We start from the raw sequence: 56,565 nt of genomic DNA on the forward strand, positions 1-56,565 counted from the left end.
CCGCCCCGAGCTGCTGCGGGCCGCGGTGCGCGCGATCCTGGCACAGGACTACCCGGGCCTGATCGAGGTCGTCGTGGTGTTCGACCAGTCCGCGCCGGACGAGTCGCTGACCGAGCTGGGCAGCGGCCCGGCCCGCGTGGTGCGGGTGATCCACAACGGTCGTACCCCCGGGTTGGCCGGTGCGCGCAACAGCGGCACCCTCGCGGCCGAGGGCGAGCTGGTCGCGTTCTGCGACGACGACGACGAGTGGCTGCCCGCCAAGCTGGCCGCCCAGGTCGACGCGCTGGCCGGCGATCCGGCCGCCGAGTTCGTCTGCTGCGGCATCCGGGTCAACTACGACGGGCACACAGTCGACCGGGTGCTCGACAAGGACCGGATCACCCTGGACGACCTGCTGCGCGACCGGATGACGGAGCTGCACCCGTCGACCTTCCTGATCCGCGCCACCGCGTTGCGCGACGGGTTTGGGCTAGTCGACGAGGAGATCCCGGGCAGCTACGCGGAGGACTACGAGTTCCTGCTGCGGGCGGCGCGCAGCGCGCCGCTGATCAACCTGCGGACGCCGTCGGTGCTGGTTCGCTGGCACAAGCGCTCGTACTTCGCGCAGCGCTGGGACACCATCTCGGAGGCGTTGCAGTGGTTGCTGCGGCGCTACCCGGAGTTCGCCAGTCAACCGGCCGGCGAGGCCCGGGTGTCCGGGCAGATCGCCTTCGCCCAGGCCGCCTCCGGCGACCGCCGGGGTGCGTTGCGCTGGGCCCGGCGCACCCTGCGGAGCAACCCCCGCGAGCCGCGCGCCTACCTGGCCCTCGCCGTCGCCGGTCGGGTGGTCCGGGCCGACGCGGTGCTGCGCACCCTGCACAAGCGCGGTCGGGGGATCTGAGCCGCCGCCCGCGTGAGCGGGCGGCGGCGTCCGCTGGGCGGGACGCGACGGGGAGCGCGCTGCGTCGGTGGCCCGCCGTGACAGACTGACCGCTGTGTTGCGCTGGTTGACTGCAGGTGAATCGCACGGTCCCGCCCTCGTCGCGATGTTGGAGGGGGTGCCGGCCGGCATTGAGGTGACCACCACCGAGATCGCCGACGAGCTGGCCCGTCGACGGCTGGGCTACGGGCGGGGTGCCCGGATGTCGTTCGAGCGGGACGAGGTCGAGCTGCTCGGCGGCCTGCGGCACGGCGTGACCCTGGGCAGCCCGGTGGCGATCCGGGTCGGCAACTCCGAGTGGCCGAAGTGGCAGACCGTGATGGCCGCCGACCCGGTCGACCCCGACGAGCTGGCCCGGCAGGCCCGTAACGCCCCGCTGACCCGCCCCCGGCCGGGCCACGCGGACCTGGCCGGCATGCAGAAGTACGGCCACACCGACGCCCGGCCGATCCTGGAGCGCGCCAGCGCACGGGAGACCGCCGCCCGGGTGGCTGTCGGCACTGTCGCCAAGGCGCTGATCCGTCAGGCGCTCGGCATCGAGATCGTCTCGCACGTCGTCGAGCTGGGCCCGGTGGCCGCGAAGCCCGGGCTGCGTCCCACGCCGTCCGACACGGCCCGGATCGACGCCGACCCGCTGCGCTGCCTCGACCCGGAGGCCAGCGCCCTGATGGTCGCCGAGGTCGATGCCGCGAAGAAGGCCGCCGACACCCTCGGCGGCGTGGTCGAGGTGCTGGCGTACGGGGTGCCACCAGGGCTGGGCAGCCACGTGCAGTGGGACCGCAAGCTCGACGCCCGGCTGGCCACCGCGCTGATGTCCATCCAGGCGATCAAGGGCGTGGAGATCGGCGACGGCTGGCAGCAGGCCCGCTCCCGCGGCTCCGAGGCGCACGACGAGATCATCCCGTCGGCCACCGGCGTCCGCCGGGTCACCGACCGGGCCGGCGGGCTGGAGGGTGGCATCACCACCGGTGAGCCGCTGCGGGTCCGCGCCGCGATGAAGCCGATCTCCTCGCTGAACCGGGCGCTGGCCACCGTGGACGTCACCACCGGCGAGCCGGCCACCGCGATCAACCAGCGCTCCGACGTCTGCGCGGTGCCCGCCGCGGCGGTGGTCGCCGAGGCGATGGTGGCGCTGGTGCTGGCCGAGGCGGCCACCGAGAAGTTCGGCGGAGACTCGATCGCCGAGATCCGCCGCAACCTGGCCGGGTATCTCGACGCGCTGGTCATCCGCTGATGGCACCGGTCGTCGTGCTGGTCGGCGCGCCCGGCTGCGGCAAGACCACCGTCGGGCGGGCGCTCGCCGCCACCCTCGGCGTGGAGTTCCGCGACACCGACACCGACATCGAGCAGATGGCCGGGAAGCCGATCCCGGAGATCTTCATCGACGAGGGTGAGGCGCACTTCCGTACCCTGGAACGGGCCGCCGTGGCCGCGGCGCTGGCCGGCGGCACTGGCGTGCTCGCCCTCGGCGGCGGCGCGGTGCTGGCCGAGGAGACCCGAGCGGCCCTGATCGGGCACCGGGTGGTGCACCTCTCGGTCGAGCTGCCCGACGCGGTGCGGCGGGTCGGGCTCGGCGCCGGCCGGCCGCTGCTGGCGATCAACCCACGGGCCACCCTCAAGCACCTGCTGGACCAGCGCCGGCCGCTCTACGCCGAGGTCGCCACCGAGACGGTGGTCACCGACGGCCGGGCCCCGGCGCAGGTCGTCGCCGAGGTCGCCGCCCTGCTGCCCCGCTGACGTCGCCCTGCCCCGCCGATCTTGCAGTAGCTGCCCCAACGTAGGGGGCATTCCCCGCATCTCGGCAACCGGAACTGCAAGATCGGCGCAGTGGGCTGGTTCTCAGCCGCGGGCGATCAGGTCGAGGACGTCGGTTAGAGCCTTCGGCTCGCTGAGCATCGGCCAGTGCCCGGTGGGCAGCTCGTGCAACTGGCCGTCGGCCAGGCCGGTGAAGAACGGATGCTCCTGTTGGATCATCTGCTGCACCACGCTGAGCGGGAAGGTGCTGGCCACCAGCGCGGTCGGCACCGGGTGCCCGCCGGTGCGTCGGACCGGGTCGGTGGCGGCCCGCAGCGGCTGCGGGGTGGCCCGGGTGCGCAGCAGCGCGAGCGTCGGCTCGTCCAGGCCGGCCAGGTTGGTCGGGTCGGCGGCCGGATCCCAGGCCGGCGGCGGCAGCAGGTGCCCGGTGCCGATCGCGGCCCGCAGCCGCTGCTGCTCCTCCGGCGGCAGCGTGTCGAACTGCGCCGTGCCGTCCGGCAACGGCCCGCTCTCCACGTAGACGATCCGGGCGATCCGGTGCGGGACGCGGTCCGCCGCTTGGGCGGCCGGCATTCCCCCTCCGGAGTGCCCGACCAGCAGTACGTCGCGCAGGTCCTCGACCTCGATCAGTCGGACGATGTCGCTGGTGTGCGTGTCCAGGCCGACCTCCGGACCGGCGAGGTGGTCGCGTTCGGCCACCCCGGTCAGCGTCATCGGATAGACCTCGTGCCCCTGCGACCGCAGCGCGGCGGTCACGTCCCGCCACGCCCAGGCACCCAGCCAGAATCCCGGCACCAGCACGAATGTCGCCATCTGTGGCTCCTTCTCTCGGCTACCGACAGACCGTACGATCTAAACCGGACAGGATCCGCCCGGTTTGAAGGAGTGGCCCGTGTCACATCCCGCGGGGCGGGTGCTGGCTCTGCTCGAACTGCTGCAGACCCGGCACCGGTCGACGGCCGCCGAACTGGCCGGCCACCTGGGGGTGGATGAGCGGACCGTGCGGCGGTACGCGACCACGCTTGTGGAGCTGGGCATTCCCGTCACCGCCGACCGGGGCCGCTACGGCGGCTACCGGCTGCACTCCGGTTACAAGCTGCCGCCGCTGATGCTCACCGACGACGAGGCGGTGGCCGTGCTGCTCGGCCTCGTCGTCGCCGAACGGGTCGGGCTCGCCACCGAGCAGCCCGCCACCGCCAGCGCGCTGGCGAAGATCCGCCGGGTGCTGCCCGCGGCGCTCGCCGACCGGCTCGCCGCCGTCCAGGAGCACCTGGGCTTCACCCTGCGTCGTCCGGAGCCGGAGCGCGGACCGGCGTCCAGCACCCTGCTCGCGCTGGCCTCGGCCACCCGGCACCGGCAGCGCGTGGCACTGGACTACCGCTCCTGGCGGGGCGAGCAGTCGCACCGCGAACTCGACCCGTACGGGCTGGTCTTCCACGCCGGCCGTTGGTATGTCACCGGCCACGACCACCGGCGCGGGGAGATCCGCACCTTCCGACTGGACCGGATCGGCGCGGTGACGCCCGGCGCGGCGAGCTTCACCGTGCCGGACGGCTTCGAGGCGGTGGCCTGGGTGACCCGGTCGCTGGCCGGGGTGCCGTACACGCACGAGGTGGAGGTCGTGCTGGAGACCGACCTGGTCGCCGCCCGCCGCCGCATCCCGCCCAGCGTGGCCGAGTTGACCGCCACCACCGACGGGGTGCTGCTGCGGGCCCGAGCGGAGAGCCTGCCCGGGATGGCGGCGCTGCTCGCCGGGCTGGGCTGTCCGTTCACCGTGCGGCATCCGGACGCGCTGCGCGCCGCGGTGGCCGAACACGCCCGCCGGTTGGCGGACTGGGCCGCCCGGCCAGCAGGTGGACAGCCGCCCTCCCCGCGCCGCCCGCTGGACTAGGCTGCCGGCGATGGACAAGGTGACCCGAATTCCGGTCGGCGGCGAGCGGCCGTACGACGTCTTGGTGGGACGTGACCTGCTGGGTGCGCTGCCTGGCCTGCTGCCCGGCGCGACCCGGGTGGCGGTGCTGCACGCGCCTCCGCTCAAGGCCCTCGCGGACGCGCTCGGCGAACGCCTGCGCGCGGCCGGCGTCGAGCCACTGCCGATCGAGGTGCCCGACGCCGAGTCGGGAAAGCACATCGAGGTGGCCGCCTCCTGCTGGGACCGGCTCGGAGCGGCCGGCTTCACCCGTACCGACGCGGTGGTCGGGGTGGGCGGCGGCGCGGTGACCGACCTGGCCGGCTTCGTCGCGGCCTGCTGGCTGCGGGGTGTGCGCTGGGTGCCGGTGGCGACCTCGCTGCTGGGCATGGTGGATGCCGCGGTGGGCGGCAAGACGGGCATCAACACGGCCGCCGGCAAGAACCTGGTGGGCGCGTTCCACCCGCCGGTCGGGGTCTTGGCCGACCTGTCCACTCTGGACAGCCTGCCCGCTGTGGACCTGGCGGCCGGGTTGGCCGAGGTCGTCAAGTGCGGGTTCATCGCCGACCCGACGATCCTGGATCTCATCGAGAACGACCCGGAGGCCGCCACCGACCCCCGTGGGCCGGTGAGCCGGGAGCTGATCGAGCGGGCCATCCGGGTCAAGGCCGACGTGGTCGCCGGCGACCTGCGCGAGTCGGGCCTGCGGGAGGTGCTCAACTACGGTCACACGCTGGCCCACGCCATCGAGCAGAACGAGGGCTACCGCTGGCGGCACGGCCACGCGGTCGCCGTGGGTCTGGTGTACGCGGCCACGCTGGCCAGGCTCGCCGGGCGGCTGGACGCGCCGACCGCCGACCGACACCGGGTCACGCTGAGCGCGCTGGGTCTGCCGGTGAGCTACCCGGCCGACGCCTGGCCGCAGCTGTTGGCCGCGATGCGGGTGGACAAGAAGACCCGGGGCAGTCGGCTGCGCTTCGTGGTGCTCGACGGGCTGGCCCGCCCGGCGATGTTGGAGGGCCCCGACGACGCGTTGCTGGAGGCCGCCTACCGGGAGGTGGCAACCGCGTGAAGGTCTACGTCCTGAACGGGCCGAACCTGGGCCGGCTGGGCACCCGCGAGCCCGACGTGTACGGCGCGACCAGCTACGCGGACCTGGTGGCGCTCTGTGAGAGCACCGGTCGGGAGCTGGGGCTGGCGGTGACGGTCCGGCAGACCGACGCGGAGCACGAGCTGCTCGGCTGGCTGCACACGGCGGCCGACGAGGGCGCTGCGGTCGTGCTCAACCCGGCGGCCTGGTCGCACTACTCGTACGCGGTGCGGGACGCCTGCGCCATGCTGCGGGGGCCGCTGGTGGAGGTGCACATCTCCAACATCCACACCCGTGAGGAGTTCCGGCACCATTCGGTGGTCTCGGCGGTGGCGACCGGGGTGATCTGCGGTCTCGGTATCGACGGCTATCGTCTCGCTCTGCACCATCTGGCCACCCGCTGAGGGCCCACCCACTGGGCGCTCCGAACGGGGGGCCGTCCGATTCGACGCAGCTTGTAGACTTGCCAGGTCTGTCCGCCAATTGATGATCAAGGCAGGAAATGGCCTCCACCAACGACCTCAAAAACGGCCTGGTACTCAACCTGGACGGCGAGCTCTGGGCCGTCGTCGAGTTCCAGCACGTCAAGCCCGGTAAGGGTGGTGCCTTCGTGCGCACCACGCTGAAGAACGTGCTGTCCGGGAAGGTGGTCGACAAGACCTTCAACGCGGGCACCAAGGTCGAAACCGCGACCGTTGACAAGCGCACGATGCAGTACCTGTACGCCGACGGTGAGGACTTCGTCTTCATGGATCTGGAGACCTTCGACCAGATCACCGTGCCCGGTGGCACCGTCGGTGAGGCAGCCAACTACCTGCTGCCCGAGGCGGAGGCGACAGTCGCACAGCACGAGGGTGTGCCGCTCTACATCGAGCTGCCCACCAGCGTCGTGCTGGAGGTCACCTACACCGAGCCGGGCCTGCAGGGCGACCGTTCGACCGGCGGCACCAAGCCGGCGACCGTGGAGACCGGCGCCACCGTGCCGGTTCCGCTGTTCATCACCACCGGCGAGAAGATCAAGGTCGACACCCGCGACGGCCGTTACCTCGGCCGCGCCTGATGGCTGAGGGTTCCAAGCAGCAGATGCCGGCGCGCCGCAAGGCGCGCAAGCGGGCGCTGGATGTCCTTTACGAGGCCGACCTGCGGGACAAGCCTCCGGTGGAGGTGCTCGCCGGCTACGTGCAGCGGATCGAGCAGCCCCGACCGGAGCATCTCGGCTACGCGGTGGGCCTGGTCGAAGGTGTTGCCGAGTACCTCAACCGGATCGACGAGCTGATCGCCAGCTACGCCGAGGGTTGGACGCTGGAGCGGATGCCGGTCGTCGACCGTAATCTGGCCCGGATCGCCGTCTACGAGTTGCTCTACGTCGACGAGATCGACGACGCGGTGGCGATCAGCGAGGCCGTGGAGCTGGCTCGGCAGATGTCGACCGACGATTCGCCGCGCTTCCTCAACGGGGTGCTCGGCCGGATCGCCGAGTACGCCACCCGCTGAGCGTCCGCACCGAACACCGCAAATCCGAAAGGGCCCGTGCCAGTCGGCACGGGCCCTTTCGGTGAAGCGGCAGATCAGGTGGAGCGGCAGATCAGGAGGCGAAGAACGCCCGGGGGTCGGCCACCAGCACGCCGTGCTCGGTGAGCCGCTCGATCAGACCCGACGGTGAGGCGTCGTAGACGATCGCGAGCGCCCGCAGGTCGTCGGCGCGGATGGAGAGCACCCGGCCGTTGTAGTCGCCGCGCTGCTGCTGGATGGCGCGGGCGTAGCGGGCGACGTAGGCCAGGTCCTCGGAGGCCTCGTCGTAGAGCCGCTCCAGGTCCAGGACTATCTTGCTGGTGGGCTCGTGACGGACGCCACTGCCGTCAGGCAGCAGCTCCGAGACGGGTACGCGGTAGAACTCGGCCAACTCGGCCAGACGGGACACCGTCACGGCCCGGTCGCCACGCTCGTACGAGCCGACCACCACGGCCTTCCACCGCCCGTTCGACTTCTCCTCCACACCCTGCAGGGAGAGACCCTGCTGCTGGCGGATGGAGCGCAGGCGGGCGCCCAGAGACTTGGCGTATTCAGAGGGCATTCGGACACTCCCAGTGCTGCTCGGGGTTCTCCCGTCGATCGCTACGGAGCGTGACGGTACGGGGAATGCGACACGTGGTCAAGTGGTCGTGCCCCTACCGTTGCGGAGCGTCCGGGGAGTTTTCTCCTTTTCCGGTGCCTGACCCGGTGGTCAGCGGCCGCCGTCCATCACCCCGGTGACCACTGGTAACGTGGCGGAAGCCCCGGCCCAGGTCTGCTGAGCGGTCCGGCCGGAGGTGCCCGACATCCTTTAACGACCCGTCCCGTGAGGCGGGGAAGGAGGTCCGCCGTGGCATACCCACCGGCTGCCCGCTCGTCACCACCGCAACAACCCTCGGTGAAGGTGATCCTCGCCAGCGCCGACGTGCAACGCGTGGTCGACCGCATCGCCCACCAGATCCTGGAGAAGACCCAGGGCGCCGCCAACACGGTGCTGCTGGGGATTCCCACCCGGGGCACCCCCCTGGCCCGGCGGCTCGCCGACCGGATCAGCACCTTCGAGGACGTCGCCGTTCCGGTCGGTGTGCTCGACATCACCCTGTACCGCGACGACCTCCGTCGGCATGCCACCCGCGCGGTGGGTCCGACCGAGCTGCCTCCCGGCGGGATCGACGGCAAGCGGGTCATCCTGGTCGACGACGTGCTCTTCTCCGGCCGCACCGTCCGGGCCGCGCTCGACGCGCTCAACGACGTGGGCCGCCCGGCCTCGGTGCAGCTCGCCGTCCTGGTCGACCGGGGCCACCGGGAGTTGCCGATCCGCGCCGACTACGTCGGCAAGAACATCCCGACCTCGCTCGCCGAGAGCGTCAAGGTGACGCTCGCCGAGATCGACGGGACGGACGAGGTCAAGCTCTACGGGGGACCTGCCTCATGATCAAGCATCTGCTCTCCGGCGGGGACCTGGACGCCGACACCGCCACCGAGATCCTGGACACCGCCGCCGAGATGGCCACCGTCGCTGGCCGGGAGATCAAGAAGCTTCCCGCGCTGCGCGGACGGACCGTGGTGAACCTCTTCTACGAGGACTCCACGCGCACCCGGATCTCCTTCGAGGCGGCGGCGAAGCGGCTCAGCGCCGACGTGATCAACTTTTCCGCGAAGGGGTCCAGCGTCACCAAGGGTGAGAGCCTGAAGGACACGGCGTTGACCCTGCAGGCCATGGGCGCGGACGCCGTGGTCATCCGACACCCCGCCTCCGGCGCGCCGCACCGCCTGGCCAACTGGGTGGACGGGTCGGTCGTCAACGCCGGCGACGGCACCCACGAGCACCCCACCCAGGCGCTGCTGGACGCGTACACGATGCGGGCCCGGCTGGGCCGGCTCGCCGGCCTGTCGGTCGCGGTGGTCGGGGACGTGCTGCACTCCCGGGTGGCCCGCTCCAACGTGCTGCTGCTCTCCACCCTCGGCGCCAAGGTCACCCTGGTCGGCCCGCCGACCCTCATCCCGGTCGACATCGCGGGCGCCCTCGCGCCCGGCACCGACGTCTCCTACGACCTCGACTCCGTCCTGCCGAACGTGGACGTGGTGATGATGCTGCGCGTGCAGCGGGAGCGGATGAACGACTCCTACTTCCCCTCCGCGCGCGAGTACGCCCGCCGCTACGGGCTGGACGGGCCGCGGATGCGCCGGCTGCCCGAGCACGCGATCGTCATGCACCCCGGCCCGATGAACCGGGGGATGGAGATCACCCCCGAGGTCGCCGACTCACCCCGCTCCACCATCGTCGAACAGGTCACCAACGGGGTCTCCGTGCGGATGGCTGTCCTTTACCTGCTGCTCGGAGGGAACAACCGGTGACCGCGTACCTGATCACCAGCGTGAGTGTCGTCGGCGCCGCGCCGACCGACCTGCTGATCCGCGACGGCGTCATCGCCGAGGTCGGTCCCGGCCTGACCGCGCCGGACGCCACGGTCGTCGACGGCACCGGCCTGGTCGCCCTGCCCGGCCTCGTCGATCTGCACACCCACCTGCGCGAGCCCGGTCGGGAGGACGCCGAGACCGTCGAGTCCGGTTCCCGGGCGGCGGCGCTGGGCGGCTACACGGCGGTCTGCGCGATGGCCAACACCTCCCCGGTGGCGGACACCGCCGGCGTGGTCGAGCAGGTCTGGCGGCTCGGCCGCGAGGCAGCCCTGGTCGACGTGCAGCCGATTGGCGCGGTCACCGTCGGGCTGGCCGGCGAGCGGCTGGCCGAGCTGGGCGCGATGGCCGACTCGGCGGCCCGGGTGCGGATCTTCTCTGACGACGGGCACTGCGTTGCCGACCCGAAGTTGATGCGCCGAGCCCTGGAGTACGTCAAGGCGTTCGACGGGATCATCGCCCAGCACGCCGAGGAGCCCCGGCTCACCGAGGGCGCCCAGATGCACGAGGGCGAGGTCTCCACCCGGCTCGGCCTGATCGGCTGGCCGGCGGTCGCCGAGGAGGCGATCATCGCCCGGGATGTGCTGCTCGCCGAGCACGTGGGCAGCCGACTGCACGTCTGCCACGTCTCCACCGCCGGCAGCGTCGAGGTGCTGCGCCAGGCAAAGGCGCGCGGTGTACGCGTGACCGCCGAGGTGACCCCGCACCACCTGCTGCTCACCGACGAACGGGCGGAAACCTACGACCCGGTCTACAAGGTGAACCCGCCGCTGCGCACCGCCGCGGACATCGCCGCGCTGCGTGCCGCCCTCGCCGACGGGGTGATCGACGTGATCGCCACCGACCACGCCCCGCACGCGGTGGAGGACAAGGAGTGCGAGTGGGCGTACGCCCGACCCGGGATGCTCGGTCTGGAGACGGCCCTCTCCATCGCGCTGGACGTGCTCGGCCCCGAGTGGGACCTGATCGCCGAGCGGATGTCGCGCACCCCCGCACGGATCGCCGGCCTCACCGGGCACGGCGTCGACCCCGCGCCGGGTGTGCCGGCGAACCTGACCCTGATCGACCCGGCCGCCCACCGCACCATCGAGCCGGCTGAGCTGGCCAGTCGCAGTCGCAACACCCCGTACGCCCGCATGACGCTGCCAGGTCGCATCGTGGCGACCTTCCTGCGCGGCGAGCCGACGGTCCTGGACGGAAAGGCTGTCAAGTAATGGTCAAGCGCAGACCCGCAATCCTGGTGCTGGAGGACGGCCGTACGTTCCCCGGTGAGGCGTACGGCAGCGTCGGGGAGACCTTCGGCGAGGCGGTCTTCAACACCGGCATGACCGGTTACCAGGAGACCCTGACCGACCCGTCCTACCACCGTCAGGTGGTGGTGCAGACCGCGCCGCACATCGGCAACACCGGCGTCAACGGCGAGGACGACGAGTCCGGCCGGATCTGGGTGGCCGGCTACGTCGTGCGCGACCCTGCCCGGATCGGCTCGAACTGGCGGGCCACCGGTGGTCTCGAGGACCGCCTCGCCACCGAGGGTGTGGTGGGCATCAGCGGGGTGGACACCCGTGCGCTGACCCGGCACCTGCGCGAGCGGGGCGCCATGCGGGTGGGCATCTCCAGCATCGACAACGACCCGCAGAGCCTGCTGGCCCGGGTCCGGCAGGCGCCGCAGATGGTCGGCGCGGACCTGTCCGCCGAGGTGAGCACCGCCGAGCCGTACGTCGTCGAGGCCCTGGGCGAGCACCGGTTCACCGTGGCCGCCCTGGACCTGGGCATCAAGCGCAACGTGCCGCGTCGGCTGGCCACCCGTGGGGTGACCACCCACGTGCTGCCGGCGTCGTCGAGCATCGACCAGATGCTCGCCACCGGCGCCGACGCGATCTTCCTGTCGCCCGGCCCGGGTGACCCGGCGACCGCCGACGCCCCGGTGGCGCTGGCCCAGGAGGCGCTGCGGCGGGAGGTGCCGTTGTTCGGCATCTGCTTCGGCAGCCAGATCCTGGGTCGGGCGCTCGGCTTCGGCACCTACAAGCTGGGCTACGGACACCGGGGGATCAACCAGCCGGTGCTCGACCGGGTCACCGGCAAGGTCGAGGTGACCAGCCACAACCACGGCTTCGCCGTGCAGGTTCCCGGCTCGGGCAACGGCGCGGTCGTCCCCGACCAGGTGATCGACACCGACTTCGGTGGCGTACGGGTGTCGCACGTCTGCCTCAATGACAACGTGGTCGAGGGGCTGCGGGCAGTGGACCTGCCCGCGTTCACCGTCCAGTACCACCCGGAGGCGGCGGCCGGCCCGCACGACGCGGACTACCTCTTCGACCGATTCGCCGATCTCATCGAGGGCCGGACCCACAGCAAGGGGCGCAGCAATGCCTAAGCGGACCGATCTCAAGCACATCCTCGTGATCGGCTCCGGGCCGATCGTCATCGGGCAGGCCTGCGAGTTCGACTACTCCGGCACCCAGGCGTGCCGGGTGCTGCGCAGCGAGGGGATCCGGGTCAGCCTGGTCAACTCCAACCCGGCGACGATCATGACGGACCCGGAGTTCGCCGACGCGACCTACGTCGAGCCGATCACCCCGGAGTTCGTGGAGCTGGTCATCGCCAAGGAGCGCCCGGACGCGATCCTCGCGACCCTCGGCGGGCAGACCGCGCTGAACACGGCCGTCGCCCTGCACGAGGCCGGCGTCCTGGAGAAGTACGGCGTCGAGCTGATCGGCGCGAACATCGACGCCATCAACCGGGGCGAGGACCGGCAGCTGTTCAAGGAGATCGTGGCGAAGGCCGGCGTACGGCTGGGCGTCGACGACCCGACCGCGCTGGTGCCCCGCTCGCGGGTCTGCCACTCGATGGACGAGGTCGAGGCGACAGTCGCCGAGCTGGGCCTGCCGGTGGTGATCCGGCCGTCGTTCACCATGGGGGGCCTGGGCTCCGGCATGGCGCACACCCCGGAGGACCTGGCCCGTATCGCCGGCGACGGCCTGTCCGCCAGCCCGGTGCACGAGGTGCTCATCGAGGAGAGCGTGCTCGGCTGGAAGGAGTACGAGCTCGAGCTGATGCGCGACCGGCACGACAACGTGGTGGTGGTCTGCTCGATCGAGAACATCGACCCGATGGGTGTGCACACCGGCGACAGCGTCACAGTGGCCCCGGCCATGACGCTCACCGACCGGGAGTACCAGCGCCTGCGTGACCTGGGCATCGCCGTGCTGCGCGAGGTCGGGGTGGACACCGGCGGCTGCAACATCCAGTTCGCGGTCAACCCGGTCGACGGCCGGATCGTCGTGATCGAGATGAACCCCCGGGTGTCGCGGTCCTCGGCGCTGGCCTCCAAGGCGACCGGCTTCCCGATCGCGAAGATCGCCGCGAAGCTGGCCATCGGCTACACCCTCGACGAGATCCCCAACGACATCACCCTGAAGACCCCGGCGGCGTTCGAGCCGACCCTCGACTACGTGGTGGTGAAGATCCCCCGGTTCGCGTTCGAGAAGTTCCCCGGCGCGGACCCGGAGCTGACCACCACGATGAAGTCGGTGGGCGAGGCCATGAGCCTCGGGCGCAACTTCACCGAGGCGCTGAACAAGGCGATGCGCTCGATGGAAACCAAGTCGGCCGGTTTCTGGAGCGTGCCGGACCCGGCGGGCGTCACCCTGGCGGAAACCCTCGCCGCGCTGCGGATCCCGCACGACGGCCGGCTGTACACGGTGGAGCGGGCGCTACGCCTCGGCGCGTCGATCGCCGAGGTGGCCGAGGCGTCCGGCGGGATCGATCCGTGGTTCCTGGACCAGATCTCCGCGCTGATCGAGCTGCGCGCCGAGATCGTCGACGCGCCGGTGCTCGACGCCGACCTGCTGCGCCGCGCCAAGCGGGCCGGTCTGTCCGACCGGCAGCTCGCCGCGCTGCGCCCGGAGCTGGCCGCCGAGGACGGCGTACGGACCCTGCGCCACCGCCTCGACGTGCGCCCGGTCTACAAGACGGTGGACACCTGCGCGGCCGAGTTCGAGGCGACCACGCCGTACCACTACTCCACGTACGACCTGGAGACCGAGGTCGTGCCGTCGGACCGGCCGAAGGTGCTGATCCTGGGCTCCGGCCCGAACCGGATCGGGCAGGGCATCGAGTTCGACTACTCGTGCGTGCACGCCGTCCAGGCGTTGCGGTCGGCCGGTTACGAGACCGTCATGGTCAACTGCAACCCGGAGACGGTCTCCACCGACTACGACACCGCCGACCGGCTCTACTTCGAGCCGTTGACCTTCGAGGACGTCCTGGAGGTCTGGCACGCCGAGGACTCGTCCGGTCGCGCGGCCGGCGGGCCGGGTGTGGTCGGGGTGGTCGTGCAACTCGGCGGGCAGACCCCGCTGGGGCTGGCGCAGCGGCTCAAGAACGCCGGTGTGCCGATCGTCGGCACCTCCCCGGAGTCGATCCACCTGGCCGAGGAGCGCGGCGCTTTTGGCGCGGTGCTGGCCCGCGCCGGACTGCGCGCGCCGGCGCACGGCATGGCCACCTCGTACGACGAGGCCAAGACGATCGCCGACGAGATCGGCTACCCGGTGCTGGTCCGGCCGTCGTACGTGCTGGGCGGGCGGGGCATGGAGATCGTCTACGACGACCCGACGCTGCGCGACTACATCGGCCGGGCCACCGACATCTCCCCGGACCACCCGGTGCTGGTGGACCGGTTCCTCGACGACGCCATCGAGATCGACGTGGACGCGCTGTGCGACGCCGACGGCGAGGTCTACATCGGCGGCGTGATGGAGCACATCGAGGAGGCGGGTATCCACTCCGGCGACTCGTCCTGCGCGCTCCCGCCGATCACCCTCGCGGGCTCGCACCTGGTCGAGGTCCGCCGCTACACCGAGGCCATCGCGCGTGGCGTCGGGGTCCGTGGCCTGCTCAACGTGCAGTACGCCCTCAAGGACGACGTGCTCTACGTGCTGGAGGCCAACCCGCGCGCGTCGCGGACCGTCCCGTTCGTCTCCAAGGCCACGGCGGTGCCGCTGGCCAAGGCGGCGGCCCGGATCGCGCTCGGGGCGAGCATCGCCGAGCTGCGCGCCGAGGGCCTGCTGCCGGCGACGGGGGACGGGGGCACGATGCCCGCCGACGCGCCGGTCGCGGTCAAGGAGGCGGTGCTGCCGTTCAAGCGTTTCCGGACCCGCGCGGGCAAGGGGATCGACTCGCTGCTCGGGCCGGAGATGAAGTCGACCGGCGAGGTGATGGGCATCGACACCAACTTCGGGCATGCCTTCGCCAAGAGCCAGTCGGCCGCGTACGGGTCGCTGCCGACCGCCGGGAAGATCTTCGTCTCGGTGGCCAACCGGGACAAGCGCGGCATGATCTTCCCGATCAAGCGGCTGGCCGATCTGGGCTTCGAGATCGTCGCCACCGCCGGCACGGCCGAGGTGCTGCGCCGGCACGGCATCGCGTGTGAGCAGATCCGCAAGCATTACCAGGCCGGTGCGGGCGACGACGCGGTGTCGCTGATCGGTGGCGGCCACGTGGCGCTGGTGATCAACACGCCGCAGGGTTCGGGTGCCAGCGCCCGCTCCGACGGCTACGAGATCCGCAGCGCGGCCGTCACCGCGGACATCCCGTGCATCACCACGGTCCCCGGCGCCGCCGCGGCGGTGATGGGCATCGAGGCGCGGATCCGCGGCGACATGCAGGTCCGCCCCCTGCAGGACCTGCACGCAACCCTGCGGGCGGCCCAGTGACAGTGTTCGAGCAGGCGGTACGGCCGTGGTTGTTCCGGCTCGGGGGCGGGGACGCCGAGGCGGCGCACGAGTGGACGCTGCGGCGGTTGGCGGCCCTGTCGCGGCGGCCGGCCGCGCTCGCCGCGCTGCGGGCCCGCTACGCGGTCGACGCGCCGCGCACCGTGTTCGGGGTGCGGTTCCCCAACCCGGTCGGGTTGGCCGCCGGCATGGACAAGGACGGCGCGGCGCTGCCGGCCTGGCCGGCGCTCGGCTTCGGTTTCGTGGAGGTCGGCACGGTCACCGCGCACGCCCAGCCGGGCAACCCCCGGCCGCGGCTGTTCCGGCTGCCGGCCAGCGAGGCGGTGGTCAACCGGATGGGCTTCAACAACGCCGGGGCCGCCGCGCTGGCCGCCCGGCTGGCGGCGCTGCCGCGCCCGCTCGGGGTGCCGCTGGGCATCTCGCTGGGCAAGTCCAAGGTGACCCCGCTGGACGAGGCGGTCGAGGACTACCTCGCCTCGTACCGGGCACTGCGCGGGCACGGCGACTATTTCGCGGTGAACGTGTCCTCACCGAACACCCCGGGTCTGCGGTCGTTGCAGGACCGTGGCCACCTGGACGCGCTGCTCGGCGCGTTGGTGGGGGAGAAGCCGGTGCTGGTCAAGATCGCACCAGACCTGACCGAGGCGGCGATCGCCGAGCTGCTGGAGGTCTGCCTGGCCCGGGGTGCCGCCGGGGTGATCGCCACCAACACCACGCTGTCGCGGGAGGGCCTCGCCGGCGTCGACGTCGAGCGTGGCGCGCAGGCCGGTGGCCTCTCCGGCCGGCCGCTCACCGGGCGGGCCCGCGACGTGGTCGCCTTCGTCCACTCCGAGACCGGCGGCCGGCTGCCGATCATCGGCGTCGGCGGGGTGCTGGACCCGGACGACGCGGCGCGGATGTTCGATGCCGGCGCCGCCCTGGTGCAGCTCTACACCGGCTTCATCTACCGAGGACCGGCCCTGGTCCGCGCCGCCGCCCGCGCGGCGGCCGCAACGGCGGCACCGGACGCGGTCGCCGGCCGGTGACCGCCCCCGGTCCGGTGCTGGCCCGGCCTAACAGGGTGCCGAGCCCGCTCCGCGCCGACGACCCCACGCCCGTTGTTGCCCCTTTGCTCTGCACCCGTAAATGCACCACCCGGAGCGCGACGCCCGGCCACCGGGTGTCGCGTCCGCGGGTGCAGAGCAAAGGCGGGGGAGGCGGCGGCGGAGAGGTTCGATCCGGCCGCAGGACGTCCGCCGTCCGGACCGTTTGAGGCGCAGAGGAGTACGCGTGACACCCGAGGAGATCCTGGCCGCTGACCGGGCGCACGTCTGGCACCCGTACGCCGCGCTGCCGCCGGCCAACCCGCCCTACGTGGTGCGCGGCGCCGAGGGGGTACGGCTCACCCTGGCCGACGGGCGGAAGCTGGTGGACGGGATGTCGTCCTGGTGGGCGGCGATCCACGGGTACCGGCACCCGGTGCTGGACGCGGCGGTGACCGACCAGCTCGGCCGGATGAGCCACGTGATGTTCGGCGGGCTCACCCACGAGCCGGCGGTGCAGCTGGCCCGGACCCTGGTCGAGCTGACCCCGGACGGCCTGGAGCACGTGTTCCTGGCCGACTCCGGCTCGGTCAGCGTCGAGGTGGCGGTGAAGATGTGCCTGCAGTACCAGCGGGCCGTCGGGCGGCCGCAGCGGCGCCGGCTGGCGACCTGGCGGGGTGGCTACCACGGCGACACCTTCCATCCGATGAGCGTCTGCGACCCGGAGGGCGGGATGCACCACCTGTGGGGCGACGTGCTGCCCCGGCAGGTGTTCGCTCCGGTGCCGCCGGGCGGCTTCACCGACCCGCCCGACGACGCGTACGTGGCGGCGCTGGTGGAGACGGTCGAGCGGTACGCCGACGAGTTGGCCGCCGTGATCGTCGAGCCCGTCGTCCAGGGCGCCGGCGGGATGCGCTTCCACCACCCGGGTTACCTGCGGGTGCTGCGCGAGGTGACCCGTGCGCACGGAATTCTGCTGATCTTCGACGAGATCGCCACCGGGTTCGGCCGTACCGGCGAGATGTTCGCCGCCGAGCACGCCGGTGTGACGCCGGACGTGCTCTGCGTGGGCAAGGCGCTGACCGGTGGGTACCTGACCCTCGCGGCGACCCTGTGCACCGCGGAGGTCGCCCGGGGCATCTCGGCGGCCGGCGTGCTGGCGCACGGGCCCACGTTCATGGGCAACCCGCTGGCCTGCGCGGTGGCGAACGCCTCCATCGGGCTGCTGCGGGCCGGAGACTGGGCCGGCCAGGTCGCCAGGGTCGGCGCCGGCCTGCGCGCCGGTCTGGAGCCCCTGCGCGGCACGCCGGGCGTGGCCGACGTGCGGGTCCTCGGCGCGATCGGCGTGGTGCAGCTCGATCACGAGGTCGACCTCGGCGCGGCGACCGCGGCCGCCGTCGCCCAGGGGGTGTGGCTGCGTCCGTTCCGCGACCTGATCTACACGATGCCGCCGTACGTCACCGACGACGCCGACCTGGCCCGGATCGCGACCGGGGTGGCGGCGGCGGTGGCGGCTGGCTGAGTCGGCCCGGCCACCGGGTCGACGGGTTACCCGGGCGGGTCGGCCGCCCGGACGAGAAGAGGGGAACACTCCGATGGAGAGCTTCGGCACCCGGCTGCACCGGGCGATCACCGAGCGGGGCCCACTCTGTGTGGGCATCGACCCGCATCCCGGTCTGCTGGCCCAGTGGGGCCTCCCGGACGACGTTCAGGGGCTCGACCGGTTCAGCCGGACCGTGGTGGAAGCCCTCGGTGACCGGGTTGCGGTAGTCAAGCCTCAGTCGGCCTTTTTCGAGCGGTTCGGGTCCCGAGGTGTGGCGATTCTTGAGTCAACTATCCGACAGTTACGAGATGCCGGCTCGCTCGTTCTGCTCGACGTCAAGCGCGGCGACATCGGTTCGACGGTGAGCGCGTACGCCGCCGCGTACCTTGATCCATCCAGCCCCGTGTATGTCGACGCGGTCACCGCGAGCCCCTACCTCGGGGTCGGTTCGCTGGCGCCGATGTTCGAGCTGGCCGCCGAGCACGGCGGCGGCGTGTTCGTGTTGGCGCTCACCTCCAACCCCGAGGGCGCGGCCGTGCAGCGGGCCGTCACGGCCGACGGCCGCACCGTGGCGCAAACCGTGATCGACGAGATTTCCCAGCTCAACAGGGGTGCGTCCCCGCTCGGGAGCTTCGGTCTGGTGGTCGGCGCGACCATCGGTGACACCGGTCACGACCTCTCCGGTGTGGGCGGCCCACTGCTCGCTCCGGGGCTCGGCGCGCAGGGTGCCGGTGCAGCCGATCTGCGTACCGTCTTCGGTTCGAGCCTCGCCTCGGTGCTCCCGTCGTACTCCCGGGAAGTGCTCTCGGCAGGCCCTGATGTGGCCGCGCTGCGGGCCGCCGCGGACCGCGTGTTGGTCGACTGTCGGGCCGTCCTGCCTGCCCGGTGACTGACTGACGGGTCGGTCACTCTACGGTGATCATGCGGCCCCCACGTTGCCGAAAGCTCCGTTGGCCGCTAGTTTTCCCCGCGCTGGGAACCATGGACCCCTTGGTTCACAGCGACACCACGTTTCACAGATGCGGCGGTGCGCCCCGCCCGCCGCGATAGGGACCTGAGGAGAACTGGTGCCGCTCCCGTCACTGACCCCCGAACAACGCGCTGCCGCGCTCGAGAAGGCCGCGGAGATCCGCAAGGCCCGTGCTCAGCTGAAGGAGCAGCTCAAGCAGGGCAAGACCACCCTCGGTGCTGTCCTCGAGCGGGCCGAGAGCGACGACGTCGTTGGCAAGCTCAAGGTGTCGGCCGTCCTGCAGGCCATGCCGGGCATCGGCAAGATCCGGGCTACCCAGATCATGGAGAAGCTCAAGATCGCCGACAGCCGTCGCCTGCGTGGCCTCGGCGAGCAGCAGCGCAAGGCACTGCTTGGAGAGTTCGCCGCCAACTGAACCTGGCAGCGTGTAGAAACAAGCAGTGAGCACGGATGACGAGGCGCGCCCGGCGGCTCGGCTCACTGTCCTGGCTGGACCTTCGGGTTCCGGCAGGGAGAGTGTCGTCGAGCTCGTCCGGGCGCGTTCTCCGTCCGTGTGGATCCCGGTCGCGGCAACCACCAGGCCGCGCCGGGAGTCGGAGATCGACGGGGTGGACCGCGTCTTCCTCGCCCCCGCCGAGTTCGATAGACGGATCGTCGACGGCGAGCTGCTGGAGTGGTCCCGGATCGGTTCGCACCGCCGGGGCACCCCGTACCCCCCGCTGCGCGCCCGGCTCGACGCCGGGCAGCCGGTGCTGCTTCCGCTCGACCTGCGCGGCGCCCGACTGGTCCGGGCGCGCCTGCCCGATGCCCGGCTGGTGTTGCTGAGCCCACCCGGGTACGCGCCCGACGCCACGGTGGCCGCCACCGTCGAGCACACGCTGACCCACGACCACACCGAACGGGTGGTCGAGGAGCTGGTAGGCTTACTCGGTTCTTCTTATCCGGATCCGGCCTGGTTACGCGTGCGTGGCTGACGGTCGGCCGCCGTTGAGACTCAGCACCGCGTCCGCGCGGCTCGAAAGACGCAGAGGTTAATTCGTGGGATCCATCGCCAACCCCGAAGGCATCACCAACCCGCCGATCGACGAGCTCCTCGAGAAGACGACGTCGAAGTACGCGCTGGTCATCTTCGCCGCCAAGCGCGCGCGCCAGGTCAACGCCTACTACAGCCAGCTCGGTGAGGGCCTGCTGGAGTACGTCGGCCCGCTCGTCGAGACCACCCCCCAGGAGAAGCCCCTCTCCATCGCCATGCGCGAGATCAACTCGGGCCTGCTCACCGCCGAGCCGACCGACCAGCCGTAAGCCCCCGCTGGCCGATGTCCGCCTCGATCGTCCTCGGGGTCGGTGGCGGCATCGCCGCCTACAAGGCGTGCGAGCTGCTGCGACTCTTCACCGAATCCGGTCACCGGGTCCGGGTCGTGCCAACCGCGTCGGCGCTCCGCTTCGTTGGAGCGCCGACCTGGGCCGCGCTCTCCGGTCAACCGGTCGCCGACGACGTCTGGACCGACGTCCACGAGGTGCCGCACGTCCGGCTCGGTAAGCAGGCCGACCTGGTGGTGGTCGCCCCGACCACCACCGACCTGCTCGCCAAGGCCGCCCACGGCCTCGCCGACGACCTGCTGACCAACACCCTGCTGACCGCCCGCTGCCCGGTCCTGCTGGCCCCGGCCATGCACACCGAGATGTGGGAGCACCCCGCCACAGTGGCCAACGTGGCCACGTTGCGCTCCCGGGGGGTCCGGGTCATCGAGCCCGCCGTCGGCCGGCTCACCGGCGCCGACACCGGCAAGGGTCGGCTGCCCGACCCGGCGGAGATCTTCGCCGTCGCCGGCCGGCTCCTGGCCCGAGGCGACTCCGCCCCCGCCGACCTGGCCGGTCGCCGGGTGGTCGTCACGGCCGGTGGCACCCGCGAGCCCCTCGACCCGGTGCGTTTCCTGGGCAACCGCTCGTCGGGCAAGCAGGGGTACGCGTTCGCCCGCGCGGCGGTCGCCCGGGGTGCCCGGGTCACAGTGATCTCGGCCAACGTCGGCCTCGCCGACCCGGCCGGGGTCGACCTGATCCGGGTGGGCACCACCGCCGAGTTGCGGGAGGCGACCGTCAAGGCCGCCGCCGAGGCCGACGCGGTGGTGATGGCGGCGGCTCCGGCCGATTTCCGGCCCGCGACGTACGCGACTGGCAAAATCAAGAAGTCGGACGACGGTGTCGCACCCACCATCGAGCTCGTCACGAACCCGGACATCGCGGCGGAGCTCGGCCAGCGCAAACGACCAGGGCAGGTGCTGGTGGTGTTCGCCGCCGAGACCGGCGATGCCGAGGCCAACGGCCGGGCGAAACTCGCCCGGAAGCGGGCCGACCTGATCGTGGTCAACGAGGTCGGTCCGGACCTGGTCTTCGGTGCCGACACCAACACGGTGACGGTCATCGGCGCGGACGGTTCGGTCAGCCGGCTGCCCGAGCAGGCCAAGGAAGCTGTGGCCGACGCCGTCTGGGATCTCGTCGTGGCGCGGCTGCCCGGCCGCTCCTGACGGGTGGAACACGGCTCGACCGATCCCGACACCGGCCGCAGTGGTGATTAGACTGCCGCGGAACGACCTCATACGCTTAGGAGTGCCGTGACACGCCGTCTCTTCACGTCCGAATCGGTCACGGAAGGCCACCCGGACAAGATCGCTGACCAGATCAGCGATGGCATCCTCGACGCGCTGCTGACCGAGGATCCCCACAGCCGCGTGGCCGTGGAGACCATGATCACCACCGGTCAGGTGCACATCGCCGGTGAGGTGACCACCAAGGCGTACGCCGACATCCCGACGATCGTCCGCCGGACCATCCTCGACATCGGCTACGACTCGTCGAAGAAGGGCTTCGACGGTGCCTCCTGCGGGGTCAGCGTCTCCATCGGCGCGCAGTCCGAGGACATCGCGCAGGGTGTGGACAATGCCTTCGAGCTGCGCACCGGGGCGTCGGAGAGCGCGCTGGACGCGCAGGGCGCCGGCGACCAGGGCATGATGTTCGGCTTCGCCTGCTCGGAGACGCCCGAGCTGATGCCGCTGCCGATCGCGCTCGCGCACCGGCTGGCCCGCCGCCTCTCGGCGGTGCGCAAGGACGGCACGATCCCGTACCTGCGGCCGGACGGCAAGACCCAGGTCACCATCGAGTACGAGGGGCTGCGCCCGGTCCGGCTGAACACCGTTGTCGTGTCCAGCCAGCACGCCGCCGACATCTCGCTGGACTCGCTGCTCACCCCGGACGTGCGCGACCACGTGATCGCCCCGGAGCTGGAGAGCCTCGGCCTGGACACCGACGGTTACCGGCTGCTGGTCAACCCGACCGGCCGATTCGAGATCGGCGGCCCGATGGGCGACGCCGGGCTGACCGGCCGGAAGATCATCGTCGACACCTACGGCGGGTACGCCCGCCACGGTGGCGGCGCGTTCTCCGGCAAGGACCCGTCCAAGGTGGACCGCTCGGCCGCGTACGCGATGCGCTGGGTGGCCAAGAACGTGGTCGCCGCCGGCCTGGCCGAGCGGTGCGAGGCGCAGGTCGCCTACGCCATCGGCAAGGCGCACCCGGTGAGCCTGTTCATCGAGACGTTCGGCACCGAGACCGTGCCCGTCTCCTCGATCGAGAAGGCCGTCACCGAGGTGTTCGACCTGCGTCCGGCCGCGATCATCCGGGACCTCAACCTGCTCCGCCCGATCTACCAGCAGACCGCCGCGTACGGCCACTTCGGCCGGGAACTGCCGGACCTGACCTGGGAGAGCACCGACCGGGCCGCCGACCTCAAGTCGGCCGCGGGAGCCTGACCGCCACCACGCGCAGCGACCGGCGACCCGCGGATGGGTCGCCGGTCGCGCGCGTCTGCGTGGACGTCGGACTGGCGCACCTGGACCGGCCTTTCGACTACCTGGTGCCGGCGGAGTTGGACGAGGTGGCAGTGCCCGGTACCCGGGTGAAGGTGCGCTTCGCCGGGCAACTCGTCGACGGGTGGTTGCTGTCACGCGCCGACGACTCCGGGCACACCGGCCGCCTCGCGTACCTGGAGAAGGTGGTCTCCCCGGAGCCGGTGCTGGCCCCCGAGATCGCCCGGCTGGCCCGGGCGGTCGCCGACCGGTACGCGGGCAGCCTCGCCGACGTGCTCCGGCTCGCCGTGCCACCCCGGCACGCCCGGGTGGAGAAGGAGCCCCACGACGAGCAGCCCAGCCCGGCGGCCCCCACCGAGGCGGTCGACCCACGCGGGTGGCGCGACTACCCGACCGGCCCGGCCCTGCTGCGGGCGCTCACCGACGGCCGGGCGCCCCGCGCGGTCTGGTCGGCGCTGCCCGGTGAGGACTGGGCGGCCCGTTACGCCGACGCGGTGGCGGCCACCGTCGCCGGTGGGCGCGGCGCGGTGGTCGTGGTGCCCGACGCGCGTGACCTCGACCGCCTCGACGCCGCGCTCACCGGCGTGCTCGGCCCGGGACGGCACGTCAGCCTCTCCGCCGCGCTCGGCCCGGCCCGGCGGTACCGGGCCTTCCTCGCCGCTCGCCGTGGCCAGGTGCCGGTGGTGATCGGCACCCGGGCGGCGATGTTCGCCCCGGTGGCCCGGCTCGGCCTCGTCGCCGTCTGGGACGACGGTGACGACCTGCACTCCGAGCCCCGGGCGCCCTACCCGCACGCCCGCGACGTGCTGCTCACCCGCGCCCACCTCGCCGAGGCCGGTGCGCTGGTCGGCGGGTACGCCCGGACGGCCGAGGCGCAGCTGCTGGTGGAGACCGGCTGGGCCCCGGAGGTGGTCGCCGACCGGGCCACCGTGCGGGCGCGGATCCCGGCCATCGCGCCGACCGGGGACGACCCGCAACTGGCCCGGGACCCCGGGGCCGCCACCGCCCGGCTGCCCAGCCTGGCCTGGACGGCTGCCCGCGACGCGCTCCGCCAGGACCTGCCGGTGCTGGTGCAGGTGCCCCGCCGCGGCTACCTCCCGTCGATCTCCTGCGCCGAGTGCCGCACCCCGGCCCGCTGCGCGCACTGCGCCGGCCCGCTCGCGCTGCCCTCGGCCGGCGGCACCCCGGCCTGCCGGTGGTGCGCCCGGGTGGCGGCCGCGTACGCCTGCCCGGAGTGCGGTGGGCGGCGACTGCGGGCCGCGGTGACCGGCGCCCGGCGGACCGCCGAGGAGCTGGGCCGGGCGTTCCCCGATGTGCCGGTGCGCACCTCGGGGCGCGAGGAGGTGCTGACCGACGTGCCCGGCGGCGCGGCCCTGGTGGTGGCCACCCCGGGCGCCGAGCCGGTCGCCGAGGGCGGCTACGGCGCGGTGCTGCTGCTCGACTCGTGGGCTCTGCTCACCCGGGCCGACCTGCGCGCCGGCGAGGAGGCGTTGCGCCGCTGGCTGGCGGCGGCGGCGCTGGCCCGTCCGGCGCCGGCCGGTCGGGTGGTGGTGGTCGCCGACGGCGCGCTCGCCCCCGTGCAGGCGCTGCTGCGCTGGGACGCCGGCTGGTTCGCCGGTCGGGAGCTGGCCGAGCGCCGCGAGCTGGGCTTCCCGCCGGCCGTGCGGATGGCGAGCGTCACCGGAGCGGCCGAGGCGGTGGCGGACCTGCTGGCCGCGGCCCGGCTGCCGGACGACGCCGAGGTGCTCGGGCCGGTGCCTGCCGAGGAGGGCCGGGAGCGGATGTTGGTCCGGGTGCCCCGGGCTCGGGCCGCCGCGCTCGCCGAGGCGTTGCACTCGGCCGCCGGCGTCCGGGCCGCTCGCAAGGCCGCCGATCCCGTTCGTCTCCAGGTCGATCCGCTGAGCCTGTTCTGAGGCGTTTCGGCCGGTGCCGATGGTCGCGGACCTCGCCTGCTGCCGGTGGCCCTCGCACACCGCGTCCGGCAAAGCGGTGGCGCCCGAGTGGTAGCATCGCCCGTCATGCCAAGGCGTACGACGGGCTCCAGGTCGCGAGGGGGCGTCAGCGGCGCCGAGCTGGAGCCGTGGCGGGAACGCGTCGGTCGGGCGCGAGGTCGATGATGTCAATGAGCCGGTGATCAGGGGTGGACCAGTCGTGACCGTTGGACAATCGATCGTCTTCAACGGCGACCTCGGCAGCGGCAAGAGCACCGTGTCGGTCGAGATCGCCAAGCGGCTCGGCATGCGCCGGGTCAGCGTGGGGGACCTCTACCGAGAGATGGCGCAGCAGCGGCAGATGACCGCGCTGCAGCTCAACCTGCACGCCGAGCTCGACCAGGCCGTCGACGGCTACGTCGACCAGCTCCAGCGGGACATCGCCGCCTCCGGTGAGCGCCTCGTCATGGACTCCCGGCTGGCCTGGCACTTCTTCACCGACGCGCTCAAGGTGCACATGATCACCGAGCCGGGCGAGGCGGCCCGCCGGGTGCTCGCCCGCCCCTCCGGGCCGGCGGAGAGCTACGCCTCCCTGGAGGAGGCCAAGGCCAAGCTGCGGGAGCGCAGCGCGAGCGAGCGCAGCCGGTTCATCATCCGTTACGGGGTGGACAAGGCCCGGCTGCGCAACTATGACCTGATCTGTGACACCACCCGGGCGTCCGCCGCCGAGGTGATCGAGCACATCGTGGCCGCGTACGAGGGCACGCTCGGCGCCGAGGTGCTGCGCGACGCGCCGCCGCTGCTGCTGCTGGACCCGGCCCGGGTCTACCCGACCGAGGACATCGCCACCCTGCGCGGTCTGTGGGACACCGACTTCGTCGGTGGGGTGGCCGAGGCCGGCGACGAGGCCCTCGAACCGCTGAAGATCGGGTTCACCGGCGAGTACTTCTTCGTCGTCGACGGCCACCGCCGCCTCAGCGCCGCCCTGCAGAACGGGTTCTCGATGGTCCCCGCCCAGTTGGTCGCCGAGGTCGACGAGCCGGTCGTGGGTGGGATGACCGCGATCGACTACTTCGCCAACCAGGTGCGCCCCGGCCTGATCTACGACTGGGAGGCGGCTCACAAGATCCAACTGCCGCTGCCCGAGCCCGCGCTGCTCCGCGGCGACGCGGTGCTCGCGGGGGACCCGGGCGCCAGCGTCTGACGGGTCTGTCCGCCGCGCCGGGCGCAGCCCCGGACGGGGCCGGCCCGCGCCGACGCCGCCACGACGGGGACTGCCGGGAGCGGCCGACACCGGGATGATGGGGTCTCCGACGCATCGACGGGGAGGCCGGTCATGGACGCTGCCGAGGCGCTCACACTGCTCATGTCGCCGCAGGGGCGGGTCGACCCGTACCCGACCTACGAGCGGCTGCGCGCGCACGGACCGGTGGTGCAGGCCATGCCGGGCCTCTACGTGGTGACCGGTTATCCGGAGGTCGACGAACTGCTCCGCGATCCCCGCCTCGGGGTGCTGGACGATGCGCTGCGTGACCAGGTCTGGCCGAACTGGCGGGAGAGCCCGGCGGTGTCGTCGATCGCCCGGTCGATGCTGCGGACCAACCCGCCCGACCACAGTCGGATGCGTCGGCTCGCCTCCGGCGCGTTCAGCCCGCGCCGGGTCGCCGGGATGCGCGACGTGGTGCGCGTCCAGGCCGAGGAACTGCTCGACTCGATGGTGGCAAAGGCCCAGGACGGCGCACCGGTCGACGTTCTGGCCGACTTCGCGTACCCCCTGCCGGTGGGCGTGATCTGCGCGCTGCTCGGTGTGCCGGCGGCGGATCGGCCGCTGTTCCGCCGCTGGGCCGGTGACCTGACCGGGGTGCTGGAGCCGGAGATCACCCCCGAGGAGTTGACCGTCGCCGACGCGGGCGCCACCGAGCTGCGCGACTACTTCGTCGAGCTGATCGTCGCCCGGCGGCGAGCGCCGGCCGACGACCTGACCACGGCGCTGGTCCAGGTGCACGACGCCGACGGCGACCGGCTCACCGGCCACGAACTGCTGGCGAATCTGGTGGTGCTGCTGGTGGCCGGCTTCGAGACCACCACCAACCTGCTCGGCAACGGTCTCGTCGTGCTGCTGGGTCACCCGGAGGCCGCCGCCGCGCTGCGCGCCGATCCGGGCCTTGCCCCGGCGTACGTCGAGGAGCTGCTGCGCTACGACTCTCCGGTGCAGCTGACCACCCGGAACAGCACCGCGCCGGTGCGCTGCGGCGGGCTCGACCTGCCGTCCGGCAGCACGACGCTGCTGCTGCTCGGCGCGGCAAACCGGGACCCGCGCCGGTTCCCCGACCCGCAGCGCTTCGACCCGACCCGTGCGCAGGCGCACCCGCTCTCCTTCGGCGCCGGTCCGCACTACTGTCTCGGCGCCGGCCTGGCCCGGCTGGAGGCGCAGCTGGCCTTTCCGTTGCTGCTGCGCCGCCTGCCCGAGTTGGCTCTGGCCGAGCCGCCCCGGCACCGGACCCGGCTGACCCTGCGCGGCTACGAGAGCCTGCCGGTGACGCTGGGCACACCGGCGGTGGTTGAGCGAGGTGCGCCGCCCGGTGTCCGGCCGGGCACTCCGTAGACTGGTACGGCACCGCTCGTCCACCCGAAGAAGGAGCCGTCCCGCGTGACCGTCCAGCCCATCCGTCTGTTTGGGGATCCGGTGCTGCGCACGCCGGCCGATCCGGTGGTCGACTTCGATGCCGAGCTACGTCGGCTCGTCGCCGACCTCACCGACACGATGCGTGAGCAGAACGGCGCCGGCCTGGCCGCGCCGCAGCTCGGTGTGAGCCTGCGGGTGTTCACCTTCGACGTCGACGACGTCCTCGGGCACCTGATCAACCCGGTGCTGGAGTTCCCCGACGAGGAGGAGCAGGACGGCCCGGAGGGCTGCCTGTCGATCCCCGGGCTCTACTTCGACACCAAGCGTCGGCAGAACGTCGTCGCCAAGGGCTTCAGCTCGTTCGGCGACCCGATGCAGATCGTCGGCACCGGCCTGATGGCGCGCTGCGTGCAGCACGAGACCGACCACCTCGACGGGGTGCTCTTCCTGGACCGACTGGACCCCGAGGGGCGCAAGGAAGCCATGAAGGCGATCCGCCAGGCCGAGTGGTACGACGCCGCGGCCCCGCCCACTGTCAAGCTCAGCCCGCACATCAGCGACCCCTTCGGTCTGGGGCGCTGACCCGGATGCGCGTGATCTTCGCCGGTACGCCGGCCGTCGCCGTTCCCGCCCTGGCCGCCGTCGCCGCCTCCCGACACGAGCTGGTGGCCGTGGTCACCCGGCCGGACGCGCCCGCCGGGCGTGGGCGGGGCCTGTCCCGCTCGCCGGTCGGGGCGTGGGCCGACGAGCACGGCGTCGAGGTGCTCACGCCGGCCCGCCCCCGTGACCCGGAGTTCCTCGACCGGCTGCGCGAGCTGGAGCCGGCCTGCGTGCCGGTGGTCGCCTACGGCGCGCTGGTGCCGCCGGCGGCTCTGGAGATCCCCCGGTACGGCTGGATCAACCTGCACTTCTCCCTGCTGCCCGCGTGGCGTGGCGCCGCGCCCGTGCAGCACGCCGTGCTGCACGGTGACGAGCTGACCGGGGCCAGCGTCTTCCAACTGGAGGAGGGTCTGGACACCGGCCCGGTCTACGGCACGCTGACCGACGAGATCCGCGCCACCGACACCTCCGGTGACCTGCTGGGGCGGCTCGCCGATTCCGGTGCCGGGCTGCTGGTGGCGGTGCTCGACGCGATCGCCGACGGCACCGCCCGCGCCGAGCCGCAGCCGGCCGACGGGGTGTCGCTGGCGCCGAAGCTGACAGTGGACGACGCGCGGGTGCGCTGGGGCGACCCGGCCTTCGCCGTGGACCGACGGATCCGGGCCTGCACGCCCGCGCCGGGCGGCTGGACCACGTTCCGCGACGAGCGGGTGAAGCTCGGCCCGGTCGTCCCGGTGCCCGACGGCCCCGAGCTGAAGCCGGGGGAGTTGCTGGTGGAGAAGTCCCGGGTGCTGGTCGGCACGGCGACCGTGCCGGTACGTCTCGGTGAGGTCCGCGCCGCGGGCAAGCGGGCGATGGACGCGACCGACTGGGCGCGCGGCGTCCGGGTCGGCACAGGAGAGGACTTCGCGTGACGGCACCGGAGGGAACCCGACCGACGCGCTCCGGCCCGTCGACCGGCCGTGGCGGGGATCGCCGCCCGGTCCGACCACCGCTGGACCGACCGCGCCGCGCCGCGTACGAGGCGGTGGCGGCGGTGCACCGCGACGACGCGTTCGCCAACCTGGTGCTGCCCATCATCCTGCGGGAGGAGGGGCTGTTCGGCCGGGACGCGGCCTTCGCCACCGAGCTGACCTACGGCACCCTGCGCCACCTGGGCACGTTGGACGCGATCCTGACCGACGCGGCCGGCCGGGACGTGGCCCGGATCGACCCGCCGGTACGCGACGCGCTGCGGCTCGGGGCGTACCAACTGCTGCACACCCGGGTGCCGGCGCACGCCGCGGTCTCGTCGACGGTGGACCTGGTCCGTTCGGTCGCACCGGGCGCTACCGGTTTCGCCAACGCGGTACTGCGCGAGGTGTCCAGCCGTGACGCGGACGCCTGGGTGGCGAAGCTCGCTCCACCGATGGAGGCCGACCCGGTCGGGCACCTCGCGTTGGCGTACAGCCACCCGCAGTGGATCGTGCGGGCCTTCTCCGAGGCGCTCGGCGGCGATCTGGGTGAGACGGAGCGCCTCCTGATCGAGGACAATGAGCGCCCGCCGGTGCACCTGTGCGCCCGGCCCGGCCTGATCGACCCGGTCGAGCTCGCCGACCAGGTCGGCGGTGCCCCCGGTGCCTTCTCGCCGTACGCCGTCTATCTTCCCGGCGGGTCGCCGGGCGACATCCCGGCGGTGGTCGACGGCCGGGCCCATGTCCAGGACGAGGGCTCCCAGCTGGTGGCCACCGCGCTCGCCGACGCGCCGCTGGACGGCCCGGACGGACGCTGGCTGGACCTGTGCGCCGGCCCGGGTGGCAAGGCCGGGTTGCTGGGCGCGCTGGCCGCGCAGCGGGGTGCCCGGGTGACCGCGGTGGAGGTGGCCGAGCACCGCGCCCGGCTGGTCTCCCTGGCGACCCGGGACCTGCCGGTGGCCGTGCTGACCATGGACGGCCGTGAGGTCGGCGGCGACCCGAAACTGCCGGAGCAGGACTTCGACCGGGTGCTGGTCGACGCACCGTGCACCGGGCTGGGGTCGCTGCGTCGTCGGCCGGAGTCGCGCTGGCGTCGTCAACCGTCCGACCTGCCGCCGCTGACCCGGTTGCAACGGGAACTGCTCGGCGCGGCGCTGCGGGCGGTCCGTCCGGGTGGCCTGGTCGCCTATGTCACCTGTTCGCCGCACACCGTCGAGACGCACGTGACGGTGACCGAGGCGGCCCGCCGCAGCGGGGTCGCGGTGGACTTCGTGGACGCCCGCCCGCTGCTGCCGGCCGGCATGCCCGGTCTCGGTGACGGTCCGACCGTGCAGCTCTGGCCACACCGCCACGGCACCGACGCGATGTTCCTCGCCGTCCTGCGCCGAGGCTGATCCGTTCCACGCGTCCGGCCGGTCGGTGACCCGACTGGCCGGACGCGGTGACGCCCTAGGTGACCGGGAGGCCCTTGGTGCCGGCGTTCTTCATGGAGCGGGTCAGGTTCCGGTCGGAGATCCAGAGGAAGCACTGCACGCCCCGGTTCCCGTTGCGCCACTCCTCCTCGTAGGGCTGGTAGTAGATCGTGCCGGCGCGGAAGTCGAGCTGGGAGTTGTCCGGGACCTTGGCGTACTTGGCGATCATCGTCTGGCAGGCCCGGTGGGTCCGCTTGGTGCTGCGGGTGAACTGGGCGTAGCTGGTGTCCGGCGCCTGCCAGACGCCGACGAACTCGGCGTGGTGCTTGGCGGTGCAGGAGACCGGGACCATCTCGTCGATGTCGTCCTTGACCAGCTTCGGGTTGAAGCAGCGGTACGCCAGCGGGGCCGCCCCGGACAGCGCGCCTCGGAGGCTGCCGGTGCGCAGGTCGACAGCGGTGTCGTCGATGCTGGCGATCTCGGTGACGTCGCAGCGGTACCAGCGGGCTCCGCCCGACCAGGCCTGCGGCGACGGCAGCACGACGGTCAGGCCGAGGCGCCCGGAACGCCAGTCGGCTCCCACCGCCTTGTTGACCGCCGTGTCGCACCCGGTCTGCGCGGCCCGCATGCCGGCCGAGCCGGGCTGTGGGGGCGTGCCGCCGTCGGCGCCCGGGCCGGTGAGGGTGCCGACGTGCATGGTCTCCACCCGGTGCGCCTCGGTGCACGCTGTCGGGTTGTAGCCGGTCAGGAAGCCGACCTGCTGGGAGCTCTGGTGGCAGACGTCGGCAGCGGGCACGAACTGCTGCGCTGCGACGGGCGCCGGCCAGTCGTCGATGAGGTCACGGTCGATCCCGGCGGGTGCGCCGCACCCGGCCAGTGCCAGGGCCAGCGCCCCACCCCCGGCGAACGCCGCCAGCCACCGTCGCATCCCGACCTCCCGCCGCTGCTGGCCCCCGACCGGACCCAGCCGGTCGATGGCGCCACGGCGCAGCAGCATACGGCAACGATGCTCAGATCGCGGGCAGTCCCTCGGGACCGGCGCCGCGCATGGAGCGGGTGAGTTTGCGGTCGTCGCTCCACAGGAAACAACGCACGCCACGGTCGCCCTCCTCCCACTCCCGCTGTGACGGTGGGTAGTAGATGGACCCGGCCCGGTACGGCAGCTCACTGTTGTTGGGTACCGCCGCGTACTCGGCGATCAGGGCCATGCAGCGCTGGTGCGCCTGCTCGGCGGACTTGGCGAACTCCGCCCAGCTCATGTCCCGCTCCTCGTAGACGCCCACGAACTCGGCGCGGTGCGGCTCGGTGCAGAGCACCGGCGCCATGTAGTTGAGGTTGTCGCCGATCAGTTTGGGGTCGAAGCAGCGGTGCGTCAGGGGCGTGTCGCCGATCAACGCGCCGCGTAGGCTGCCGGTGCGGTTCACCGGGCGGGTGTTGTCGATGCTGCCGGTCTCGCTGAGGTCGCAGCGGAACCAGCGGGCGCCGCCGGCCCAGGCGGGCGCGGACGGCAACGCGAGGGACAGCGCGAGCCGGGCCGTGTGCCAGTCGCCGCCGAGCACCTCCCGGGCCCGCTGGTCGCACTCGGCGCGAGCCGTGCGCAGCGCCGACGATCCGGGTGCCGGTCGGGCCTCGGTCAGCGCGTCGGGCCCGACGAAGGTGCCGACGTGGATGGTCTCGGCCAGGTGGTTGCGCGCGCAGTCCACCGTCTCGTACGTGCTGGCCTGCACGACCGTGGCGATCCGCGGCAGGCAGGTGTCGGTGGCGGGGGTGAACGGCTTCGGAACCCGCAGCGTCGGCCAGTCGTCGGTGAGATCACCGTCCGCGCCCCGCGCCGGCGTGCAGCCGGCCAGCAGCATCGTCGTGACGCTGGCCAGCACCAGCGCTGGAAGCCACCGTCGCATCGTCCGCCCTCCCGGGAGCTGGCGGCCGGTCGCCGCGCCCCGCGGCGAGACCCCGGCGGGCGTGCAGCCTACGGCACCGTCCCGGTTGGAGTGTCGTCGCGTTTCCGTCGATCGGCCAGTGGCTGATGTCTGTTCGTCCGGATTCGGGGGTCCGGAGCGCACAATTCTGCACCAATGGTCACTGCTGGATCACAGCGCGTCCCCGAAGGTGCCGCGATGCGGGTGGCGGGTGGCCACGTTCGTACACTGGCCCCGTGACCGTACCGCCGCCGATCGTCGCGCCGAGCATTCTGGCCGCCGATTTCGCCCGCCTCGCCGAAGAGGTCCGTGCCGTCGAGGACGCCGCGGACTGGTTGCACGTCGACGTGATGGACAACCACTTCGTGCCGAACCTGACCATTGGGCTGCCCGTGGTGCAGAGCCTGCGGGCTGTCACGGCGATGCCCTTCGACGTGCACCTCATGATCGAGGACCCGCGCCGGTGGGCCCCCGGGTACGCCGACGCCGGGGCGTACAACGTCACCTTCCACGCGGAGGCGTCCGAGGACCCGGTGGCGCTCGCCAAGGACCTGCGTTCGGCCGGTGCCAAGGCGGGTCTGGCCATCGACCGGGACACCCCGATCGAGCCCTACCTGGACCTGCTGCCCAGCTTCGACACCCTGCTGATCATGACGATCAAGGCGGGCTTCGGTGGGCAGCGGTTCATTCCGCAGCTGCTGGAGAAGGTGCGGACGGCCCGGCGGCACGTGTCGGCCGGGCACCTGGAGCTGCGCATCGAGGTGGACGGCGGGATCGCCGCCGACACCATCGAGCAGGCGGCCGCGGCGGGCGCCGACGCGTTCGTGGCCGGCACCGCCGTGTACGGGGCCGCCGACCCGGCGGAGGCGGTACGGCACCTGCGGGCACTGGCGGAACGCGCGGCGCCCGGGGCCTGAGGTGGAGCCCGAGGCCGACCGCAAGGACATCATTCTCGTCGTGGACGACGACGAGGACATCGCCCGGTTCGTCGAGTTCAACCTGCGGTTGCACGGCTTCGAGGTGGTCCACGCCAGCGACGGCCAGGAGGCCCTGGAGATCATCGAGCGCCAGCGGCCGGACCTGGCGGTGGTCGACCTCATGATGCCCCGGATCGACGGGCTGGAGCTGACCCGCCGGTTGCGCGCCGACCCGATGACGTCCGCCCTCCCGGTGATCATGCTGACGGCCAAGGGGATGACCGTCGACAAGGTGCACGGGCTCAGCGCCGGCGCGGACGACTACCTGGTCAAGCCGTTCGACACCGCCGAGCTGGTGGCCCGGGTCTCGTCCACGCTGCGCCGCAACAAGGAGTTCCGGGAGGTCTCCCCGCTGACCGGGCTGCCCGGCAACAGCCGGATCCGTCGGGAGATCAGCGATCGGGTCCGAAACGGCGTGGACTACGCCGTCGGCTACGTCGACATCGACCGGTTCAAGAGCGTCAACGACCGGTACGGCTTCGTGCGCGGCGACGACTTCATCTCCGCGCTCGCCCGCAGCCTGCACCGGGCGGTGGTGGGCGTCGGGCTGCCACCGGCCTTCCTCGGCCACGTCGGCGGCGACGACTTCGTCATCGTCTGCGCCCCGGACCAGGTGCGCCCACTGACGTCCCGGGCGGTCGTCGACTTCGAGAACGCCGCCGACACGCTCTACGACCCGACCGACCGGGAGCGCGGCTTCGTCGAGTTGAAGGATCGACGCGGCAACATCCGGCGGGCGGCCCTGGTCACGCTCTCCATCGGGGTGTCCCTCTCCGACGCCGGCAAGCGCTTCACCGACCCGCTCGAAGCGATCGCGGTGGCCTCGGAGATGAAGACGGTGGCCAAGAGCCAACCGGGCTCGTACGTGGCGGTGGACCGGCGTCGCGGCGTCACCTGAGCGTGATACCGCTGTGAAGTAGCTCGCCTAGGTGGCGGCGGAGCCGGATCGGCGTGTAAGACTTCCCGTGTACCCACCACGCGCTGGCGGGACTCGGTGAAATTCCGAACCGGCGGTGATCCACGGTCCAACCGTGGTCAGCCCGCGACCCGGACGGCTCTGCCGTCCGGTGGACCTGGTGAAAATCCGGGGCCGACGGTTGGGGGCGGTTCGTCCGCGCCCAGACAGTCCGGATGGGAGACAGCGCGCGGGACGGACGGGTCCGAGCCGGCCGCTGGCTTCAGCGTGCCGTGCCGACCCCCCGGGGGCGGCTGTGCCGTTCCCGGAATCCGCCACCGCCTGCCCGTGGCCCCATGGCCACCGCCTCCCTGACCGCCCGCGCGCGGACCGGCGAGTGAGAGGGCAGGGGCAGGGCGATGGCCAGCGTCTCCGTTGATGAGGCGATGCGGCGTGCGATCGAGTTGGCAGCGCGCGGGCTCGGCACCACCAGCCCCAACCCCGTGGTCGGGTGCGTGCTCCTCGACTCCGACGGCGAGGTCGTGGGCGAGGGCTTCCACGCGTACGCCGGGGGGCCGCACGCCGAGATCGTCGCCCTGGCGCAGGCCGGGCGGCGGGCCAAGGGCGGCACCGCCGTGGTCACTCTGGAACCCTGCGATCACACCGGCCGCACCGGCCCCTGTAGTTCCGCGCTCGTCCAGGCCGGGGTGGGTCGGGTGGTCATCGCCGTACCCGACCCGAACCCGGTCGCTTCCGGGGGCGCCGCCACCTTGCGCGCCGCCGGGGTCCGGGTCGATCTGGGGGTACGCGGTGAGGAGGCCGAGGCCGGCAACGTCGCGTGGTTGACCTCGATGCGCCGGGGCTGGCCGTACGTGATCTGGAAGTACGCCGCCACGCTCGACGGGCGCTCCGCCGCGGCCGACGGCACCAGCATGTGGATCACCTCGGAGGCGGCCCGGATCGACGTGCACGCGCTGCGCGGCACTGTCGACGCGGTCATCGCCGGGGTGGGCACCGTGCTCGCCGACGACCCCCGGTTGACCGCCCGCAACCTGCGCGACGGCAGCCTGGCCATCCGGCAGCCGCTGCGGGTGGTGGTGGACAGCTCGGGGCGTACCCCGGCTGACGCCCGGGTCCGCGACGGCGCCGCTCGGACGTGGATCGCGACCGCCGACGAGGTCGGCGCCGACCCGGACGGCCGGGTCGACCTGTCGGCGCTGCTCGCGGCGCTGCACCAGCGCGGGGTCCGCGCGGTGCTCCTGGAGGGCGGCCCCCGGCTGGCCGGCGCGTTCCTGGAGGCCGGCCTGGTCGACAAGATCGTCGGGTACGTCGCGCCGCGGTTGCTCGGCGCCGGCCCGACCGCTCTGGTCGACGCGGGAGTGACCACCATCGCCGAGGCCATCGATCTGGAGTTCGTCGACGTTACGCAGATCGGTCCGGATCTCCGGATCACCGCTTTGCCCCGCAAAAGGGAGGGCTGAGATGTTCACCGGCATTATCGAGGAATTGGGCGAGATCGTCCGGGTGGCGCCGACGGCAGGCGATTCGGCGCTGCTGGGCGTACGGGGCCCGTTGGTCACGTCCGACGCCCGACACGGCGACTCGATCGCCGTCAACGGTGTCTGCCTGACCGTCGTGGACGTGGCCGACGGTGTCTTCACCGCCGACGTGATGGGGGAGACGCTGCGCCGCTCCGCGCTGGGCGCGCTGCGCCCCGGCGACCCGGTCAACCTGGAGCGGGCCGCCGCGCTCGGTAGCCGGCTCGGCGGGCACCTGGTGCAGGGCCACGTCGACGGCGTCGGTGAACTGATCTCCCGGGAGCCGGCCGAGCAGTGGGAGACCGTCCGGTTCCGACTGCCCGCCGCCCTGTCCCGGTACGTGGTGGAGAAGGGCTCGATCACCATCGACGGTGTCTCGTTGACAGTGGCCGCCGTCGGCGCGGACGAGTTCGCCGTCGGGCTGATCCCGACCACGCTCAAGCTGACCACGCTCGGCGCGAAGGGCGTCGGCGACCCGGTCAACCTGGAGGTCGACGTGCTGGCCAAGTACGTGGAGCGGCTGCTCGGCGATCGGCTCACCGACGCCGACGCACGCGGGCTGGCCTCCAACCCGGGCGGGGTGGCCTGATGGGCCCGCTCAGCTGGCTGCTGGACGCCCAGGTGCACGTCGCCGGCTCGCCGGTGCTGGCCAGGGAGATCGTCGGCAACGCGTTCGGGCTGGTCTCGGCGCTGCTCGGGTTGCGCCGGCTGGTCTGGGCGTGGCCGGTCGGCATGATCGGTAACGCGCTGCTCCTCACCGTCTTCCTCGGCGGGGTGTTCGCCACCCCGCAGGAGCACGACCTGTACGGGCAGGCCGGCCGGCAGGTGTTCTTCTTCGCGGTCAGCGTCTACGGCTGGTGGCGCTGGCAGCGCAACCGTCGCGCCGACGCCGGGCAGGCCGCTGTCGTTCCGCGCTGGGCCACCGGACGGGAGCGACTGATGCTGCTGGTGGCCGCCGCGATCGGCACCGCCGCGGCGTACCCGCTGCTCAAGGCCCTGGGCTCCTGGGGCCCGCTGCCCGACGCCTGGATCCTCACCGGCAGCCTGCTGGCCACGTACGGCATGGCCCGCGGCTGGGTGGAGTTCTGGCTGCTCTGGATCGCTGTGGACGCGGTCGGCGTGCCGCTGCTGCTGCGCGGCGGGTTCTACCCGTCGGCCGTCATGTACCTGATCTACGGCGCCCTCTGCGTCTGGGGCTTCGCCGCCTGGTGGCGCACCTCCCGCGCCGCGCGACCGGCGACCGTCCGTACGCCCATCTACACGGAGGCTGTCGCATGACCAGCTTTGGGGATATCGAGCAGGCGGTCGCGGACATCGCGGCCGGCCGGCCGGTCGTCGTGGTCGACGACGCGGACCGGGAGAACGAGGGCGACCTGATCTTCGCGGCCGAGTTGGCCACGCCGGAGTTGATGGCGTTCATGGTCCGCTACACCTCCGGCTACGTCTGCGTGGCGCTGACCGAGAGTGAAGCCGACCGGCTCGACCTGCCGCCGATGCACCACACCAACCAGGACCGGCGCGGCACCGCGTACACGGTGACCGTGGACGCCCGCGAGGGGGTCAGCACCGGCATCTCGGCGGCCGACCGCGCGCACACCAGCCGGCTGCTCGCCGGCGCGGCGACCGACCCGACAGACCTGGCCCGCCCCGGGCACGTCGTGCCGCTGCGCGCCCGCGAGGGCGGGGTGCTGCGCCGACCGGGGCACACCGAGGCGGGGATCGACCTGACCCGGCTGGCCGGGCTGCGTCCGGCCGGCGTGCTCTGCGAGCTGGTCAACGACGACGGCACCATGATGCGCCTGCCGGACCTGGAGAAGTTCTCCGCCGAGCACGGCCTCACGCTCGTCACCATCGCCGACCTGATCGCCTACCGGCGGCGTACCGAGAAGCAGGTCGAGCTGGTCGCCGACGCCCGGATGCCGACGAAGCACGGGGTGTTCCGGGCGCTCGGCTACCGCGCCGAGCACGACCCGGCCGAACATGTCGCGATGGTGCTGGGTGACCTGGGCGACGGCCAGGACGTGCTGGTCCGGGTGCACTCCGAGTGCCTGACCGGGGACGTGTTCGGCTCGCTGCGCTGCGACTGTGGGCCGCAGCTGGACGCCGCACTGGCCCGGGTCGGGCAGGAGGGCCGGGGCGTGGTGCTCTACGTCCGTGGGCACGAGGGACGCGGCATCGGCCTGCTGCACAAGCTGCAGGCGTACCAGTTGCAGGACCTGGGCCGCGACACCGTCGACGCCAACCTCGACCTGGGCCTGCCGGCCGACGCCCGCGACTACGGCACCGGCGCGCAGATCCTCTACGACCTGGGCGTGCGGTCGATGCGGCTGCTGACCAACAACCCGGCCAAGCGGGCCGGGCTGGAGGGGTACGGGTTGACCATCACCGGCCGCGAGGGGCTGCCGGTCGGCGCGCACCCGGAGAACATGCGCTACCTGCGCACCAAGCGGGACCGGATGGGTCACCTGCTGGACGAGTTGGACGAGGTGTCCGAGGCGCCACTGGGGCGTCCGGTCGCCAACGACGAGATCGGAGCATGACGATGGCGGGTTTCGGTGAGCCGGGAGTCGAGGCGGTCGACGCCGCGGGGCTGACCGTCGGGGTCGTTGCCGCCCGCTGGCACGGCGAGCTGACCGATCACATGCTGGAGCGTGCGGTGGCCGCCGCCGAGGCGTGCGGCGCGCGTTCCGTGGTCGCCCGGGTCGCCGGCTCGGTCGAGCTGCCGGTGGTCGCGCAGGCCCTCGCCCGCCGCTGCGACGTGGTGGTCGCCCTCGGCGTGGTGGTCCGTGGGTCCACCGCCCACTTCGACTACGTCTGCCGTTCGGTCACCGACGGGCTGACCCGGGTGGCGCTGGACGAGGGCAAGCCGGTGGCGCACGGAGTGTTGACAGTGGAGACCATCGAGCAGGCCCGCGACCGCGCCGGTCTGCCCGGCTCGGCGGAGGACAAGGGCTGGGCCGCGACCGTGGCGGCACTCGACGCGGCGCTGGCCGTGCGGACCGTGGCGGCGGGCAACGCCCAGCGGGTCGGCTTCGGCGGCTGACGCCTCTGCCGCCTCGGCCGTCTCTGAAGGCGGGCCTTCAGAGACGGCCGGCCTCGATGATCCGGCGCAAAAACTGCCGGGTACGAGGCTGGGTCGGCTCGCCGAGCACCTGCTCGGGCGGGCCGCTCTCGATGACCCGCCCGGCGTCGAGGAAGCACACCTCGTCGGCGACCTCCCGGGCGAAGCCCATCTCGTGGGTGGCCAGCACCATGGTCATGCCGTCGGCCTTCAGGTCGCGGATCATCGTCAGCACCTCGCCGACCAGTTCCGGGTCGAGCGCGGAGGTGACCTCGTCGAGCAGCATCAGTCGAGGTGAGTTGGCCAGCGCCCGGACGATCGCCACCCGCTGCTGCTGCCCGCCGGAGAGCCGGTCCGGGTAGGCGTCCGCCTTGGCGCCGAGCCCCACCCGGTCGAGCAGCTCCCGGGCCTGCACCTCGGCCGCCGCCCGGCCCCGCCGGTGTACGTGGCGCGGCGCGAGGGTGATGTTGTCCAACACGCTCAGGTGCGGAAAGAGGTTGTACGCCTGGAACACCATGCCGATCCGCCGCCGGACCCGGTCCGGGTCCACCCGGGGGTCGGAGATGTCCTCCCCGTCCAGTTCGATGGTGCCGTCGTCCAACTCCTCCAGCAGGTTGACGCAGCGCAGCAGCGTCGACTTGCCGGACCCGGACGCGCCGATCAGGGCCACCACCTGATGCTCGGCGACGGTCAGATCGAGGTGGTCGAGCACGGCGTGCCCGCCGAACTCCTTGCGCAGGCCCCGACAGCGCAACAACGCCATGGTTCAGCCTCCCGACTGTCGGTGGGCCGCGCGCAGCGTCACCCAGTCGGTGACCGCGATCAGCGGGATCGCGAGCAGCACGAAGAGCACCCCCGCCACGACGTACGGCGTGTAGTTGAAGGTCTGGGCGGTGGCGATCTGCGCGGCGCGGACCGCGTCGATCGGCCCGGCCAGCGAGACCAGCCCGACGTCCTTCTGCAACGCCACCACGTCGTTGAGCAGAGGTGGCGCCACCCGGCGGACGGCCTGCGGCAGGACCACGTGCCGCATCGTCTGCCGGTAGGTCAGGCCCAACGAGCGGGCCGCGGCGAGTTGGCTGGAGTGCACCGACTCGATGCCGGCCCGGAACACCTCGGCGAGATAGCCGCCGTAGGTGAGGACCAACGCGATCCCACCCAGCACCAGCACCGGCGGCATGCCCTGCAACCGCAGCCCCGGCACGCCGAGGGTGAGCAGGTACAGCACGATGATCAGCGGTAGGCCGCGGAAGGTGTAGGTGTAGCCGGCGGCCAGCGCGCGGACCGGGAAGAAGACCGGCCCGCGCAGCGTCCGCAGCACGGCGATCACCAGCCCGAGCAGCAGCGCGCCGACCGCACAGCAGACCAGCAGCCGTACGTTGAGCCAGAGCCCGCTCAGCACCGTCGGCAGCGCGTCGCGGGCGATCTCCGGATCCAGGAACGACCGCCGGACCCGGTCCCAGCCCGGCGCCCCGGTCACCGCGATCACCAGCAGCGTGCCGAGCGCCGCCGTCGAGGACGCCGCGACGAGCACGCTGTAGACGGTCTGCCGACGCCGGTACGCCGACCGCCGCAGCTGCGCCTCCGAGGGCACATGATCCAGAAGCGTCACCGCAGCTCGGCCGCCCCCGCCACCTGCGCGAGCCACTTCTGCTCCAGCTCCTTCAGCGTGCCCGCCGTGGCGAGCTGACCGACCGCCCCGCTCACGCAGGAGGTCAGTGGGGAGTTCTTGTCCAGCAGCAACCCGAACGCCTCGGGCGTACCGACCTGCGGCACCTGCCCGACGATCGTCGCGTCGGTGATCTCCGCGCCGGTGATGTAGAAGGCGGTCGGAAGATCCACCACGAGACCGTCCAGCTGCCCGTTCTGAAGGGCCTTCTTGGCATCGTCGTTGCTGTTGTAGACCTGCGGCTTGGCGGTCGGCTTGATCACGTCGGTGATCGCCTGGTAGCTGGTGGTGCCGACCTGCGCGCCGAGCCGAGCGTCCTTCAGCTCGGCCAGCGACTTCCGGCCGGCGATCTTCGAGGACTTCAAGGCGATGACGGTCTGCCGCACGAGGTAGTACGGCGCCGAGAAGTCGACCGCCTGCTTGCGTTCGTCCGTGATGGAGAACTGGTTGATGTCGAAGTCGAAGTCCTTCGGCCCCGGCGCGATGGCGGTGTCGAACTTGACCCGGGTCCAGGTGACGTCGCCGCGGGCGTAGCCGAGCTTCTCGGCCACCGCGTACGCGACGGCGGATTCGAAGCCCTCGCCGCTGTCCGGCTTGTCCTTGGCGAACCACGGCTCGTACGCGGGCTGGTCGGTGGCGATGGTCAGCTTGCCCGGCGTACGCGTGGGCAGGCTGTCCTTGGCGCAGGACGGCGCGGCGGTGACATTGGGGGTGGGTTTCTCGTCCTGTGGCGCGCATCCGGCGGTGGCTACGACGACGGCACCGGCGAGGGTGAGCGCGAGGAGACGTGAGCGGCTGGCCATGGCGGACAGCGTAGAGCTCCATGGGCATCGATCGACAATTGTCCCACCATGTTGGTAGGGAATTGTCCGCTTGCTGGATTTTGACGGACCCGGACGTGGGGCGTCACCGGGGTGGCTGGAAGAATCGTTCCCCGTGAAGACGTTCGAGGAGTTGTTCGCCGAGCTGCAGGCCAAGGCCGCCGCCGGCACCCCGGGCTCGGGCACCGTCGCCGCGCTGGACAAGGGCGTGCACTTCATCGGCAAGAAGGTCGTCGAGGAGGCGGCCGAGTCGTGGATGGCCGCCGAGCACGAGGGGCCGGAGCGCACCGCCGAGGAGATCTCCCAGCTGCTCTACCAGGTCCAGGTGCTGATGCTCGCCAGCGGTCTCGAGCTCAAGGACGTCTACCGACATCTGTGAGTGCCTCCCACCCCTGTTGATCACCAACCGGATCCAAGGAGCACTCCGTCATGCTGCGTGTCGCCATTCCCAACAAGGGCACCCTGGCCGAACCGGCCGCCCAGATGCTGCGCGAGGCGGGCTACCGCCAGCGCACCGACCCCAAGGACCTCGTCTGCCGGGACGAGGCCAACGACGTCGAATTCTTCTACCTGCGCCCGAAGGACATCGCCACCTACGTCGGCTCCGGTGACCTCGACCTCGGGATCACCGGCCGGGACCTGCTGATCGACTCGGCCGCGCCGGCCGAGGAGGTCGTCGACCTCGCCTTCGGCCGGGCCACCTTCCGCTTCGCCGCCCGCCCCGATGACATCGCCTCAGTGCAGGAGTTGGGCGGTCACCGCATCGCCACCGCGTACCCGGGTCTTGTCGAACGGCACCTCGGCGAGGTGGGCGTCAAGGCCGACGTGATCCGCCTCGACGGCGCGGTGGAGAACGCCGTACGCCTCGGTGTCGCCGACGTGATCGCGGACGTGGTGGAAACCGGCGCGACCCTGCGCCAGGCGGGCCTTGTGGTCTTCGGCGAGCCGCTGCTGCGCTCGTCGGCGGTGCTGGTCCGGCGCGCCGGCGCGCCCGCCCAACCGCAGGCCGAGCAGTTGCTGCGTCGCCTGCACGGTGTGCTGGTGGCCCGCCGCTACGTGATGCTCGCCTACGACGTGCCGGCCGGTCTGCTGGACCGGGCCAGCGGGCTCACCCCGGGCATCGAGTCGCCCACCGTGTCGCCGCTGCACCGTGAGGGCTGGGTGGCGGTGCAGGCGATGGTGCTCCGCGACGACGTGCACCGCATCATGGACGAGCTGTACGAACTGGGCGCCCGCGCCATCCTCGTCACCAACATCCACGCCTGCCGCCTCTGATCCTCGCGGCCTCGGCGCGCGCGGGATTTCCCGACGGCCCCGTCCCGTCCGGCAAGATCGCGCTCGATCATTGAAGTAGTGGTCCCGATCTCGACGGAGGCCACTGGATCCTGGATCGAGCGCGATCTTGAGGTGGCTGGTGACTGGTCGCCGCGGGGTGGTGGATCGGCGGGTGGTGCGTTCGATGAGCGAGTGCGGATGGCAGACTGGTGGGGTGAGTGAAACCGAGCTGGTCCGCCTGAAGCCCCGCCGCATCCGCGTGGTCTGCTGGTCGGCGGCGGCTGCCCTGGTGGTGGTGTTCGGTCTGGTCGCCACGTCGCTGAGCGGCCCGACCGGCGATGGTTACGGCAGCTTCCAGCGCGGCGACCAGATCGCCATGATCGGTCTGGGCATCTTCGGGGCGCTGGGCTTCCTGCTGTTCACCCGTCCCCGGGTGGAGGCGGACGCACGGGGCATCCGGGTCCGTAACGTCATCAGCTCCTACGAGCTGCCCTGGGAGGTTGTCCGGGGTGTCCGCTTCGACCGGGGCGCGCCGTGGGCCAGCCTGGAGCTGCACGACGACGACCTGCTGCCGATGGTCGCGTTGCAGGCCGCCGACAAGGAGTTGGCCGTCGACGGGGTCCGCGCGCTGCGCCGGCTGCACGAGGCCCACCAGGCCCGCCTCGCCGAGCGCGCCGTCGGCCGCTGACCCGGCCGAACCGCCGCACCCTGCGGCAGCAGTTCAGAGGAAAGTGCGCGGATCTTGACGCGCGACGGCGACGCGGCGCGGCCGCAGGTGGTGCCCGGTTTGGGGGTCGCCGGGGCGCCGGTGTAGTGTTATCGAGTCGACCAGGCTGTCTCCGCGTGCGAGCAGACAGCCTTTGAAAGCGGAGCGCCTGCTCCCACCCGAGTCGCCGCTACGGTGGCCGGGTCCGGTCACCGGTTCCGGGCATGTCCCGGTGCCGGATGCGCGATCCTTGTGATCGTGCTGACCGGTCGAGCGGGCCCTGGCATGCGCCGGGGCCTTCTGCTTTTCGGGTCGGTTCCCTCCCGGGAGCCGCAGGGGTCGGCGACTGAGCAGAAACGACTCGAGGAGGCCCCATCAGCGTCGAACCACGCGTGAACGAGCAGATCCGGGCACGTGAGGTCCGACTGGTCGGCCCAGAGGGTGAGCAGGTGGGCATCGTCCCGCTGGAGCGCGCTCTTCAGCTGGCCGCGGACGTCGATCTGGACCTGGTCGAGGTTGCGCCGATGGCGCGCCCGCCGGTGTGCAAGCTCATGGACTTCGGCAAGTTCAAGTACGAGAGCGCACTCAAGGCGCGCGAAGCGCGGCGTAATCAGCAGCAGACCGTCATCAAGGAAATGAAGCTTCGGCCGAAGATCGACCCGCACGACTACGAGACCAAAAAGGGTCACGTGGTGCGGTTCCTCAAGGCGGGCGACAAGGTCAAGGTGACGATCATGTTCCGCGGTCGCGAGCAGAGCCGCCCGGAGCTGGGTTACCGGCTTCTGCGCCGGCTCGAATCCGAGATCACGGAACTGGGATACGTCGAGGCCGCTCCGAAGCAGGACGGTCGAAACATGATCATGGTTCTCGCCCCGCATCGGGCCGTCAAGGCCTCCGCGGTCGCCGCTACGGCGTCTCGCGGCGGACCTCGGGACCGGGCAGCGGACGAGTCCGCCACTCCGGAAGCCGATGAGACCGCGGCGGTCAGCGAGACCGCAGCAGCCGGTGACACCGGCCTCGCCGCCGACACCAGCGGCGAGTAACAGGGGAGAAGACGTTCCACATGCCGAAGATGAAGAGCCACACGGGTATGGGTAAGCGGGTCAAGGTGACCGGCAAGGGCAAGATCGTTGCCCAGCAGGCCGGCCTCCGCCACAACCTGGAGAAGAAGCCCTCCACCCAGACCCGCCGGCTGACCGGCACGGTCGTGCTGGCCAAGGCCGACGTCAAGCGCATCAAGAAGCTGCTCGGCCGCTGACGCGCGCCACCTTTACGTAATTAGGAGTTGAGATGGCACGCGTCAAGCGGGCTGTAAACGCCCAGAAGAAGCGTCGTACCCTGCTGGAGTCCGCGAGTGGTTACCGCGGTCAGCGCTCCCGCCTGTACCGCAAGGCCAAGGAGCAGGTGCTGCACTCGATGCAGTACGCCTACCGGGACCGTCGCGACCGCAAGGGCGACTTCCGGCAGCTGTGGATTCAGCGGATCAACGCGGGCGCCCGGGCCAACGGGATGACCTACAACCGTCTGATCCAGGGCCTGCGTCTGGCCGGCATCGAGGTCGACCGCAAGATCCTGGCCGACATGGCTGTCAACGACGCCGCCTCTTTCGCGGCGATCGTCGAGCTGGCCCGGGCCGCGGTCACGGCCGAGGGCACCGGCGGCGCGGCGGCTCAGGCCGCCTGATCCCCACGCACCAGAACGAGGCGTCTCCCGTGTCGGCACCGCCGTCCGGGGGGCGCCTCAATCGTGCCGGAGGAGCGCACACCATGGCTTTCACCCCGCGTACCCCCAGGGTTGTCGCCGCCCGCCGCCTGCAACGCCGCCGGGACCGCGACGCCACCGGCCGTTTCCTGGCCGAGGGCCCACAGGCGGTCCGCGAGGCCCTCGCGCGACCGGGGGTGGTCACCGAACTGTTCGGTACGACCACCGCGCTCGACCGGTATCCGGAGTTGGCCGCCACGGCGGCCCGCGCCGACGTGCCGGTCTCCGAGGTGACCGACGACGCCATCGCGGCGCTGACCGAGACCGTCGCCCCGCAGGGGCTCGTCGCCGTCTGCCGGCACGTGGACGTCTCGCTGGAGCAGGCCCTCGCGGGTGCGCCCCGGCTGGTGGCGGTGCTCGCCGAGATCCGCGACCCGGGCAACGCCGGCACCGTGCTGCGCACCGCCGACGCGGCCGGCGCGGGTGCGGTGATCTTCGCCGGAGACGCCGTCGACCCGTACAACGGCAAGTGTGTGCGGGCCTCGGCCGGCAGCCTCTTCCACGTCGACGTGGTGCGCGCCACCGACCCGATCGCGGTGGTCGACGCGCTGCGCGCCGCCGGGCTGTCGATCTTCGCCACCACCGGGTACGGCGACAGCGACCTGGACGACCTGACCGACTACGGTCGGCTCGTCCGGCCCACCGCCTGGTTGTTCGGTTCCGAGGCGCACGGCCTGCCCGAGGAGTTGACCGCCGCCGCCGACACCACGGTGCGGGTGCCGCTGTACGGGCGCGCGGAGAGCCTCAACCTGGCTGCCGCCGCGGCGGTCTGCCTGTACGCTTCAGCGAGAGCGCAGCGCTGAGGGTGATTGCCTCCGGCGCGACTGACAGCAGGGGAGAGCGTCCGTCCATGAACGCGACACGGCGTTCGTTTAGCCAGCCCGCCGGTGTCGGCGGGCGGCGGGCCTGACCTGCTCCCTGCGCAACTCCTACCGGCGGGCTGCGGCACAGCCGCGCGTCCGTAGACTCGCCTAGCCGCCCCGGTGAGGGCTGGCGCCGCCGTGAGGGAGTGCCCGTACGCCATGAGCTACCGCAACGATCCGTACGACCCGAAGCAGGTCGCCCTGCTCGACCCCGCCGCCCTGGCCGAGGCCGTCGCGGACGCCACGAAGGCGTTCGAGGCCGCCGCCGACCCGGACGCGTTGACCGCGCTGCGCTCGGTGCACCTGGGTGACCGGTCACCGGTCTCCCTCGCGCGCCGGGAGATCGGCGCGCTGCCGCCGGCCGCGAAGTCCGACGCCGGCAAGCGGGTCAACGAGGCCCGCCGGGCGATCGAGTCCGCGTACGCCGAGCGCGCCGAGGTGGTGGAGCGCGAGCAGGCCGAGCGGGTGCTGGTCGAGGAGCGGGTGGACGTCACCCTGCCCTACGACAGGCGTCCGCGCGGCGCCCGGCACCCGTTGAGCACCCTGATGGAGTCGATCAGCGATCTCTTCGTCGGGATGGGCTACGAGGTGGCCGAGGGGCCCGAGGTCGACCTGGAGTGGGTCAACTTCGACGCGTTGAACATCCCCGCCGACCACCCGGCGCGTGGGTTGATGGACACCTTCCACATCGCACCGGAGGGCTCCGGCCTGGTGCTGCGTACGCACACCTCGACGGTGCAGACCCGCACGATGCTCAGCCGCAAGCCGCCGATCTACGTGATCGTGCCGGGTCGCGTCTACCGCACCGACGAGATCGACGCCACCCACAGCCCGGTGTTCCACCAGGCCGAGGGCCTGGTGGTCGACAAGGGCATCACGATGGCCCACCTGCGGGGCACGCTGGACCACTTCGCCCGGGCGATGTTCGGCCCGGAGGCGAAGACCCGGTGGCGGCCGCACTACTTCCCGTTCACCGAGCCGTCGGCGGAGTTCGACGTGTGGTTCCCGGAGCACCGTGACGGCCCGCAGTGGGTCGAGTGGGGTGGCTGCGGCATGGTCAACCCCCGGGTGCTGCGCGCCTGCGGCGTCGACCCGGAGGTCTACTCCGGATTCGCCTTCGGCATGGGCATCGACCGGACCCTGATGGTCCGGCACGGGGTCAGCGACATCCGCCATCTCTTCGAGGGCGACGTGCGGTTCAGCCGCGCGCTCGGGACCGGGGCGTAGGCGATGCGGGTACGAGACACGGGAACGGTGGTCTGAAGTCATGCGAGTTTCTGTCAGTTGGCTGCGGGAGTACGTCGACCTCCCCGCCGACCTGCCCACCGGTGACCTGGAGCAGGCCCTGGTCGACCTCGGCATCGAGGTCGAGTCCGTGGTGGACCTGGCCGAGACCGTCACCGGCCAACTGGTCGTCGGTGAGGTCCGCGAGATCGAGGAGCTCACCGGCTTCAAGAAGCCGATCCGGTTCTGCCGGGTCGACGTGGGTGCCGCCAACGGCACCGGCGAGCCGCAGGAGATCGTCTGCGGTGCCCGTAACTTCGCCCCGGGTGACCGGGTCGTGGTGATCCTGCCCGGCGGCGTGCTTCCCGGCGGCTTCGCCATCGGCGCCCGCAAGACGTACGGGCACAACTCGGCGGGCATGATCTGCTCGGCCAAGGAACTGGGCCTGGGCGACGACCACTCCGGCATCATCGTGCTGGGGTCGGACGTGACGGCCAAGCCGGGCGACGACGCCCGTCCGGTGGTCGGCCTCGACGACGTCGTCCTCGATCTGGAGATCACCCCTGACCGGGGGTACGCGCTGAGCCTGCGCGGCCTGGCCCGGGAGCTGTCGCACGCGTTCGACGTGCCGCTGCGCGACCCGGCCCTGGCGCCGGCCCCGGGCGGCACCGGGACGCCCCCGTACCCGGTGGAGGTCCGCGACACGGTCGGCTGCGACCGGTTCACGGCCCGCCTGGTCCGCGGGGTCGACCCGACCGCGCCCACACCGTCCTGGATGCAGCAGCGGCTCGTCACCGCCGGCATCCGCAGCATCTCGCTGCCCGTCGACATCACCAACTACGTGATGTTGGAGCTGGGCCAGCCGATGCACGCCTTCGACGCCGACCGGATCGCCGGGCCGCTGGTGGTTCGTCGCGCCGAAGCGGGGGAGAAGCTGACCACCCTCGACGGGGTCAACCGGGTGCTCACCGCCGACGACATGGTGATCTGCGACGCTGGGCTGCCCAACGCCCTCGCAGGCGAGGGCGCCGGCGTCCCGATCTCCCTGGCCGCGGTGATGGGCGGCGAGACCAGCGAGGTCGTCGCCGGCACCACCACGGTGCTCTTCGAGGCGGCGCACTGGGACCCGGCTATGGTCGGGCGCACCGCCCGCCGGCACAAGCTGTTCAGCGAGGCCGCGAAGCGCTGGGAGCGGGGCGTCGACCCGGCCGTGGCGTTGGTCGCGCTGGAGCGTGCGGTGCGGCTGCTCACCGAGCACGGCGGGGGCACGCCGAGTGCGGAGATCCTGGACATCGACCACGTCCGGCCGCGTACCCCGATCAGCCTTCCGGCGGACCTGCCGACCCGGCGGGTCGGCGTCGAGTACCCGCCGGCGCGGGTGGTCGCCCTGCTGGAGCGGGTCGGCTGCACTGTCGCGCAGGGCGCGGACCGGTTGTCCGAGGACCCGGGCGCGGTCGGCGTGGCCAGCGGCGTCGGGACGGTGCTGAGCGTCACCCCGCCGACCTGGCGGCCCGACCTGACCGACCCGGCCGACCTGGTCGAGGAGGTGGTCCGCCTCGACGGGTACGACCGGGTGCCGTCGGTGCTGCCGACCGCGCCTCCGGGACGCGGTCTGACCCCGCGGCAGCGTCGCCGCCGGGCCGTCGCCGGGTCGCTGGCCGAACGGGGGTACGTGGAGGTGCTCGCGCACCCGTTCGTGTCGCCGGAGCTTGCCGACCAGCTCGGCCTGCCGGCCGACGACCCGCGTCGGCCCGCGGTGCGGCTGGCCAACCCACTGTCCGAGGAGGAGCCGCTGCTGCGCACCATGCTGCTCGGCCCGCTGCTCGGCATCCTCAAGCGCAACCTCGGCCGGGGTCACCGCGACCTCGCCCTCTACGAGATCGGTGCGGTCTTCCACCCGCGCCTCGGCGCCGGCAGCCCGCCGGCGATGGGCGTGGACCGGCGCCCCACCGACGAGGAGTTCGCAGCCGCCGACGCGGTGGTGCCGGCGCAGCCGGTGCACGTCGCGGTGGTGCTCTCCGGCGACCTGGACCCGGCCGGCTGGTGGGGTGCGGGTCGACCGGCCGGCTGGGCGGACGCGATCGAGGCGGCCCGTGACGTGCTGGCCGCCGCCGGGATCCCCGACGAGCGGGTCGAGGTGCGCGCCGCCGAGTACGCCCCGTGGCACCCGGGTCGCTGCGCCGAGCTGCGGGTCGACGGCTCGGTCGTCGGACATGCCGGCGAGCTGCACCCGGTGGTGGTCGCGGCGTTGGAGCTGCCCCGCCGCACCAGCGCGATGGAGCTGAACCTCGACACGCTGCCGCCGACCCCGGTGACGCCGGCGCCGACGGTCTCCGGCTTCCCGCCGGCGCTGATCGACGTGGCCCTGGTGCTGGACGAGTCGGTGCCGGCGGAGCAGGTGCGCCGGGCGCTGGAGGCGGGCGCCGGTGAGCTGCTGGAGGACGTGCGGCTGTTCGACGTGTACTCCGGCGCGCAGCTCGGCCCCGGCCGCCGCTCGCTGGCGTACAAGCTCACCTTCCGGGCACCGGACCGGACGCTCACCGTCGAGGAGGCGGTCGCGGCACGGGACGCGGCGGTCGCCGTCGCGGCGGAGCGCCTCGGCGCCACCCTGCGCGGCGCCTGACGCGACCCACGACGGCCCCGGTACCCCGCAGCGGGGTGTCGGGGCCGTCGTCGTTTCGCCGCCGGCTCCGCCGTGTCGGGCTTCCGACAGGCCGCGCCGGCCCTCGTCGGCGGCGATGGCGTCCCTGGCAGGTCGCGGTGGCTCGGCACCAGGCATCCGTCGCCAATGGCATGCGTCGGCGTCGATACGGGGTGGCCTTCGGGTGACCGGCCGAGGGCTCGGCGTCGACGTTGCCGACCATGTCACGAGCCTTTCCGAGGTCGACACGAATCGGTAGCCTTGCCTGGCGAAGGGGTGAGCGCCGACGCCTGTCGCAGTCCTTCAGGTCAAGGAGCAGCGCATGATCGAGGCAATCGTCGCCGCGGCGCTCGTCAAGATCGCCGAGGGGTCCGGGGCGGCACTCGTCGACATGATCCGGCGGCGATTCGTCCGCAGCGACGAGCCGGCGGGGATGCTCGAATCCCTGGACCGGGTCGCGCAGGGCGACGCCTCGGCGGACGACACGGCGCAACTCCGTGCGCTCCTGGCCCGTTACGCGGCCGAGGATCCGGAGTTCCTGCGGGAGCTCCGGCAGGGGTCCACGTCGATTGGCAGCACGAACGTGGTGGCCTCCAGCAACGTGGGCAAGCTGGTGCAGGCCCAGCGCGTCGGCGACATCACGATGTAGCCGGAAGGTGACCGACATGGAGCCCGCCTCCGGAAGCTCGTCGCACAACGTGGCCGAAGGCCTGTTGGCGCACCAGGTCCTCCAGGTGGGCTCCTCCGGCGCGATCTACGTCGAACAGCCGCGAGCGGCGGCGCGCGTGCCCGAGCCACCGCACATGCTCCCGGGCGGCATCGGGAGGATCGTCGGCAGGCACCACCTGCTGCACGAGATGGACGAGGCGATGACGACGCCGGGCTCCCGCTGCTGCATGCTCTGGGGTCTGGCCGGCTCGGGCAAGACCACCCTCGCGGTCGCCTGGGCCAGCTCGCGCATCGCCGAATATCCCGACGGGCAGTTCTTCGTCGACATGTGCGCGTACTCCGGCACACCGCGCATCGAGACCCGGGACGCTCTGCGCAGCTTCCTCGCCACGCTGGGGATCAACCGGTCCGACCTTCCTGACAACGAGGCGGAGTGGGGCGGCGTCTTCCGCGCCGTCACCGCTGGCCGGCGTTGCCTCGTCATCGTGGACAACGTGGGTTCCTACGAGCAGGTTCGGGACCTGGTGCCGGGCTTCGGGTCGGTGCTGGTGGTCACCAGCCGCCGGGCGATCCCGGAGATGAGCGTTCGTCACGACGCGCGGGTCATCAAACTTCCGTTGCTCACCCTGGACGAGGGGGTGGAGCTCATCGCCGAACGTGTCGGGTTCGTCCGCGTCGAACGGGAGCAGGCCGCCGCCCAACGCATCGTGCAGCTTCTGGAGGGGCATCCGTTGGCGCTCGCCATCGTTTCGGCGAAGCTCGCCATCCAGACCACCTGGACGATCGACGACGCCGCGAGGGGAATCGAGGAGGAGCAGAGCCCACTTCGCTTCCTCGACGACGCCGGCCTGGGCATCGAGGTCGGTCGCGTCATCTCCTGGTCACTCGACGACCTCGACGCGGCAACGACGAAGGTCCTCTACGTGGCGTCCATGCTGCCCAGCAACGAATGCTCGGTCGCGGTGCTGTGCCTCGTCCTCGACCAGCCCAGGCGGGTGGGTGACCGCAGTCTTCAAGCCCTGTGCCTGGCATCCCTCATCGACGAGATCAGCCCCGGCCGTTACCGCTTCCACGACCTGATGAAGGCCTATCTCGCGGAGACGCTCGGGCAGGTGCTGGACCCCGCCGAGCAGGAGCTGACCGCGCGCCGCATCCGCACCGTCTACCTGGCGTTGAGCTACGCCGCCGATCGCGCCATCGATCCCCACCGGGACTCCCTGCCGGTGGACCAGGAGCTGCTGGCGGTCGCCGGGTCGACCAGCTTCACAGTGGCGCAGGCCCTCTCCTGGTTCGAGTCGATCACCGCGTCCATGACCTACCTCATCGAGCAGGCCCGGGCCGACGACGACTTCACCTTCATCACCCGGTTCGCGCGGGCGCTCAACACGTTCCTCTACTGGCGTCAGGACGTCACGAGAACGCTGTCCGTCCAGCGGGAGGCTGTTGCCGCGGCGGCCGCCGGTGACCCGGCGATGGAGGCGCTGTCCCGACGCGCCCTGGGGCGTGCCTACGCGGACATCGGCCAGCTTGAGCCGGCGAAGGAGCAGTTGCGCGCCTCCATGGCGCTGGACGCGGCGTCCGGCGACGATTCGGGTCGGGCGTCGTCGCATCACGCCATGGCCGAGCTCTGCCTCCGGTCGGGTGACCACCGGGACGCACTGCGCTGGGGGCTGCGGGCGGCCCGGGAATCCAGAAACGGCAACAATGTCGTCCGCGAGGCCCGGGGGCTGTACGACGCGGCCCGAGCCCTGAACGAACTGGGCCACCATTCCTGGGCCCGAGGGCTCGGCCTGCGCAGCCTCGCCATGTGCGAGGAGCGCGGCAATGACTATGGCCGGGCGCTGGCCCTGCGTCTGCTCGGCGCGACGGGCCTCCGGTCGGGCGAGGTCGAGGAGGGCTGCACCTGGTTGGAGCGGGCCTGGCGGGTCGAGGAGTCCCTCGGCAACTTCCGTTCCGTCCGGACGATCCTGGGCCAGCTTGAGCAGGCGTACGGTCAGGGCGGAAACGTCAGCGCCGTGGAAGAGGTCCGACGGGCGCTGGCCCGCCTGGAGCACTATCCGGATCTCACCCAGTCGACGTTGGTGGTCGGGAGTCCGGCGATATGAGCCCTCGGTACGCGCCGCTCGTCCCGGCTGACGCGCTGGCCAGCGCTGAGTCGTATCGGCAACTGCAGCGGGAGCGGGAAGCCACGAGGTTCCGGCGCGAGATCGAAGCGATCGTCGACAGTGCGTGCGGGGCGGAGGCGGGCGGGCCGCTCCTCCGGAACACCTTCACGTCGCTGAGCGGGAACCTCGCGTCCGAGGGTGCGCTCAGCTTCGCCGGGCTCGTCGCACCCGAGCGTTTCGAACCCGCGCGGCGGGCGTACGACTCGGCGATCGACACCAGGGGCAGCCGTGGCTCGCTGCACAACTACCTGAACGTCGCGGACGCGGGCTCCCTGGTCGAGCACCCCGAATTCCGGGAGGCGTTCGCTCATCCGCTGCTGGTCGCGCTCGTCGCGTACGCCCTCGGCGGCCCCGTGAAGATCATCGACTTGCGAGCGAAGGACACACAGCCACTCGACGTCGTGGCGCGGGACAACACCCTGCACGTCGACAACAGCCCCTTCATGGACGAGTTCAAGGTGATCGTCACCTGGACGATGGGCACCGGTCGAGGGCCCTCGGGGCAGGGGCTCACCTACCTGCCCCGCACGAATCAGCTCCTGCGGCAGTGCTTCGTGAACGACGACGGCACCGCGTGGAGCGACGAGGACAGCTGCATCTTTCCCTCGCAGGCCCGGTTGGACGAGGCGCTCGCCGCCCAGGCCCGCTTCTTCGACGACGGTCTCCCGCGAGTCGTCCATCTTCAGGACATCGCGGTGCCGTGTCACACGATCTTCGCCGCGAGTCGGCTGGTCCATCACCGGTACCGTACGTCCGCCGGCGGACCACGCAGCGCGATCATGGCGGCGTTCCACCGGACCGACGAGGGCACCGGCTTCCTCGGCGCCAGCGACCTCCCGGGGTCGGCTCTCGACCGGTTCCTGTTGGCGACCGGGGACGGGCGCCCCTTCCTGGAGCTTCTCGCCGACGAGATGCCCCGGGTCGTCGCGGCGCTCGCGGCCGCCGCGTCCCGGCCCGGCTTCGTCGTCGACCCGGACCGGCATCTCCTTCGCGACGATGGCTTTCGCTCCTGGTACGAGCGGCAGAGCGCGGGCGTCTCCCTCGACCGACTGCGCCGCGCCACGTTGGCCGCGGCCGTCGACGACGACACGCCCATCGTGCAGCGACTCGTTCTGCGCATGCAGTACGACCTGCAGGGCGCCCTCAACATGCCGCTCTACACCGACCTGCGGGAGGAGGTGCGCAAGCGGGCGCGGATCGTGATCCGGGAGATGACGCCGGAGCACATCCGGGACATCGTCACGCGGCACGACCTCGGTGCGGTCCTGCGCGCGGAGCCCGCGCCACCGCACCGGCCGGTCAGCGAACTCGCCGAGGAACTGCACAGCGCGCTGGTCGCGCTGCGGCGGCTCCTGTCGACGGCGGTCGCGTCCCGGCCCGCCGGCCCGATCTGGGGTTCGACCGACGGGAGCGCGGCCGCGCTGTCCCTGCGGCGCTTCATCGTCGATCTGTGCGTCGCGACCGCTGACATCGCCGACGACGCGTCTCTGGCCACCGGGTGTGTGTTCGGTGCCCTCGGCTCCGTGCTGGCCGACGACCTCTTCGACCTGGGCGCTCCGGGCCGCGAGATCACGGGCGAGTTGTTCGGGATGTACATCCGGCTGGCGGCCCCCTCGCTGGGCGAACGATGCCCGGCACACCCGGAGCAGGAAAAGCTGGACACCTACCTCGAATCCGTGAACGAGGAGAGGCAGACCGCCAAGCTGGCGTCCGAGGTCTGGTTTCAGGCCGCTTCCGCCGAGGTGACCGCGCGCAACGACGACTTCGTTCGCGCGCTGCTGCGGCGTGTGCTGCCGCCGGGGCGACCCTCGCCGGAGTCCGGCGATCTCGGCGCGCTGCTGGCGGATCCCGCCGCGCTCAGCGCGTACTACTGGAAGCGGGTCGTGACCGGGAAGCCGGTGGCGGTGCGCTTCGGCGCGGCCGACCTCGACACCCTCGACGGCTACTTCGGGCTGACGGCCGGCCGGAGCCTGCCGGCCGCGGTCGCTCGGCTACGCGAGGAGACCACTCCGGGCTCGCCGGCCGAGCACCTGCTCCGCAGTATCGAGCGGCTCGCGTCACTACGGGGCCAGTCCCACGCCGAGGCGTGCCGGGATGTCATGAGCCGCTTGTCGACGCACTGGCCGGACCTCGTCCAAAGGGTGCGGGGCGGCCCGGACGCTCCGCCGCCGCCGGCCGATCGCATCCTCTCGACGCTCCATGATGCGATCGGTGCCGCGGGCGAGGAGGGCCGGCGCTCGCACCGGTCGTCGCCGGGCGTCCCCGCGCCGCGCACCGGCTCGGCCGAGGTGTTGTTGACGACCGCCGAGGCGCGGGAGTTGGCCCGCGTGTACATGCTCGCCCGGCTCTGCTTCAGCGCTGAGGAGTTCCGGATCGGGCAACTGCTTGCCGGTGATCCCCGTGTCCGGTACGCCGTCCTCGCCACCCATCTGTACCTGGTCTCCGAGGTGTCGCGGTCGGCGTCGGAACTGGTCGAGGACTGGGGCACGGCGAAGATTCTGCTGCCCTTCACCGAGGCCTTCGTCAACGTTGCGGGCTACTCGTCGTCGGTCATCGATCTCACGCCGAATCCGAAACTGATCACCGTCATCAGCAACAACCTGTTGCCGGCGGTGGCCGGCGAGTTGCTCAGGCGGGATGCCGCCGTTGACGAGTTGGACGCGGACATCCTGGCCGCGGGTGTCCAGGCCGCCGTGCAACGTGGCGTCTTCGACGTCACCATCGGCCTGTTCAACCAGACCGACCGGCGGGACGTGGTGTCCCTGTCCGGCCTCAGCCGGCGGGTCTGTCCGGCGGTCCGGCCGTTCGGCGCGTTCTGTCAGCGTTGGCTGCCGTACTTCTTCGACCGTCATCCCGGCGGTCCGGAGCGAGCGGGTACGCCGGGGGTGAAGTGCTGCGCTTGATCGCCGGGCACTCGGAGTTCGACCTGGTCGCCGCCGCACACAGCCAGGCCGGGCATCGGACCGGACGCTCAACGTCGAGGAGGTGGTCGCGGCGGAGCCCCTCGGCGCCACCCTGCGGCGGCGCCTGACGGAGTCGACGGGCGTCCTCCTGCGGACGGCAGGAGGACGCCCTCAGTCGTCGCTGGATTCCAGGTTGCCGAGCTTCCGCAGGCTTGGCAGATCGCGGACGGTGATCCGGCGGTAATCGGTGTCGACCAGTCCGTCTGTCCGTAGCTCCCGCAGCGCCTTCTGAATGGAGGTCTCGGAGGCGCCACAGATGGTCGCCAGGTCGGGCTGCGTGAGTCGGACGTCGATGATGATGCCATCGGGCCCTTGTCGACCATGGGTCCGGCAAAGTTCCGCGATCACTCGGGCGACACGCAGTTTCACCGGGTATGACGTGAAGTCGATCCGCCGTCGATTGGACCAGCGCAGCCGGTCGGACACCATCGCGGCGAGTTCAAGGGCGGCGTCTGGATGTTCCTTCAGGAACCGCTTGAACCGGTCCGGCTGGATCACGCTGTACCTTGCGGGCCCGCAGGTCGTGACGGTTGCGGAGCGGGGTGCGTTGTTTAGCGCCGACATCTCGCCCACGAGATCACCACCGACCCGGAGCGACAGCAGGGCGGACCGACCATCCGGCAGCGTGGCAGTAACCTTGGTCAGGCCCTCTTCGAGGAGCACCAGGTGAGACTCCCGTATGCCCTCGTGGATCACAATCTGCCCGGCGGGAACCTGACGGCGGACGCCCAGCGCCAGGAGCGTCATCCGAACTGGCGGCGCGAGCCGTTGCAGGAACGTGCCGTAGGGCCACTCGCCACTGGATTGCTCTGGTGGTCGTCGCATCTGCGGCCTCAGCCTCCTTCTCCACTGACAGCGGCCGAAGCGTAGCCGTTCCTGTGCGGAGCGCGATGCCCCGGTTTCGGTGGCGATTTCGACCAGCAGGCGGACGGCTAACAACACCAGCACAGCCATCGGTGACCATTCGAGGGCTAGGAGCAGCTCAAAGAGATTCGTCCTCATGCGACAAGGACACCGTCCGGGTGTGTAGCTGACCCCCGAACAGGACGGGATGACTGTTTTTCGACAGCCCGAGATGATGCCGTACTTCTACGGGATCCCGATCAGTCCCCGACGGTTCGATGGCTCCTGCGGCGCTTGCCCGTGGGGCGAGCCGGGTG

General features: G+C 72.0%; 54 protein-coding genes and 1 riboswitch (1 of these 55 running past the window's edge). Of the genes, 46 read left to right on the forward strand and 8 right to left on the reverse strand.

Features of this window, described 5'->3' with window-relative positions:
• The 3 genes from GA0070561_RS17675 to GA0070561_RS17685 form a co-directional block, all read left to right on the forward strand.
• Positions 1–880, forward strand: the 3' portion of a protein-coding gene (locus GA0070561_RS17675; protein ID WP_091401882.1) for a glycosyltransferase family 2 protein. The gene continues 44 nt to the left of window position 1, outside the view; the window shows 880 of its 924 coding nt (coding positions 45–924); its start codon lies off the left edge, out of view; it ends in the stop codon at positions 878–880.
• A gap of 94 nt (positions 881–974) precedes the next feature.
• A complete protein-coding gene (gene aroC, locus GA0070561_RS17680) occupies positions 975–2,153 on the forward strand; it encodes a chorismate synthase (RefSeq protein ID WP_091401884.1) in 1,179 nt (392 codons plus the stop codon).
• On the forward strand, positions 2,153–2,656 hold the full coding sequence (locus GA0070561_RS17685) for a shikimate kinase (protein ID WP_091401886.1): 504 nt from the start codon (positions 2,153–2,155) through the stop codon (positions 2,654–2,656). Before aroC ends, GA0070561_RS17685 begins: the two co-directional genes overlap by 1 nt.
• 102 nt (positions 2,657–2,758) lie before the next feature.
• On the opposite strand, the gene GA0070561_RS17690 is transcribed toward GA0070561_RS17685, so the two are convergent.
• Positions 2,759–3,487, reverse strand: coding sequence for an alpha/beta fold hydrolase (locus GA0070561_RS17690; RefSeq protein WP_091401888.1), 729 nt, complete (start codon positions 3,485–3,487; stop codon positions 2,759–2,761).
• A 79-nt stretch (positions 3,488–3,566) separates the two neighbouring features.
• Here GA0070561_RS17690 and GA0070561_RS17695 point away from each other — a divergent pair, with 79 nt between their 5' ends.
• The 5 genes from GA0070561_RS17695 (at position 3,567) to nusB (ending at position 7,167) form a co-directional block, all read left to right on the forward strand.
• Complete coding sequence (locus tag GA0070561_RS17695) at positions 3,567–4,565, forward strand: helix-turn-helix transcriptional regulator (RefSeq protein ID WP_091401890.1); 999 nt, start codon at positions 3,567–3,569, stop codon at positions 4,563–4,565.
• 10 nt (positions 4,566–4,575) lie between these two features.
• A complete protein-coding gene (gene aroB / locus GA0070561_RS17700; RefSeq protein WP_091401892.1) occupies positions 4,576–5,655 on the forward strand; it encodes a 3-dehydroquinate synthase in 1,080 nt (359 codons plus the stop codon).
• Entirely contained in the window at positions 5,652–6,077 is a 426-nt protein-coding gene (gene aroQ / locus GA0070561_RS17705; RefSeq protein ID WP_091401894.1) for a type II 3-dehydroquinate dehydratase, read from the forward strand. Before aroB ends, aroQ begins: the two co-directional genes overlap by 4 nt.
• A gap of 98 nt (positions 6,078–6,175) precedes the next feature.
• Complete coding sequence (gene efp / locus GA0070561_RS17710) at positions 6,176–6,733, forward strand: elongation factor P (protein WP_007458344.1); 558 nt, start codon at positions 6,176–6,178, stop codon at positions 6,731–6,733.
• 23 nt (positions 6,734–6,756) lie between these two features.
• Entirely contained in the window at positions 6,757–7,167 is a 411-nt protein-coding gene (gene nusB / locus GA0070561_RS17715) for a transcription antitermination factor NusB (protein ID WP_181539277.1), read from the forward strand.
• Between the two features lie 91 nt (positions 7,168–7,258).
• On the opposite strand, the gene bldD is transcribed toward nusB, so the two are convergent.
• Positions 7,259–7,747 carry a transcriptional regulator BldD gene (gene bldD / locus GA0070561_RS17720; RefSeq protein ID WP_007458348.1) on the reverse strand — a complete coding sequence of 163 codons (489 nt, stop codon included), beginning with the start codon at positions 7,745–7,747 and terminating at the stop codon, positions 7,259–7,261.
• Positions 7,748–8,035: 288 nt separating this feature from the next.
• On the opposite strand from bldD, the gene pyrR reads away from it, so the two are divergent.
• The 19 genes from pyrR (at position 8,036) to GA0070561_RS17815 (ending at position 30,240) form a co-directional block, all read left to right on the forward strand.
• On the forward strand, positions 8,036–8,620 hold the full coding sequence (pyrR, locus tag GA0070561_RS17725) for a bifunctional pyr operon transcriptional regulator/uracil phosphoribosyltransferase PyrR (RefSeq protein ID WP_091401898.1): 585 nt from the start codon (positions 8,036–8,038) through the stop codon (positions 8,618–8,620).
• The gene (locus tag GA0070561_RS17730; protein WP_091401900.1) at positions 8,617–9,543 is read left to right on the forward strand and encodes an aspartate carbamoyltransferase catalytic subunit; all 927 of its coding nucleotides are present in this window, start codon (positions 8,617–8,619) and stop codon (positions 9,541–9,543) included. Before pyrR ends, GA0070561_RS17730 begins: the two co-directional genes overlap by 4 nt.
• Positions 9,540–10,817 carry a dihydroorotase gene (locus GA0070561_RS17735; protein ID WP_091401901.1) on the forward strand — a complete coding sequence of 426 codons (1,278 nt, stop codon included), beginning with the start codon at positions 9,540–9,542 and terminating at the stop codon, positions 10,815–10,817. The genes GA0070561_RS17730 and GA0070561_RS17735 overlap by 4 nt, the downstream gene beginning before the upstream one ends.
• The gene (gene carA, locus GA0070561_RS17740) at positions 10,817–11,980 is read left to right on the forward strand and encodes a glutamine-hydrolyzing carbamoyl-phosphate synthase small subunit (protein WP_091401903.1); all 1,164 of its coding nucleotides are present in this window, start codon (positions 10,817–10,819) and stop codon (positions 11,978–11,980) included. Before GA0070561_RS17735 ends, carA begins: the two co-directional genes overlap by 1 nt.
• A complete protein-coding gene (gene carB, locus GA0070561_RS17745; protein ID WP_091401904.1) occupies positions 11,973–15,320 on the forward strand; it encodes a carbamoyl-phosphate synthase large subunit in 3,348 nt (1,115 codons plus the stop codon). The genes carA and carB overlap by 8 nt, the downstream gene beginning before the upstream one ends.
• Positions 15,317–16,363 (forward strand): quinone-dependent dihydroorotate dehydrogenase, encoded by a 1,047-nt coding sequence (locus GA0070561_RS17750; protein ID WP_091401906.1) that lies wholly within the window; start codon positions 15,317–15,319, stop codon positions 16,361–16,363. Before carB ends, GA0070561_RS17750 begins: the two co-directional genes overlap by 4 nt.
• A 244-nt stretch (positions 16,364–16,607) precedes the next feature.
• The gene (locus GA0070561_RS17755; protein WP_091401908.1) at positions 16,608–17,882 is read left to right on the forward strand and encodes an adenosylmethionine--8-amino-7-oxononanoate transaminase; all 1,275 of its coding nucleotides are present in this window, start codon (positions 16,608–16,610) and stop codon (positions 17,880–17,882) included.
• 73 nt (positions 17,883–17,955) lie between these two features.
• Positions 17,956–18,792: an orotidine-5'-phosphate decarboxylase gene (gene pyrF, locus GA0070561_RS17760; protein WP_091401910.1), complete on the forward strand. Its 837-nt coding sequence runs from the start codon at positions 17,956–17,958 to the stop codon at positions 18,790–18,792.
• A 178-nt stretch (positions 18,793–18,970) separates the two neighbouring features.
• Positions 18,971–19,288, forward strand: a complete 318-nt coding sequence (gene mihF / locus GA0070561_RS17765; RefSeq protein ID WP_030335662.1) for an integration host factor, actinobacterial type — start codon at positions 18,971–18,973, stop codon at positions 19,286–19,288.
• Positions 19,289–19,313: 25 nt separating this feature from the next.
• The gene (locus GA0070561_RS17770) at positions 19,314–19,847 is read left to right on the forward strand and encodes a nucleoside/nucleotide kinase family protein (RefSeq protein ID WP_091401912.1); all 534 of its coding nucleotides are present in this window, start codon (positions 19,314–19,316) and stop codon (positions 19,845–19,847) included.
• 64 nt (positions 19,848–19,911) lie between these two features.
• The gene (gene rpoZ / locus GA0070561_RS17775) at positions 19,912–20,175 is read left to right on the forward strand and encodes a DNA-directed RNA polymerase subunit omega (RefSeq protein ID WP_030335666.1); all 264 of its coding nucleotides are present in this window, start codon (positions 19,912–19,914) and stop codon (positions 20,173–20,175) included.
• Between the two features lie 14 nt (positions 20,176–20,189).
• Positions 20,190–21,398, forward strand: a complete 1,209-nt coding sequence (coaBC, locus tag GA0070561_RS17780) for a bifunctional phosphopantothenoylcysteine decarboxylase/phosphopantothenate--cysteine ligase CoaBC (protein WP_091401914.1) — start codon at positions 20,190–20,192, stop codon at positions 21,396–21,398.
• A gap of 87 nt (positions 21,399–21,485) precedes the next feature.
• The gene (gene metK / locus GA0070561_RS17785) at positions 21,486–22,679 is read left to right on the forward strand and encodes a methionine adenosyltransferase (protein WP_091401916.1); all 1,194 of its coding nucleotides are present in this window, start codon (positions 21,486–21,488) and stop codon (positions 22,677–22,679) included.
• Positions 22,676–24,649: a primosomal protein N' gene (locus GA0070561_RS17790; protein ID WP_091402244.1), complete on the forward strand. Its 1,974-nt coding sequence runs from the start codon at positions 22,676–22,678 to the stop codon at positions 24,647–24,649. The genes metK and GA0070561_RS17790 overlap by 4 nt, the downstream gene beginning before the upstream one ends.
• Before the next feature lie 238 nt (positions 24,650–24,887).
• Entirely contained in the window at positions 24,888–25,871 is a 984-nt protein-coding gene (locus tag GA0070561_RS17795; protein WP_091401918.1) for an AAA family ATPase, read from the forward strand.
• A gap of 132 nt (positions 25,872–26,003) precedes the next feature.
• Positions 26,004–27,272 (forward strand): cytochrome P450, encoded by a 1,269-nt coding sequence (locus tag GA0070561_RS17800; protein ID WP_091401919.1) that lies wholly within the window; start codon positions 26,004–26,006, stop codon positions 27,270–27,272.
• Between the two features lie 45 nt (positions 27,273–27,317).
• Complete coding sequence (def, locus tag GA0070561_RS17805) at positions 27,318–27,875, forward strand: peptide deformylase (protein WP_091401921.1); 558 nt, start codon at positions 27,318–27,320, stop codon at positions 27,873–27,875.
• Between the two features lie 5 nt (positions 27,876–27,880).
• Complete coding sequence (gene fmt, locus GA0070561_RS17810; protein ID WP_091401923.1) at positions 27,881–28,807, forward strand: methionyl-tRNA formyltransferase; 927 nt, start codon at positions 27,881–27,883, stop codon at positions 28,805–28,807.
• Complete coding sequence (locus tag GA0070561_RS17815) at positions 28,762–30,240, forward strand: RsmB/NOP family class I SAM-dependent RNA methyltransferase (protein WP_091401924.1); 1,479 nt, start codon at positions 28,762–28,764, stop codon at positions 30,238–30,240. The genes fmt and GA0070561_RS17815 overlap by 46 nt, the downstream gene beginning before the upstream one ends.
• A gap of 55 nt (positions 30,241–30,295) precedes the next feature.
• Here the strand turns inward: GA0070561_RS17815 and GA0070561_RS17820 are convergent, their stop codons facing one another.
• Positions 30,296–31,186 carry a septum formation family protein gene (locus GA0070561_RS17820; RefSeq protein WP_091402246.1) on the reverse strand — a complete coding sequence of 297 codons (891 nt, stop codon included), beginning with the start codon at positions 31,184–31,186 and terminating at the stop codon, positions 30,296–30,298.
• A gap of 82 nt (positions 31,187–31,268) precedes the next feature.
• Positions 31,269–32,159 (reverse strand): septum formation family protein, encoded by an 891-nt coding sequence (locus GA0070561_RS17825; RefSeq protein WP_091401926.1) that lies wholly within the window; start codon positions 32,157–32,159, stop codon positions 31,269–31,271.
• A 254-nt stretch (positions 32,160–32,413) separates the two neighbouring features.
• Here GA0070561_RS17825 and rpe point away from each other — a divergent pair, with 254 nt between their 5' ends.
• The 7 genes from rpe (at position 32,414) to ribH (ending at position 38,630) form a co-directional block, all read left to right on the forward strand.
• The gene (gene rpe, locus GA0070561_RS17830; RefSeq protein WP_091401928.1) at positions 32,414–33,094 is read left to right on the forward strand and encodes a ribulose-phosphate 3-epimerase; all 681 of its coding nucleotides are present in this window, start codon (positions 32,414–32,416) and stop codon (positions 33,092–33,094) included.
• A gap of 1 nt (position 33,095) precedes the next feature.
• Entirely contained in the window at positions 33,096–34,052 is a 957-nt protein-coding gene (locus GA0070561_RS17835; RefSeq protein ID WP_091401930.1) for a response regulator, read from the forward strand.
• Between the two features lie 78 nt (positions 34,053–34,130).
• Positions 34,131–34,301, forward strand: a riboswitch (FMN riboswitch).
• A gap of 167 nt (positions 34,302–34,468) precedes the next feature.
• Positions 34,469–35,530, forward strand: coding sequence for a bifunctional diaminohydroxyphosphoribosylaminopyrimidine deaminase/5-amino-6-(5-phosphoribosylamino)uracil reductase RibD (ribD, locus tag GA0070561_RS17840; RefSeq protein WP_091401932.1), 1,062 nt, complete (start codon positions 34,469–34,471; stop codon positions 35,528–35,530).
• 1 nt (position 35,531) lies between these two features.
• Positions 35,532–36,176 (forward strand): riboflavin synthase, encoded by a 645-nt coding sequence (locus tag GA0070561_RS17845; RefSeq protein ID WP_091401934.1) that lies wholly within the window; start codon positions 35,532–35,534, stop codon positions 36,174–36,176.
• The gene (gene pnuC, locus GA0070561_RS17850; RefSeq protein ID WP_091401936.1) at positions 36,176–36,865 is read left to right on the forward strand and encodes a nicotinamide riboside transporter PnuC; all 690 of its coding nucleotides are present in this window, start codon (positions 36,176–36,178) and stop codon (positions 36,863–36,865) included. Before GA0070561_RS17845 ends, pnuC begins: the two co-directional genes overlap by 1 nt.
• Positions 36,862–38,127, forward strand: coding sequence for a bifunctional 3,4-dihydroxy-2-butanone-4-phosphate synthase/GTP cyclohydrolase II (locus GA0070561_RS17855; protein ID WP_091401937.1), 1,266 nt, complete (start codon positions 36,862–36,864; stop codon positions 38,125–38,127). The genes pnuC and GA0070561_RS17855 overlap by 4 nt, the downstream gene beginning before the upstream one ends.
• A gap of 2 nt (positions 38,128–38,129) precedes the next feature.
• Positions 38,130–38,630, forward strand: a complete 501-nt coding sequence (gene ribH / locus GA0070561_RS17860; protein ID WP_091401939.1) for a 6,7-dimethyl-8-ribityllumazine synthase — start codon at positions 38,130–38,132, stop codon at positions 38,628–38,630.
• A 37-nt stretch (positions 38,631–38,667) separates the two neighbouring features.
• Here the strand turns inward: ribH and GA0070561_RS17865 are convergent, their stop codons facing one another.
• From GA0070561_RS17865 to GA0070561_RS17875, 3 genes are read right to left on the reverse strand one after another with little or no spacing between them, the layout of a single operon-like run.
• Positions 38,668–39,411: an amino acid ABC transporter ATP-binding protein gene (locus GA0070561_RS17865; RefSeq protein ID WP_091401941.1), complete on the reverse strand. Its 744-nt coding sequence runs from the start codon at positions 39,409–39,411 to the stop codon at positions 38,668–38,670.
• A 3-nt stretch (positions 39,412–39,414) separates the two neighbouring features.
• A complete protein-coding gene (locus GA0070561_RS17870) occupies positions 39,415–40,260 on the reverse strand; it encodes an amino acid ABC transporter permease (protein ID WP_091401942.1) in 846 nt (281 codons plus the stop codon).
• Positions 40,257–41,120 (reverse strand): ABC transporter substrate-binding protein, encoded by an 864-nt coding sequence (locus GA0070561_RS17875; protein ID WP_091401944.1) that lies wholly within the window; start codon positions 41,118–41,120, stop codon positions 40,257–40,259. Before GA0070561_RS17875 ends, GA0070561_RS17870 begins: the two co-directional genes overlap by 4 nt.
• Positions 41,121–41,253: 133 nt before the next feature.
• Between GA0070561_RS17875 and GA0070561_RS17880 the strand changes: the two genes are divergently transcribed.
• The 12 genes from GA0070561_RS17880 (at position 41,254) to GA0070561_RS17935 (ending at position 55,345) form a co-directional block, all read left to right on the forward strand.
• Positions 41,254–41,517, forward strand: coding sequence for a phosphoribosyl-ATP diphosphatase (locus GA0070561_RS17880; protein WP_030335709.1), 264 nt, complete (start codon positions 41,254–41,256; stop codon positions 41,515–41,517).
• Positions 41,518–41,567: 50 nt separating this feature from the next.
• A complete protein-coding gene (gene hisG / locus GA0070561_RS17885) occupies positions 41,568–42,413 on the forward strand; it encodes an ATP phosphoribosyltransferase (protein ID WP_030488425.1) in 846 nt (281 codons plus the stop codon).
• A 214-nt stretch (positions 42,414–42,627) separates the two neighbouring features.
• Positions 42,628–43,101 carry a PH domain-containing protein gene (locus GA0070561_RS17890; RefSeq protein WP_181539405.1) on the forward strand — a complete coding sequence of 158 codons (474 nt, stop codon included), beginning with the start codon at positions 42,628–42,630 and terminating at the stop codon, positions 43,099–43,101.
• Positions 43,102–43,511: 410 nt separating this feature from the next.
• Positions 43,512–44,162 (forward strand): translation initiation factor IF-3, encoded by a 651-nt coding sequence (infC, locus tag GA0070561_RS17895; RefSeq protein WP_091401946.1) that lies wholly within the window; start codon positions 43,512–43,514, stop codon positions 44,160–44,162.
• Positions 44,163–44,182: 20 nt separating this feature from the next.
• Complete coding sequence (rpmI, locus tag GA0070561_RS17900; RefSeq protein ID WP_007458415.1) at positions 44,183–44,377, forward strand: 50S ribosomal protein L35; 195 nt, start codon at positions 44,183–44,185, stop codon at positions 44,375–44,377.
• Between the two features lie 32 nt (positions 44,378–44,409).
• Complete coding sequence (gene rplT / locus GA0070561_RS17905) at positions 44,410–44,802, forward strand: 50S ribosomal protein L20 (RefSeq protein ID WP_030488429.1); 393 nt, start codon at positions 44,410–44,412, stop codon at positions 44,800–44,802.
• An 83-nt stretch (positions 44,803–44,885) separates the two neighbouring features.
• Positions 44,886–45,683, forward strand: a complete 798-nt coding sequence (locus tag GA0070561_RS17910; RefSeq protein ID WP_091401948.1) for a TrmH family RNA methyltransferase — start codon at positions 44,886–44,888, stop codon at positions 45,681–45,683.
• 219 nt (positions 45,684–45,902) lie between these two features.
• Complete coding sequence (gene pheS, locus GA0070561_RS17915) at positions 45,903–46,970, forward strand: phenylalanine--tRNA ligase subunit alpha (protein WP_030335722.1); 1,068 nt, start codon at positions 45,903–45,905, stop codon at positions 46,968–46,970.
• Between the two features lie 40 nt (positions 46,971–47,010).
• Positions 47,011–49,590 carry a phenylalanine--tRNA ligase subunit beta gene (gene pheT / locus GA0070561_RS17920; protein WP_091401950.1) on the forward strand — a complete coding sequence of 860 codons (2,580 nt, stop codon included), beginning with the start codon at positions 47,011–47,013 and terminating at the stop codon, positions 49,588–49,590.
• Between the two features lie 340 nt (positions 49,591–49,930).
• On the forward strand, positions 49,931–50,257 hold the full coding sequence (locus GA0070561_RS17925; protein WP_091401952.1) for a hypothetical protein: 327 nt from the start codon (positions 49,931–49,933) through the stop codon (positions 50,255–50,257).
• A gap of 16 nt (positions 50,258–50,273) precedes the next feature.
• Positions 50,274–52,382 (forward strand): tetratricopeptide repeat protein, encoded by a 2,109-nt coding sequence (locus GA0070561_RS17930; RefSeq protein WP_141710396.1) that lies wholly within the window; start codon positions 50,274–50,276, stop codon positions 52,380–52,382.
• Positions 52,379–55,345, forward strand: coding sequence for a hypothetical protein (locus GA0070561_RS17935; protein WP_091401956.1), 2,967 nt, complete (start codon positions 52,379–52,381; stop codon positions 55,343–55,345). Before GA0070561_RS17930 ends, GA0070561_RS17935 begins: the two co-directional genes overlap by 4 nt.
• Positions 55,346–55,516: 171 nt before the next feature.
• Here the strand turns inward: GA0070561_RS17935 and GA0070561_RS17940 are convergent, their stop codons facing one another.
• Complete coding sequence (locus GA0070561_RS17940; RefSeq protein WP_091402250.1) at positions 55,517–56,359, reverse strand: Crp/Fnr family transcriptional regulator; 843 nt, start codon at positions 56,357–56,359, stop codon at positions 55,517–55,519.
• Positions 56,360–56,565 lie beyond the last annotated feature (206 nt).

This window comes from Micromonospora saelicesensis (genome assembly GCF_900091575.1).
Lineage (GTDB): Bacteria > Actinomycetota > Actinomycetes > Mycobacteriales > Micromonosporaceae > Micromonospora > Micromonospora saelicesensis.

Bases quoted from the DNA above. Each gene is read 5' to 3' on its own strand.
- pyrF (WP_091401910.1), top strand. From the start codon at position 17,956: ATGGAGAGCTTCGGCACCCGGCTGCACCGGGCGATCACCGAGCGGGGC.
- pnuC (WP_091401936.1), top strand. From the start codon at position 36,176: ATGGGCCCGCTCAGCTGGCTGCTGGACGCCCAGGTGCACGTCGCCGGC.
- GA0070561_RS17730 (WP_091401900.1), top strand. From the start codon at position 8,617: ATGATCAAGCATCTGCTCTCCGGCGGGGACCTGGACGCCGACACCGCC.
- ribH (WP_091401939.1), top strand. From the start codon at position 38,130: ATGGCGGGTTTCGGTGAGCCGGGAGTCGAGGCGGTCGACGCCGCGGGG.
- hisG (WP_030488425.1), top strand. From the start codon at position 41,568: ATGCTGCGTGTCGCCATTCCCAACAAGGGCACCCTGGCCGAACCGGCC.
- GA0070561_RS17865 (WP_091401941.1), bottom strand. From the start codon at position 39,411: ATGGCGTTGTTGCGCTGTCGGGGCCTGCGCAAGGAGTTCGGCGGGCAC.
- pheT (WP_091401950.1), top strand. From the start codon at position 47,011: ATGCGAGTTTCTGTCAGTTGGCTGCGGGAGTACGTCGACCTCCCCGCC.
- bldD (WP_007458348.1), bottom strand. From the start codon at position 7,747: ATGCCCTCTGAATACGCCAAGTCTCTGGGCGCCCGCCTGCGCTCCATC.
- GA0070561_RS17685 (WP_091401886.1), top strand. From the start codon at position 2,153: ATGGCACCGGTCGTCGTGCTGGTCGGCGCGCCCGGCTGCGGCAAGACC.
- nusB (WP_181539277.1), top strand. From the start codon at position 6,757: ATGCCGGCGCGCCGCAAGGCGCGCAAGCGGGCGCTGGATGTCCTTTAC.
- GA0070561_RS17930 (WP_141710396.1), top strand. From the start codon at position 50,274: ATGGAGCCCGCCTCCGGAAGCTCGTCGCACAACGTGGCCGAAGGCCTG.
- aroB (WP_091401892.1), top strand. From the start codon at position 4,576: ATGGACAAGGTGACCCGAATTCCGGTCGGCGGCGAGCGGCCGTACGAC.
- GA0070561_RS17910 (WP_091401948.1), top strand. From the start codon at position 44,886: ATGGCTTTCACCCCGCGTACCCCCAGGGTTGTCGCCGCCCGCCGCCTG.
- GA0070561_RS17875 (WP_091401944.1), bottom strand. From the start codon at position 41,120: ATGGCCAGCCGCTCACGTCTCCTCGCGCTCACCCTCGCCGGTGCCGTC.
- fmt (WP_091401923.1), top strand. From the start codon at position 27,881: ATGCGCGTGATCTTCGCCGGTACGCCGGCCGTCGCCGTTCCCGCCCTG.
- GA0070561_RS17825 (WP_091401926.1), bottom strand. From the start codon at position 32,159: ATGCGACGGTGGCTTCCAGCGCTGGTGCTGGCCAGCGTCACGACGATG.
- ribD (WP_091401932.1), top strand. From the start codon at position 34,469: ATGGCCAGCGTCTCCGTTGATGAGGCGATGCGGCGTGCGATCGAGTTG.
- GA0070561_RS17940 (WP_091402250.1), bottom strand. From the start codon at position 56,359: ATGGCTGTGCTGGTGTTGTTAGCCGTCCGCCTGCTGGTCGAAATCGCC.
- GA0070561_RS17690 (WP_091401888.1), bottom strand. From the start codon at position 3,487: ATGGCGACATTCGTGCTGGTGCCGGGATTCTGGCTGGGTGCCTGGGCG.
- carB (WP_091401904.1), top strand. From the start codon at position 11,973: ATGCCTAAGCGGACCGATCTCAAGCACATCCTCGTGATCGGCTCCGGG.
- rpmI (WP_007458415.1), top strand. From the start codon at position 44,183: ATGCCGAAGATGAAGAGCCACACGGGTATGGGTAAGCGGGTCAAGGTG.
- GA0070561_RS17845 (WP_091401934.1), top strand. From the start codon at position 35,532: ATGTTCACCGGCATTATCGAGGAATTGGGCGAGATCGTCCGGGTGGCG.
- GA0070561_RS17925 (WP_091401952.1), top strand. From the start codon at position 49,931: ATGATCGAGGCAATCGTCGCCGCGGCGCTCGTCAAGATCGCCGAGGGG.
- pheS (WP_030335722.1), top strand. From the start codon at position 45,903: ATGAGCTACCGCAACGATCCGTACGACCCGAAGCAGGTCGCCCTGCTC.
- GA0070561_RS17855 (WP_091401937.1), top strand. From the start codon at position 36,862: ATGACCAGCTTTGGGGATATCGAGCAGGCGGTCGCGGACATCGCGGCC.
- rplT (WP_030488429.1), top strand. From the start codon at position 44,410: ATGGCACGCGTCAAGCGGGCTGTAAACGCCCAGAAGAAGCGTCGTACC.
- carA (WP_091401903.1), top strand. From the start codon at position 10,817: ATGGTCAAGCGCAGACCCGCAATCCTGGTGCTGGAGGACGGCCGTACG.
- GA0070561_RS17820 (WP_091402246.1), bottom strand. From the start codon at position 31,186: ATGCGACGGTGGCTGGCGGCGTTCGCCGGGGGTGGGGCGCTGGCCCTG.
- coaBC (WP_091401914.1), top strand. From the start codon at position 20,190: ATGTCCGCCTCGATCGTCCTCGGGGTCGGTGGCGGCATCGCCGCCTAC.
- GA0070561_RS17935 (WP_091401956.1), top strand. From the start codon at position 52,379: ATGAGCCCTCGGTACGCGCCGCTCGTCCCGGCTGACGCGCTGGCCAGC.
- efp (WP_007458344.1), top strand. From the start codon at position 6,176: ATGGCCTCCACCAACGACCTCAAAAACGGCCTGGTACTCAACCTGGAC.
- GA0070561_RS17800 (WP_091401919.1), top strand. From the start codon at position 26,004: ATGGACGCTGCCGAGGCGCTCACACTGCTCATGTCGCCGCAGGGGCGG.